Here is a 57,671-nt window from a genome sequence, read left to right on the forward strand (position 1 = left end):
TTAAAAGTCCAATTAGAGTAATCCCAACTGGAATTGATGTTGCTAAATATGATCAACTTGACCACCAAAATCTGAGGGCTAAATTTGGTTTTACCAATTTAACCCCCGTCTTGTTATCAGTTAGTAGGTTGGCGTTCGAAAAAAACATTAACGAATTGATCGATTCAATGCCTAAAATCATTAAATTAAAACCAGATGTTAAGCTAGTAATTGTTGGTGATGGGCCTGCGAAAGAATCACTTGTAGAACAAGTAAACCAATTGAAGTTGAATGATAACGTTATTTTTGCTGGTGAAATTAATAACGATGACGTTAATCACTATTACCACATGGCCAATATATTTGTTTCGACATCTAACTCTGAATCGCAAGGACTAACTTACATTGAAGCAATGGCTGCTGGGGTAAAAGTAATTGTAGTTAAAAGTGCTTATACTGATGATCTATTAAATGATAAGTCATTGGGGATGACATTTTCTACAGAAGCTCAGTTCGTATCTGACGTTTATGAGTACCTAAGTCATCCTGATAAGTACAAGTTGGTATCGGATGAATTACGGAAACAAAAATTGAATAGCATTTCCGCTGAAAATTTTGAACATCAAATTGTGCAATTTTATCGTAACTCACAGTTAGAATATGAAGAAAATATCGACAATTCAGCTGAAATTGATTATTAAAGGATGAATAGAATGCTAAAAATTAATATGTTTTCAACTGCTGATAAAGTAAAAGGCCAAGGGGTTGGTAGTGCTTATGATGAACTAATCGCAATGCTTAAAACCTATTTTCCTAATGAATTTGATATTCGGATTAACCAATGGACACGTGCTGATATTAGCCACTACCATACTATTAATCCGACTTTTTATTTATCTACATTTTTATGGGGGCGCGGTCGTAAAATCGGTTATGTTCATTTTTTACCAGAAACCCTTGATGGAAGCCTTAAGATGCCAAAACCAATTAAATATTTATTCTATAAGTATGTAATTGCTTTTTATAAGCGGATGGACCATATTGTAGTTGTTAATCCAATGTTTATTGATAAATTAGCTAAATATGGAATTAGCAAGTCTAAAATTACTTATATTCCAAATTTTGTTAGTAAGGAAGAATTTTATCCGATTGAAAAGGAACAACAGTTAAAATTAAAAAAACAGTATGGGTTTGATCCAGATCAATTTATCGTTTTGGGAACCGGCCAGGTTCAAACAAGAAAGGGCATTCTAGATTTTGCTAAGTTGGCTGAAAAAAATCCACAAGTTCAATTTATTTGGGCTGGTGGCTTTTCATTCGGTCAAATTACTGATGGATACAAAGAATTGAAGCGAATTGTTGATAATCCACCACATAATTTAAAATTTCCTGGAATTGTTGATCGAAAAAAATTAGTTGATTTTTATAACTTATGTGACTTATTTTTATTACCTTCGTTTAATGAGCTTTTTCCAATGTCCGTTTTAGAAGCCTTCTCGTGTGGGAAACCAGTATTGTTGAGAAACCTGGATCTATATCGAGTGATTATTGATGGATACTATCAATCATTTAACGATTTTGATGAATTAAATCAACAGTTGAATCGATTGATTGGTAATGATACTGAGCTTATGAAAATGAGTGAACGCTCTTTGGAAGCATCTAAATATTATTCTGAAGATCACTTAGCTAAGATATGGGAATCATTTTATATTGAACAATCTAAAAGGGAGTAGTGTATGACAAGAAGAAATTTTTTATCACTAATGGGGATGTTTCTGATTGGAATCCTAATCTTTTGGTATTTTATAAGGGATGTTAACCTAAAATTATTAGTAGCTGATTTCTTTAACATCAATTGGTTTTGGATGGTAATTGCAACCCTCTGTATGTTCGCTTATTTCGGATTTGAATCATGGATTACGCATACCTTAGTCAAAGATCAAGGTGAAAGCCATTTTACGTTTAAAGATGCAGTTAGAATCCCTTTAGTAGAACAATTATTTAATGGGATTACACCATTTTCTTCTGGTGGTCAACCAGCCCAATTGGTTGTGATGATTCAAACTGGAATTGATGGTGGTAGAGCGAGTTCTGTTCTTTTGATGAAGTTTGTTGTCTATCAAGCAATGATTGTTGTTAATTTCATATTTAGTTTGTTGATCGGATTTCATTACATTGCTGAAAAATTACAATATTTATCGTTATTTGTATTGTTTGGGTTTATAATTCATTTGGTAGTAATCATTGTACTGCTAATGATAATGTATTGGCATGGCTTTACTAAGCGGTTTGTTAATACAATTATGAAACCGTTAAAGTTTTTTGTTAATTCTGAACGTTACGAAAAATGGCAATTAACGCTTAATCAGAAAATCGATAATTTTTATCAAGAAAGCGTTCGGATTGCTAAGCGGTGGAAATTATTATTTAAAATTGCATTGATTACATTTTTTCAATTATTACTTTACTATTTAGTTCCATATTTCATTATGCTTTCCTTGGGATATGATCAAGCGAATATTGTTATGATAGTTAGTTTACATGTTTTAATTGTTATGATTATTTCGCTATTTCCAATTCCAGGTGGTGCTGGTGGTGCCGAATATAGTTTTGAAATGCTGTTCAAAAGTTACATTGTTAACAGTAGTAAATTGGTATTAGCGTTAATTTTATGGCGCATTTTAACGTATTACCTTGGATTAATTTTGGGGGCAATTGCGTTATTTATTAAACCTGATAAGGTAAATGAAATTGGTTCCAAGAATGGTAAATAATATATTTATAACAATTTAGTGGGGGCACTATACAATGTCTAGTCATATGAAAAAAGGAAATCGATTCCTAAACTCTAGGTTGGGTTTCTTTATCCTAGTATTATTTTTATTTTGGGCGAAAACTTATTTCGCTTATCAAGCTGAATTCACTTTGGGAGCAAAGGGATCTCTTCAGCAATTTTTATTGGTTGTGAATCCTTTACCTGCAGGAATCTTACTTTTTGGGATTGCATTGTACTTTAGGGGCAGGTTAGCATATTGGTTAATGTTGATTATGGATTTGATCCAATCAATTTGGCTGTTTGCTAATATTGTTTATTATCGTGAATTTTCTGACTTTTTAACGTTTGGGATTATTAAGGGATCAGGAGATGTTCAAAATAACTTAGGGAAGAGTTTAGCTGAAATTATTCATCCAATTGATTTCGTTGTCTTTTTGGATGTAATTATTTTAGTGCTCTTACTTTCTTTTAAGATTATTCGAATTGATAAGCGGCCCTTTAAGATTCGTAATGCATTTGCAGTTACTGTATTGTCGCTAGTTTTGATGTTTGGTGAGTATAGCATTGCGAATGCAGACCGTTCTGGGTTATTAACTCGTTCTTTTGATAATAATTATATTGTTAAGTACTTAGGGATGAACGAGTATGCTGCATTTAATGCTTATCAGACGCATAAGGAGAGTCAAACTAGAGCAAAAGCTAAGCCTAGTGATTTAGATAGTGTCTTGAAATACCTTAAGCATAATCGAGCAAAGGCTAATATTGATTACTTTGGGAAGGAAAAGGGGAAAAATGTATTTATTATTCACCTAGAAAGTTTCCAACAGTTTTTAATTGACTATAAAGTCGATGGTAAGGAAGTTACTCCAAATTTAAACAAGTTCTATCATGGAGAACATACAATTTCATTTGATAACTTTTATCATCAAGTAGCTCAAGGAAAGACTTCAGATGCTGAAATGATGCTGGAAAACTCTTTATTTGGGTTACCACAAGGTTCAGCAATGGTTACCTATGGAACTCAAAATACATTCCAAGCAGCTCCTGCAATTTTAGATCAACATGGTTATACAACTGCCGCAATGCATGGGGATGTTCCAAGTTTTTGGAATCGTGAAAATACCTATAAGTCTTGGGGATACCAATATTTCTTTGATTCAAACTACTTTAAGGAAAAACCATCATACAGTGTTGGCTATGGTTTAAAGGATAAAATCTTCTTTAAGGATGCTGCTAACTATATTCAACAGTTACCTCAACCATTCTATGCTAAATTGATTACTTTAACTAATCACTATCCATATATCCTTGATAAGCAAAACCAGGACTTCCCAGCAACTAAGACTGGTGATAATACTGTTGACCCTTATGTTCAGACTGCTCACTATTTAGACCAAGCATTTGGTGAATTTATGAACTATTTAACAAAGACTGGCTTATTAAAGAATAGTATTGTTGTCGCATATGGTGATCACTATGGAATTTCAAATAATCATCGGCCTGCAATTGCTCAATTACTAAAGAAAAAGAGCGTCGATAGTTATGATCTTGCTCAATTCCAAAAAGTTCCATTTATGATTTATGGAGACAATTTAGAGGGTAAGATTGATCATACTTATGGTGGCGAAATTGATGTATTGCCAACGATCTTACATCTATTAGGTATTAAGGATAATAAGACGATTCAGTTTGGACAGGATTTGTTGTCTAAAAAGCGTAAGCAAATCGTTGCATTTAGGGATGGTGACTTCATTACTCCTAAATATACCGTTGTTAGTGGTAGTGTCTATCTTACTAAGACTGGTAAGAAAATTAATCCAGATACAAAGCAAAAGAAACGAATTCAAGCAGATCAAAACCATGTTAATACTGAATTATCCTTATCTGATAAGGTTATTTTAGGTGACTTATTACGTTTTTATGATCTGAAGGACTTTAAGAAAGTTAACAGAAGTGATTATAATTATAAACCGAGTGCTGGACTTGCTAGCCTTAAGGAACGCAATAGCAAAGAACACACTAGCTTAATGGATGAAAATGGCGGTAAATCAACTATGAATGACTATAAAACAGATGCTCCTGAATTAAAAAAGTAAATTAGTTTAAAAAAGTAGTTGTCAAATTTAATATATTAGTGTAATATAAGAATCATCGTTTTGATAAGTTATCAATTCGGTGATTCTTATTTGTTTAACGACTTAAAATAATAAAAAAAGTTGTTGACAAACATTTGATGGTTTGATAATATATTAAACGTTGTCAAATAAGCAGCTGATGTGAGTTCTAATTATGACTTTCATCAGTTGAAAAATTCCTAAAAAAGTTCTTGACATTAATATTAGCTTTATGATAATATTAAGAAGTTGCTTTATTGGAATCAACGAAAGTAGATCTTTGAAAACTGAACAAAATTATGACAAAAATGTGTAAGGAACTTCATTTTAAATGAAGTACAAAAAACTTATGCGAAGTCAATTCGCTTTAAAATTAACAAAATTAAGAAGAGCTAACGTTAAGCTTTTCATCATAAGATGAGAGTTTGATCCTGGCTCAGGACGAACGTTGGCGGCGTGCCTAATACATGCAAGTCGAACGAACTTCCGTTAATGATAGTTGATGCTTGCATTAACTTGACTTAACATCGAAGTGAGTGGCGAACTGGTGAGTAACACGTAGGTAACTTGCCCTAAAGCGGGGGATAACATTTGGAAACAAGTGCTAATACCGCATAACAACAAAAACCGCATGGTTTTTGTTTGAAAGATGCGTTTGCATCACTTTAGGATGGACCTGCGGCGTATTAGCTTGTTGGTGGGGTAATGGCCTACCAAGGCAATGATACGTAGCCGACCTGAGAGGGTAATCGGCCACAATGGGACTGAGACACGGCCCATACTCCTACGGGAGGCAGCAGTAGGGAATCTTCCACAATGGACGCAAGTCTGATGGAGCAACGCCGCGTGAGTGAAGAAGGGTTTCGGCTCGTAAAACTCTGTTGTTAAAGAAGAACAAGTTTGATAGGAAATGATCAAGCTTTGACGGTATTTAACCAGAAAGTCACGGCTAACTACGTGCCAGCAGCCGCGGTAATACGTAGGTGGCAAACGTTGTCCGGATTTATTGGGCGTAAAGCGAGCGCAGGCGGTTTTTTAAGTCTGATGTGAAAGCCTTCGGCTTAACCGGAGAAGTGCATCGGAAACTGAGAAACTTGAGTGCAGAAGAGGACAGTGGAACTCCATGTGTAGCGGTGAAATGCGTAGATATATGGAAGAACACCAGTGGCGAAGGCGGCTGTCTGGTCTGTAACTGACGCTGAGGCTCGAAAGCATGGGTAGCAAACAGGATTAGATACCCTGGTAGTCCATGCCGTAAACGATGAATGCTAGGTGTTAGAGGGTTTCCGCCCTTTAGTGCCGCAGCTAACGCATTAAGCATTCCGCCTGGGGAGTACGACCGCAAGGTTGAAACTCAAAGGAATTGACGGGGACCCGCACAAGTGGTGGAGCATGTGGTTTAATTCGATGCTACGCGAAGAACCTTACCAGGCCTTGACATCTCCTGCAAAGCTAAGAGATTAGCCGTTCCCTTCGGGGACAGGATGACAGGTGGTGCATGGTTGTCGTCAGCTCGTGTCGTGAGATGTTGGGTTAAGTCCCGCAACGAGCGCAACCCCTATTATTAGTTGCCAGCATTCAGTTGGGCACTCTAGTGAGACTGCCGGTGACAAACCGGAGGAAGGTGGGGACGACGTCAAATCATCATGCCCCTTATGGCCTGGGCTACACACGTGCTACAATGGACGGTACAACGAGTCGCAAAACCGCGAGGTCAAGCTAATCTCTTAAAGCCGTTCTCAGTTCGGATTGCAGGCTGCAACTCGCCTGCATGAAGTTGGAATCACTAGTAATCGTGGATCAGCATGCCACGGTGAATACGTTCCCGGGTCTTGTACACACCGCCCGTCACACCATGAGAGTTAGTAATACCCAAAGTCGGTGCAGTAACCTCTTTTGAGGAGCTAGCCGCCTAAGGTAGGACTGATGATTAGGGTGAAGTCGTAACAAGGTAGCCGTAGGAGAACCTGCGGCTGGATCACCTCCTTTCTAAGGAATAATTCGGAACCTTACACAGTCATAGTTTTGTTTAGTTTTGAGAGGTCTACTCTCAAACTATGGAACCACGCTTCTTTGGGCCTATAGCTCAGTTGGTGAGAGCGCACGCCTGATAAGCGTGAGGTCGATGGTTCGAGTCCATTTAGGCCCATTATTAATCACTTGTTGATTAATTTAATTTAAATGGTATGGGGAATTAGCTCAGCTGGGAGAGCACCTGCTTTGCAAGCAGGAGGTCAGCGGTTCGATCCCGCTATTCTCCATTGACACGTAAGTGTCATAATACTTGGTTCTTTGAAAACTAGATAATATTTTAATTTTTCCAAATTATTGAATTGTATTAAATACAATTTCAACCGAGAACACCGCGTTATTTTGAGTTTTTTAAATTAGTTTTATTCGTATTTACTCAATTAACCAAATACCACTACGTGGTAATAGGTTAAGTTATTAAGGGCGCATGGTGGATGCCTTGGTACTAGGAGCCGATGAAGGACGGGACTAACGCCGATATGCTTCGGGGAGCTGTACGTAAGCTTTGATCCGGAGATTTCCGAATGGGGAAACCCAATAAATTTAATCGTTTATTATTCAATGACGAATTCATACTCATTGAAAGGCAGACGTGGGGAACTGAAACATCTAAGTACCCACAGGAAGAGAAAGAAAATTCGATTCCCTCAGTAGCGGCGAGCGAACGGGGAACAGCCCAAACCATCGAGTTTACTCGGTGGGGTTGTAGGACTGAACATTTGAGTTACCAAAGAATTAGATAGTCGAAAGATCTGGGAAGTTCTGCGACACAAGGTGATAGCCCTGTAGACGAAATCTAATTCCCTCAGTTCAGGATCCTGAGTACGGCAATACACGTGAAACATTGCCGGAATCCGGGAGGACCATCTCCCAAGGCTAAATACTCCCTAGTGACCGATAGTGAACCAGTACCGTGAGGGAAAGGTGAAAAGCACCCCGGAAGGGGAGTGAAATAGTTCCTGAAACCATGTGCCTACAAGCAGTTAGAGCCCGTTAATGGGTGATAGCGTGCCTCTTGCAGAATGAACCGGCGAGTTATGATAACATGCAAGGTTAAGATGAAAAGTCGGAGCCGTAGCGAAAGCGAGTCTGAATAGGGCGATATAGTATGTTGTGATAGACCCGAAACCAGGTGATCTACCCATGTCCAGGCTGAAAGTGTGGTAAAACACACCGGAGGGCCGAACCCGTGTACGTTGAAAAGTGCTGGGATGAGGTGTGGGTAGCGGTGAAATTCCAAACGAACTTGGAGATAGCTGGTTCTCTCCGAAATAGCTTTAGGGTTAGCCTTGGAGTCGAGAATCATGGAGGTAGAGCACTGTTTGGGTGAGGGGCCCGTCTTGGGTTACTAAATTCAGATAAACTCCGAATGCCATTGATTTATATCCAGGAGTCAGACGATGAGTGATAAGATCCACCGTCGAAAGGGGAACAGCCCAGACCACCAATTAAGGTCCCTAAATATATGCTGAGTGGAAAAGGATGTGGAGTTGCATAGACAACTAGGATGTTGGCTCAGAAGCAGCCACCATTTAAAGAGTGCGTAATAGCTCACTAGTCGAGTGATTCTGCGCCGAAAATTTACCGGGGCTAAGCATATTACCGAGATTGTGGACGCAACTTATGTTGCGTGATAGGAGAGCGTTCTAAGGGCAATGAAGCCAGACCGTAAGGACTGGTGGAGCGCTTAGAAGTGAGAATGCCGGTATGAGTAGCGAAAGATCAGTGAGAATCTGATCCACCGAATGACTAAGGTTTCCTGGGGAAGGCTCGTCCTCCCAGGGTTAGTCGGGACCTAAGCCGAGGCCGAGAGGCGTAGGCGATGGATAACAGGTTGAGATTCCTGTACTAGTTAACTATGTTTGACCGATGGAAGGACGTAGGAGGCTAAACGTAGCATCCTGTTGGATATGGATGTTCAAGCACTAAGTCAGGTATTGAGTCAAATGCTTAATACCGTGTTGACAAGGTGTGATGAGGACCGAAATTTAGTAGGGAAGTCGTTGATGTCACACTACCGAGAAAAGTTTCTAGTTAGTAGTTAACTACCCGTACCGCAAACCGACACAGGTAGTCGAGGAGAGAATCCTAAGGTGAGCGAGTGAACTCTCGTTAAGGAACTCGGCAAAATGACCCCGTAACTTCGGGAGAAGGGGTGCTGCACTATGTGCAGCCGCAGTGAAAAAGCTCAGGCGACTGTTTATCAAAAACACAGGTTTCTGCAAAATCGTAAGATGAAGTATAGGGGCTGACGCCTGCCCGGTGCTGGAAGGTTAAGTGGATGAGTTAGCTTCGGCGAAGCCCAGAAACGAAGCCCCAGTAAACGGCGGCCGTAACTATAACGGTCCTAAGGTAGCGAAATTCCTTGTCGGGTAAGTTCCGACCCGCACGAAAGGCGTAACGATCTGAGCACTGTCTCAACGAGAGACTCGGTGAAATTGAGATACCTGTGAAGAAGCAGGTTACCCGCGACAGGACGGAAAGACCCCATGGAGCTTTACTGTAACTTGATATTGGGTGTTTGTATAGCTTGTACAGGATAGGTAGGAGCCATAGAAGTCGGGACGCTAGTCTCGATGGAGGCATTGGTGGGATACTACCCTCGCTGTATGAACACTCTAACCCGCACCACTGATCGTGGTGGGAGACAGTGTCTGGTTGGCAGTTTGACTGGGGCGGTCGCCTCCTAAACAGTAACGGAGGCGCCCAAAGGTTCCCTCAGAATGGTTGGAAATCATTCGACGAGTGTAAAGGCAGAAGGGAGCTTGACTGCGAGACATACAGGTCGAGCAGGGACGAAAGTCGGGCTTAGTGATCCGGTGGTACCGTATGGAAGGGCCATCGCTCAACGGATAAAAGCTACCCTGGGGATAACAGGCTTATCTCCCCCAAGAGTTCACATCGACGGGGAGGTTTGGCACCTCGATGTCGGCTCATCGCATCCTGGGGCTGTAGTTGGTCCCAAGGGTTGGGCTGTTCGCCCATTAAAGCGGTACGCGAGCTGGGTTCAGAACGTCGTGAGACAGTTCGGTCCCTATCCGTCGCGGGCGTAGGAAATTTGAGAGGAGCTGCTCTTAGTACGAGAGGACCGGAGTGGACATACCGCTGGTGTACCAGTTGTGCCGCCAGGCGCATCGCTGGGTAGCTATGTATGGATGAGATAAACGCTGAAAGCATCTAAGTGTGAAACCCACCTCGAGATGAGATTTCCCATTCCTTTATGGAAGTAAGACCCCTGAAAGATGATCAGGTAGATAGGCTGGAAGTGGAAGTGCAGTGATGCATGGAGCGGACCAGTACTAATTGGTCGAGGACTTAACCAAGTAAGGTTGTTCTCACGGAAGAATAAGATATTATCTAGTTTTGAGAGAACGAAGTTCTCGCAGTTAAATAGTGTGGTGATGATGGCCAGAAGGATACACCTGTTCCCATGTCGAACACAGAAGTTAAGCTTTTGAACGCCAAAAGTAGTTGGGGGATCGCCCCCTGCAAGGATAGGACGTTGCCACGCTTTATGGAGGATTAGCTCAGTTGGGAGAGCATCTGCCTTACAAGCAGGAGGTCACAGGTTCGAGCCCTGTATCCTCCATTCATGAAAATAATCATGTTTGGATTTATAAATATTTTTTAAAGGCTTTTATGCCGACTTAGCTCAGTTGGCAGAGCATCTGTCTTGTAAACAGGGGGTCGGAGGTTCGAATCCTCTAGTCGGCATTGCTGCGGAAGTAGTTCAGTGGTAGAACATCACCTTGCCATGGTGGGGGTCGCGGGTTCGAATCCCGTCTTCCGCTTTGCCAATTCATTATTATGCCGGGGTGGCGGAATTGGCAGACGCACAGGACTTAAAATCCTGCGGTTAGTGATAACCGTACCGGTTCGATCCCGGTCCTCGGCACTTTTGCACCCATAGCGCAACTGGATAGAGTGTCTGACTACGAATCAGAAGGTTGTAGGTTCGACTCCTACTGGGTGCATATATTCGGGAAGTAGCTCAGCTTGGTAGAGCACTTGGTTTGGGACCAAGGGGTCGCAGGTTCGAATCCTGTCTTCCCGATTGAATAAAATTTCAATAGTTTTATTTATAGATCGCGGTGTAGCTCAGCTGGCTAGAGCGTCCGGTTCATACCCGGGAGGTCGAGGGTTCGATTCCCCCTGCCGCGATAGTGACTTGGACCTTTAGCTCAGTTGGTTAGAGCCGACGGCTCATAACCGTCTGGTCGTAGGTTCGAGTCCTACAAGGTCCATTAAGACCTTTAGTTTTAACTTCAATATGGAGGATTACCCAAGTGGCTGAAGGGGGCGGTCTTGAAAACCGCTAGGCGTGTCAAAGCGCGCGAGGGTTCGAATCCCTCATCCTCCTTTTTTATTATCGCGGGATGGAGCAGTTCGGTAGCTCGTCGGGCTCATAACCCGAAGGTCGTTGGTTCAAATCCAGCTCCCGCAATTATGGTCCGTTGGTCCAGTTGGTTATGACGCCGCCCTGTCACGGCGGAGATCACGAGTTCGAGTCTCGTACGGACCGTTCCATATGGCTCGGTAGCTCAGTTGGTAGAGCAACGGATTGAAGCTCCGTGTGTCGGCAGTTCGATTCTGTCCCGCGCCATTTAAAATTAAATACCATATTATGCGGGTATAGTTTAGTGGTAAAACCATAGCCTTCCAAGCTATTGTCGCGAGTTCGATTCTCGTTACCCGCTTTATATGGGCCTATAGCTCAGTTGGTGAGAGCGCACGCCTGATAAGCGTGAGGTCGATGGTTCGAGTCCATTTAGGCCCATATGGAGAAGTACTCAAGTGGCTGAAGAGGTGCCCCTGCTAAGGGTATAGGTCGCGCAAGCGGCGCGAGAGTTCGAATCTCTCCTTCTCCATTTTATATGACCCGTTGGTCAAGTGGTTAAGACACTGCCCTTTCACGGCAGTAACATGGGTTCGAATCCCGTACGGGTCATTTTATATGACGACTAAAAATAAAATAATATTATCGCGGGATGGAGCAGTTCGGTAGCTCGTCGGGCTCATAACCCGAAGGTCGTTGGTTCAAATCCAGCTCCCGCAATTATGGTCCGTTGGTCCAGTTGGTTATGACGCCGCCCTGTCACGGCGGAGATCACGAGTTCGAGTCTCGTACGGACCGTCATAAATAAAAGAGGATTGATCTGACCCCTATAGGTTGGACTAATACTTTTTGCTAGGATATCAATCCCAAATATTGATTTGGTGATTGGTATCCTAGTTTTTCTTTTAATCTATTGTTATTGTAATCCTTAATCCATGTTTTCATCGCATTGATTAAGGATTTTTTGGTATCATAATGCGTATTCATCATTTCAATTTTCATGATATGGAAAAATGATTCCATTTGAGCATTATCTAAACATGTCCCCTTACGGGACATGGACTGAATAGCTTCATATTTGTTTAGTGTTTGAACCCAACTATGACTCTGGTATTGAATTCCTTGATCACTATGCACAATTGAATGCTTAACAGTGTTCTGGATTCTTTTTAGTGCCTGGTTCAACGGCTTTAATGTTAGTTCAACTGTTGGATGGCTGCTAATTCCATATGAAATGATTTTATCAGAATATAAATCCATCACTGGAGAAAGATAAACCCGATGGTTTATATCTTCATTTCCATATCTAAATTCACTTACATCTGTTGTTATCTTCTCTCCAAAACTATTAGATGAAAAATCACCATTTAAAACATTATCAGCAACATGGCCTACTTGGCCATGGTAAGAGTTATATTTACGTTTTCTTTTTCCAAATAGTTGGCACTGTAAACTGTATTTTTGCATAATTCTCTGGACTCTTTTGTGATTAACATGGTATCCATTATTGTTAAATAATGCTGTTATTCTTCTATAACCATAAGCAGGATGATCCTTAACAGCCTTTTTCACCTCAGTATCAAACTCATCATTTATTTTCGAAAGCGAAGCTTTTCTATGATGATAATAACTACTTTTAGGGAATGAAATTGATGATAATATTCTAGAAATTGCAACATCACTAAATTTTTTCACTAATAAATCAATACTTTCGTATTGATTATTAGTGCTTAGTAATTTTTCATAGGATAGTTTAATCGATAAAGCTAAATTTTGCTTTTTTAACAGTTTAATTTGCTTTACAGCGCTATTTGTGAGAACATTCTTTTGATGGGACTTACGTTTATTCATTAAATATAGGCTTCCATTCTCTAATCTCCGTTGCCATGTAAAGATGCTCGACGGAGATGCAATATTAAAATGAAGTGCTGTTTCTGGATACGACTTGTGGTAGAGGTGCATCCATTTCAGCACTTTTAATTTATACATATAAGAATATTCTTGATTATAATGTTTTGCAATAAGCGCTTTTTTACCAAATTTTTTATACGTCTTTACCCACGAGTAGATTGTTGCAACACCCTTAATGCCATATTTATGGTTCAACGTAGTTGATCCAACTCCAGAAAGGTATTCTAAAACAACTTTCAATCTAAATTCATAACTATATTTTGCCAAAATAAAGACCCCCGTATGCTGAACATTTTCTGTCCAACATACGGGGGTCTCTTCAGATATCTTAGTTGATATCCTCTTTTATTTAACATAATGATAAATAGTTTCAAAGTAATTAGTATTAATTTCATCTTTGAAGTTAAATAAGTAATCAGCAGTTTTATTACGATACCAATTAGCAACTTTTTTATCATCATTCCATGTTGTTAAAATGACACGTTTAGATAATTTATTATCTGTATATAAGGAATAAATTGAGCTCATTCCATCTGGTAATGAATTGTTATTAATAACATTATTAATTTTAGCATCCAAAATCTTTTGTTGATTTTCGTCTAGATCAACACTAATATAACTAATCGAATCATGCCAATTGTCATTTCCCATTTGACTAATTACGCTATAGTTAATGGGACTATTAAAAATAGTTTTTTGATTAGATAAATCAATTAGTTCAAAACTATCAAAATTACTAATTGAATTAAAAAGCAGTAGTTCATGACTTTTATTTTGATTCATGATGTTTTCTAAATAACTTTTACTACCAAAAGTGACATAAATGTTAGCTATCATTTTCACTCCCCCTTTACATATATTATACTAGTAACTGAATATATTAAAACAAAGGAGCATTATGATTATGAAAGTAAGGGTTCTTGGATTTTATGGAGGCTATCCTACCAATGGGATTGGAACTAGTAGCTATTTAGTTCAAAGTGGTGATTTTAACCTTTTATTGGACTGTGGAAGCAATGCATTAAACGAGCTACAAACCGTTATTGATCCACTAAAGTTAGATGCTGTAATTTTATCACATTATCATCATGATCATACTGCTGATATTGGTGTTTTACAGTACTATTGGCAATTGAACCCAGATGGTCGTAAAGAGCCAGTTTTACCCATTTACGGGCATACTGAAGATCCAATTAATTTTGCAACTTTAAATTGGGCAAATTCAACCGAAGGAATTGGATATAATGATATAAATCCAATAACAGTTGGGCCATTCACAATTTCATTTTTAAGAACCCATCATCCAGTTCCAGCATTTGCAATGAGAATTATTGATAAAGATGGAAAAGTTTTAGTTTTTACTGCTGATACTAGTTATTTTGACGGATTAATTCCATTTTCTCAAGATGCAGACTTATTAATTACCGATACAAATTTCTTTGCTGCCAAAAAGGGTTTAAAATGGCATATGACATCAAAAGAATCAGGGGATCTTGCTAAAAATGCGAATGTAAAGAAACTAATGCTTAGTCATTTACCACAAAAGGGGGACTTAAAACAGCTTGTAGAAGAAGCTAAGCTACAAACTGGATCTAATTGCGAAGTTTATAGAGCAATTCAAGATGAAACAATTATTTTATAAAAAAAGTGCTAATAGCTTTTATTTTAGTATGAATGTGAGATAATAGTAATAGTATTTTATTGTGCTAAGGAGGTGCTCATCTATGGAAATGGATAGAATTAATGACAATACCATCAGAGTTCTAATTAACAATGATGATTTAAGTGCTCATGGCATTACCGTACTAGATCTATTAGGTGACCATAAGCAAATTGAAGAATTCTTCTATAGCATTTTAGATGAAATTGATACTGATCATCAGTTCCAAGGTGACAACGAAGCTTTGACTTTTCAGGTATTACCAAATAAAAATGGGCTTGAATTATTTATTAGCAAAGCTGATCCAGATGATCCGGATAAAACTCGTCGAACTAATGACACGGTTACTGATTATATTAAAAATCAACTTCAAAATCGTGATGTAAATGATTTATCAGATATTTTTGATGAAGATGATTCTTCAAAAGAAAATGAAAATGAGATTGAAAAACCACGTCGAAGAACTTCTTACGAAGATTTAATTGTTGTGTTTAATTCCTTTGAAGATTTTATAGCATTATCAAAGCGATTAAGAATTGAGAGTGGTTCTTCTAATTTATATCTTTATGATGGTAAATACTATTTAGAAATGATGTTTTTCCGTAATCTTGATGGTTCGGGTGATGAGGTTCTTGATAATCAAATTGCTTTATCACTTGAATTTGGAAATAAGGCTAACGTTACTTCAGAAGTATTAAGTGAATATGGTAAAAGAATCATGGATACTAGTGCGTTAGAGCTAGCTAGATATTATTTTAAAGATTAATATTTAACTTATTGATAAGGACTGATTTCGATAATTTATCGAAACCAGTTTTTTTTTTATTTTATCCGATAGGGTGTTGCTTTAATTGTTTCTTCATTACTAATAAGCAAAATGGTTAGCGCCGAATTTACGATGTTTTATTCATTATATTTGAGCTTTTTCCCGTACTTTTTAGTGGAGGGATCAATAAAATGTTAATTGCATATAATGAATTTGGTAAAATGATTTCAGCTGATGATGTTGATATCAATAATGAATCTTTTTATTGTGTTAGTTGTAAAGAACCATTGATTCTTAAAAGGGGTTCAATTAAAGTTAATCACTTTGCACATCAAAGAGGCAGTGATTGCTCTTCATTTAGCGAAGGAGAGACATCTGAACATTTAATTGGAAAAAAACAATTATTTAATTTTTTTAAATTCAGCAACCCAATTCTAGAACATTATTTTAATAATTTAAAACAACGTCCAGATATTTTATTAGAAAATAATTTAATAATTGAATTTCAATGTAGTCCAATAAGTAACAAGCGACTATTAGAAAGGTTGTCAGGCTATCATTCAATTAATCATCAATCAATTTGGATTCTTGGACTACCATATTTAAAGAGAAATAATAGTTATAAAAAGTTAAAACAGTTTTTAAGATATAATCGTAAATTAGGATTTTATCTTTTGTACTGGGACTTTAAACGGGAACAAATGGAAATTCATCATCATGTTCGATTAATAATTGGTAAACTTGATTATCAAATAAAATTTATATCAAATTTCCAAGAATTCAAAATATTTATCAACCAAGATATTAAAGGTAATATTGATATAAACTTTAAGATGTTGAATGATAGATTGGTTAATAGAATCAAGGCAATGCAAAATTCGTTAATTTATAATCAAAATCGGTTAGATTCGATTCAAAATTTATGTTATGAAAATGGATTTAATATTGTGGGATATCCAATATTATTAGATTTTCCAATTATTGAAGCACCGATTATGGGTAAAAAATTAATTCAATTTAAAATTGTAATGTTAATATATCTAAAGATTTATAGATCGGTCAAAATTAGTGATTTAATAAACAAGGTTAATGCTTTTATTGGGATTGATCAGCATTTTTGTATGATAGATAATAGTGTTATTAACTATTTTATATTGAGGATTTTAAGTTTTTGGGATGAACAAGGGGTAGTTAATTTGAATCAACAATCTGTTATTCTAAAACAGATGCCAAATTGGTATGCTTCTTATGATTTAAAAATTGCTGCCCTGTTAGACAAAAAAGGGAATTAGCCCAATCGCTAATTCCCTAAATAATGTGTAAATTCGGAGTTATGTTATTTTTAACTATTTTTTGTTTTTCGTTGAATAATCCGTCTCTTTTACAAATATTAAACAAATCTTTATAATTAACTTGGTTCATTAAAATACCTGATTCAAAGGAATCACAGTCAAAGATAACTGCAGATGCTGGTTCTTTAATATTCATTTCATTAGCTAATTTTTGATCAGCCTTAAATGCATTAATTGCAAGTTCTGATCTACGATCCTCACTAAACATTTCTATATCTAATCCAGCATCTTCAGCAACTTTAAATGCAATTTCATCTGTATATTTATGATTTTTTTGAATCAACTCTTCTTGAAGTCCAATTAAAAATTTACGACCACATTTGCGTCCTTGAAATAGAGAAGCTTTATAGTCAAGAACGGTATCGTATTCAATTTTAAAATTTTTGCTTTCGTTCATTGGTCGCTTGTTATTGTTTAAATATCGATTTCGAATAATTTGCATATTCAACATTGGAATGAACTGAAATGAAAAATTTTTATCAAGGTCATCAGCTAATTTTAAAATAACATGCTCGGCTTTAAAGCAATCATTGCATAATGGATCCACAAATAAATAAGCTTCGAGCATAACAATTCCTCCTTTCAAAGATCGATAATAATAACAAGCGATTTTATTAATTCAATGTATAGAATAACAAATTTATAATAAAAAACAAAATATTTGCTTTAAAACACAAATATTATTTAAAAACACTTTCAAGTGCTTGTATTAATGTGATTGTGTTAAAATTAGTAAGGTTACTATATTCAAAGGAGGGTGATTTAATGGAAGATTGGAAGGCATTCTTGTTCCCATATCAACAAATTGTTGATGAGCTAAAAACAAAACTTCGTGGAATAAGAGCTGAGTTTATTAATGAAAACCGTAGATCACCAATCGAATTTGTCACAGGGAGAGTTAAGCCTGTAGACAGCATTAAAGAAAAAATGCAACGCCGTTATATCGAAGAATCTAGATTAAGACAAGATATGGAAGATATTGCTGGATTAAGAATTATTTGTCCGTTCATTGAAGATATTTACTATGTAGTTGATTTGCTTAGGCAAAGGTCAGATTTAAATATTTTAGAAGAACGCGATTACGTTCATAATGAAAAAGCAAGCGGTTATCGCTCATATCATATGGTTTTTGAATACACTGTTCAAAGTATTGATGGTCCTGAAGTGCTACTTGCAGAAATTCAAGTTCGAACACTTGCAATGAATTTCTGGGCAACGGTTGAGCATTCAATTAACTATAAGCATCAGGGAAATTTTCCTGAAGTACTTGAAAAAAGACTCCAAAACGTTGCAAATACAACGTATAAACTTGATGAAGAGATGTCATCAATTAGAAAAGAACTAGCAGAATATCAAGACAATAAGGAAGATTGAAATGAAAGTTGCAATTTTTAGTAACAATGGTGGGACTTCAAATGAAGTTGCTTTAAAATTAAAAAATAAAATTATTGATTCACCTAAATTAGAAATCGATGTATTAAATCCAGAAATCGTAATATCAGTTGGTGGTGATGGAACTTTATTATCTGCATTTCATCACTATAATGACGCTCTTGATCGAATTAGATTTGTTGGTATTCATACTGGTCATCTGGGATTTTATACAGATTGGCGTGATTATGAAGTTGAACAATTGATTCGTAGTTTGGAAGAGGATAATCGTCAGAGTGTTTCATATCCACTGTTGTCGATTAAAGTTAACTATGCTGATGGTGGGGCGTATGATGAACTTTTAGCTTTAAATGAATCAACATTTAAAAGAGTTAGTAGTACCATGGTAACTGATGTATATATCAAAGATGAATTTTTTGAAAAATTCAGAGGAGATGGATTATGTATTTCTACTCCTACTGGATCGACTGCATATAATAAGGCAGTTGGTGGGGCAATTATCAATCCCCAATTAAATGCGATTCAAGTTTCGGAAATGGCATCGATTAATAATCGGGTGTTCAGAACAATGGGTTCCCCAATTATTATTCCACCTAACGAATGGATTACGCTCATTCCAGATAATAAAGAAAATAATATTTTAACTTGTGATCAGATGCTAGTTAAGGACCGTCCAATTGAATCTATCAGTTATCAAATATCTGAACAAAGAATTGCGTTTGCTCAGTATCGACATACTCATTTCTGGAAACGAGTTGGGAATTCATTTATTGGTGTAAACAATAATGACAAAATTTAATTGGGCGTATGATGGGGATTCTCCCAAAAGGGTTCGGACGCTTTTAATTGAACATGGAGTAACTAGAACTTTGTTAAAGAAGGTCAAGTTTCATGGTGGTAAAATAATTGTAAATGGCGAAGAGCAGCGTGCTAATTACATGTTATCAGGTGGGGATGTCGTAACATTAGTTTTACCACCAGAATTAAATAATGACCATGTGCCAGCATCCTTTTTACCAATTGATATTGCATATGAGGATGAACATTTTTTAGTAGTTAATAAGCCGCCATTTTTATCGACTGTTCCTAACCATAATTATGCTGGAGATACTTTAGTTAATCGGGTAAAGGGATATTACTTAAATCAGCATTATTCTAATCTTAAAATTCATGTTGTTACCAGGTTAGATAAGGATACTAGTGGACTTGTGATCTTTGCAAAGCACCATCTTTCGCATTCTGTTTTGGATAAGCAGTTGAAGCAGCATTCAATTGTTAAAATGTATACCGCAATTGTTGAGGGTCGATTTGATTATCAACATGGTGAAATCGATTTACCGATTGGTAGGGATGATGATTCCTTTGTTAAAAGAATTGTTCGGGATGATGGAAAACCATCTAAAACCGAGTTTTGGCAACTTGATTATGGGAATGCTGATTCTTTGCTACGGATTCGTTTACATACAGGTCGAACGCACCAGATCAGAGTTCACTTTTCAAGTATTGGCCATCCGTTAATCGGTGATTGGCTCTATAACTCGGACAATCATTCGATGAAAAGACAGGCACTACACTGTTATTATATTAAATTTTTTAATCCATTTTCCCAACAGTTTATTGTGTGCCATGCTTCATTACCAGATGATATGCAAAACGCAATTTGGCAACAACTATAAATTAAATTATACTATTTTCGGGAGGAATCAAAATGGCTAATCATATTGTTTTATTTGAACCATTAATGCCAGCTAATACTGGTAATATCGCAAGAACTTGTGCTGGAACCGATACAATACTTGATTTGATTGAACCATTGGGTTTTTCAGTTGATGATAAGCATTTAAAAAGGGCTGGATTGGATTATTGGGATAAGGTTAACATCAATTATCATCCTAATTTACCTGCATTTATGGATAGTTTAAAACCAAATTCTAAATTATTCTTGGTTTCTAAGTTTTCCGAACAAGATTACACCCAGCCTGATTATTCAGAATCCATTGACGGTGATTTTTACTTTCTATTTGGAAAAGAAACCACTGGCTTGCCTGAAATGTTCATGCGTAAGAATGCAGAAAAAGCGATTCGGATTCCACAGGATGATACGCACATTAGAGCATTGAACTTATCAAATTCGTGTGCAATCGTCATTTATGAGGTTCTAAGACAACAGAACTTTAACTCACTTGAAAGAACTCACACCTATGAGCATGATAAGCTAAAATAAAAATGGAACCCATTACTGAGTTCCATTTTTGATATTATTTTAAGGTGTTTTAATTATTATATAATGAGCTAGCAACGGGTAGCAGAACACCTAATACTAAAAAGATAATCATTAACCAAACAACAGTGGTAACGATTTTTTGGAAGGTGCTCTTTTTCTTTTTTGCCAATTGTATCCCTCGCTTTCGGTATTTAGTAACTTAAATATAAGTTTACAGTTAGATAGACGGTTTTGCAACTGTTGCAATATTAATTTATGATAGGATCTGGTATTTTGTTAAGGATTATTTTTCAAATATTAATAATAATAATAACATCAATTTTGGCTGTAATAATTAAAAAGAATTTTAAATTTTCTTTTTTGAAGGGGATTAAGCCAATTGATTTCTTATTACCCTTTTGGTTTTTTTATACTTATACTAACACCGTTAGTACATCCTTTTATGATTACTTAGCGTGGATTTTGATTCCATTTGTATTATTTGCAATTATTATTTTTTCGACAGAATTTTTTAAAAAGGGCGATGTGAACTGGAAAAAATCAATTAAATTAATTTGGCGGATAGGGGATATCCTTTTTCCATTTATTTGGATAGTTTCCATTTTTATAGTCTAAAAGATACCGAAAACATGTTCGGTATCTTTTTATATTTTATTAAATCTATGGAAGATGTAGTATAAAGCCCGTTATCGTGGTAAAATTTAAGCATACGATGGGGTAAATGGATAAAGCCAGTTTAAATTATCGTGTTTTAATGAATAAATTTGTTTTATTAAGGGGTATTTAGTATTGATTAAATTTGACCATCAAACTGTATTGTTAATGGAAGCTGTAAAAGAATTAAATATTCAACCAGATGGTGATTATGTTGATTGTACCCTAGGTGGCGGTGGACATAGTTCTAAAATATTACAGAATCTTTCTAATGGTCATTTGTATGCCTTTGACCAAGATCAAGTGGCAATTGACTATAATAGAACCCACCTTGCTAAATACCTTAAACAAAATGAATTGACGTTTATTCATGATAATTTCCGTAATTTGAAGCAAGACCTTAATAAAATGGGGATTTCTTCAGTGAACGGTATTTTATATGATCTGGGGGTCTCCTCACCTCAGTTTGACGATGCTGAACGAGGGTTTAGTTATCGAAAGAACGCCCGTCTTGATATGCGAATGGATCAAAGAAATCCATTGGATGCTTGGAAGGTTGTTAATGAATGGTCGTATGATCAATTAGTGCGGATTTTTTTCCGTTATGGTGAAGAAAAGTTTGCTAAACAAATTGCCAGAGTGATCGAAAGAAGACGCTTAGACCAAACAATTGATACAACTGATGATTTAGTTGAAGTTATTAAAGAAGGAATTCCAGCTGCGGCACGTCGCCATGGTGGTCATCCTGCTAAGAAGGTTTTTCAAGCAATTAGAATTGCTGTTAATGATGAATTAGGAGCATTAGAAGCATCTTTGGAACAAGCTATTGACATGATTAAGGTTGGTGGGCGAGTTAGTGTGATTACTTTCCAATCACTTGAAGATCGATTAGTAAAAAATATTTTTAAAGAAAAAACATCTATTCAAGATGTTCCCCAGGGATTACCAATAATTCCAGACAGCTTAAAACCAGATTTTAAATTAGTTAGTCGCAAGCCGATTTTACCTACTAGGGATGAAATTGAAGTCAATCATCGTTCCCATAGTGCTAAGTTAAGGGTAATTGAACGAATTAAATAAATTAATGGATAGGAGATGATGATGCTTATGATGGAAAAAAGTTTGTATATGCAAACCCCAGACGAGGGGTTATCTTCTGGTGGTGTTCAAGAAGGCAGACGCGTTCGCCATTCCAGAAGCCCCAAACCACATAAAAACGCAAAAATATCTGCGATTGAGAAGGTTTTTTATTTTCTTCTTTTATGTGCACTGCTAGCTATTACATTAATTTCAATTAGTGCTAAAGTTGGTCTTACTAATGCACAACAAAAGTTACAAAATGTAAACCAAAATGTTGAAAAATTACATAACGATAATGGAAATCTAAAGCAAGAAATTAGTGAACTACAAAGCAGTAGTAGGTTACAAAAAATTGCTCAAGAAAAAGGTTTATCGCTTTCTAATAATAATATAAGGAATGTTAGAAAATGAGTAAGAAGTCATTAATTGGAAAACGAACAATTAAAAGAAATCGGAAAATATATGGGGTAGGCCTCTTTGGTTTATCCCTTTTCGTTTTTGTATTATTAGCATTTAGATTCTCATACATTGGATTTTTTAAAAATGTGAGTGATGTTAATTTAATAAAACAGGCACAAAAACTTTATACCCAAACTAGTGTTTTAAAATCAAAACGAGGAACGATCTATGATGCTAATAACCAACCGATTGCGGAGGATACTAGCACCTATTCGATATACGCTGTTTTAGATAAGAGTCAAAAAAGTGTTAATGGTAAGCCGATTTACGTTGATAATAAAAAGAAGGTAGCGCGAGCGCTTTCTAAAATATTACCAATTTCATATAAGCGGGCACTAAAAGATTTAAACCCAGCAAATAAGAAGGCTTTTCAAGTTGAGTTCGGGAGTGCTGGGCAAAACATTTCACTTACGACTAAGCAAAAAATTGATGATCAGCATTTGCGCGGGATTAATTTCATTCAACAACAATCACGGCTCTATCCAAATGGAATCTTTGCTTCACATTTAATTGGAATTGCTTCTCCAGTTACCAATGAAAAGACTGATAATACTACTTTGGTTGGTCAAATGGGGATTGAAAAAGCTTTCAATAACTATTTAACTGGGACTGACGGAATTAAAAAAGTGCAAAACGATGTCTATGGTTATCAATTACCCAATGGTGTAAAGAAGGACAAGCCTGCTAAAAATGGTGACAACATTTACACAACGCTTGATTATCGATTACAAACACTTTTAGAAACTGAAATGTCGAACGTTTATGCACAAGTTCATCCTTCCTCTATGAATGCGGTCTTGATGAATGCTAAAACTGGTGAAATTCTTGCAGCAACGCAAAGACCGACTTTTAATGCGACTAATAAACAGGGGATTAGTAATATTTGGCGAGATACATTGGTCGAAGATCAATATGAACCAGGTTCAACAATGAAGATTTTCACGATGGCTGCTGCAATTAATAGTAATCATTATAATGGGAATGCATACTATCAATCTGGTAAGTACGATATTGATGGTAATATTGTCCCTGATTGGAATCCTAGTGGTTGGGGAACGATTACCTATAACAAGGGGTTTGCGTTGTCTAGTAACGTTGCAATGGCTCATTTGGAACAGAGCATGGGGGCTAGTACCTGGTTAAATTACATTAAGCGATTTGATTTCTTGAAGAGTGCCAATACTGGCCTTTATGGTGAACAAATTGGTAGTATTCAATTTAAATATCCAATTGAACGTGCTAATACCGCATTTGGTCAAGGGATACAAGTAACTGCAATGCAAGTAATGAGAGCGCTATCAGCAATTTCAAATGATGGGAAAATGCTTCAGCCACATATCATCTCGAAAATTGTAAATCCAAATAATGGTAAAGTTGTAAAATCATACCCAAAAAAGGTAGTTGGGAATCCAATTACTGCTAAAACAGCTAAAGAGGTTCGTGAACACATGGAAGACGTTGTTTATAAGCCTTATGGAATTGGTTCAGATTATAAAATTCCTGGATATCGAATTGCAGCTAAAACGGGAACTGCTCAAGTCAGTAACGGAAATGGTGGTTATGCATCAGGAGATGATAGTTACCTATATTCTGTTGCAGGAATGGCACCAGCTAATGATCCTAAATATGTGATGTACATTACAATGAAGCAGCCTAACTTAACTGGTAAATTAACCGCTTCACAATATTTAGCAGAAATTTTTAATCCAGTTATGAAACGAGCATTATCTGATGCAGATGAAAGTACAGCTAATAATAATAGTGCTTACGTAAAGATGCCCAATTTAACTGGCGATAGTATTTCAGATGCTAATGATAAACTAAAGGCTGCTGGACTGCAGGCAACGATTGTTGGAAGCGGTGATACAATCACTAAACAATCAATCGTTAGCGGTGAACGGGTTCTAAAAAACCGTAAGATTATTTTAATAACCAACGGACCACAAAGAATGATCAGTTTAAAGGGTTGGAGTGAATCAGATGTTGCTATTTACTGTCAGCTAACTGGTCTGAAACTAAAAGCCAGTGGTGAAGGCTCTTTACAAAAACAGAGTATTAATTCTGGTGATTTAATTGAGTCGAATGAGACGCTTAGTGTTAAATTTAATAAATAATAAGGATTGATAAAGTTATGGATTGGATTATACCAATACTAGTTAGTTTTTTAATTACATTGCTTGGAATGCCAAAATTAATTAATTATTTTAGATCTAAGCATGAGGGACAAATGATTAGAGAAGAAGGCCCCAAATGGCATGAAAAGAAGTCTGGGACTCCAACAATGGGTGGATTATGGTTTATTATTGCAATCATCATTACCAGTGTCTGCTATTCAATTTTGGTTGGCCAAATGAAGCCGACTTTACTGATCTTACTATTCATATTAGTTCTATATGGATTGTTGGGGATGTGGGATGATAGTATAAAATTGTTTAAGCGCCAAAACGAGGGGCTTAAAGCATGGCAAAAATTTTTAGGCCAAATTATAGGTGGAATTGTATTTACATGGGTGTTTAGTGCCTATTTTCCATTAGCATTGAGAATCCCAGGAATTGGTAATATTCATTTGGGATGGTTATATGCAATTTTTATAATTATTTGGTTAACTGGGTTCTCTAACGCTGTTAATTTAACTGACGGATTAGACGGTTTAGTTTCGGGCTTATCTATTATTGCGTTTGCTGCTTATGGATTTATTGCTTATTTTCAGCATCAATTTGAGGTTGTGATTTTTTGTTCAGCAGTCGTTGGTGCAATGATTGCATTTATTATTTTTAATCATAAACCAGCTAAAATTTTTATGGGGGATATGGGTTCATTAGCATTGGGCGGTGCATTAGCTGCCGTTTCAATACTGGTTCATCATGAATTATCATTAATTTGGATTGGAATTATATTTGTAATTGAGACCCTAAGCGTTATCATGCAGGTAACATCTTTTAAACTAACTGGGAAAAGAATCTTTAAAATGTCACCAATTCATCATCATTTTGAAATGAGTGGTTGGTCTGAATTGAAAGTTGATATTGTATTTTGGCTTGTGGGTTTATTCGCAGCAATTACTGGAGTCCTATTCATTATTTAATTATTTTTGATTAACTTGGAGGCAGTGAAATGAAATCAATTAGTGATTATCAAAATAAAAATGTTTTAGTATTAGGTGCTGGAAAAAGTGGTATCAATGCTGCGAATTTATTAATTCGACTAGGTGCTAAAGTTACCTTGAATGATTCACAACCAGAATCCAAACTAACCGGTTTAGATCAATTAAATCAAGCAGTGAGCTTAATAGTTGGTGGTCATCCTGATGACTTATTGGATGCACACTTTGATTTAATGGTTAAGAATCCAGGAATTAATTATGATAATGTAGTAGTAAGAAGAGCAATGGCACTAAAAATACCAATTATCACTGAAGTTGAACTAGCAAGTGAAATCAATGAGGGTGAATTGATTTGTGTGACCGGTAGTAATGGTAAAACAACCACTACTACCATGATTACTAAAATGTTAAATCAGGAACGTAACGCTGGTAAGGCATATTCTGTCGGAAACATCGGAATTTCTGCTTCTAAAGTTGCTGAACAAACAACGCCGACTGATACGGTAGTTATGGAAATTTCTAGTTTTATGTTGCTCGGTATTACTAAATTACATCCTCACATTGCCGTTCTAACTAATATTTTTGCTAATCACTTAGATTACCATAAAACACGTGAAAATTACGTTAAAGCTAAGATGCGCATTACAATGAATCAAAATGCTGATGATTTTTTTGTGGTTAATTTTGATTCAGAAGAATTACAAACGTTAAGTCAACAAAGTCATGCTCAAATTGTTCCGTTCTCTAGACTAGCAAAATCTAAGGATGGTGCATACGCAGAAGATGGGCGGCTATATTTTAAGCATGATTATATTATGGATGCTGATGAAATCAGGATTCCAGGTGAACAAAACGTTGAAAATGCACTAGCAGCAATTGCAGTGGCTAAAATTATGGGAAAATCAAATCAAGCAATTAAGCATGTTTTAACTACATTTGGAGGCGTTCGACATCGGGTTCAATATGTTTTAACCGCAGATGGCAGAAAGTTTTATAATGACTCAAAGGCAACTGATATTGAGGCTACCCAAATGGCTTTAAGAGGTTTTAATGATCCAATCGTGCTACTAGCTGGTGGGTTAGATCGGGGCTATACATTTGATAAGTTAATTCCTGATTTATCGAAACACGTTAAGGGCATTGTGTTATTTGGTGAAACTAAACATTTATTAGCTGATGCTGCTAAACAGGCTCAAGTTCCACAAATTAAATTGGTTGATACTTTAGATGATGCAGTGCCAGCCGCTTATGAAATGAGTAACCCCGGTGATATTGTTCTGCTTTCGCCAGCTAATGCTAGTTGGGATCAATTTAAGACGTTTGAGGTTCGTGGAGATGAATTTATAAGGGATGTTGAGAAACTAACTGGAAAACAGGAGGAAAAATAATGCGCTTGATTGTATCTGGTGGTGGAACTGGTGGTCATATTTATCCAGCACTAGCGTTAATTGAAGAAGTAAAAAAACAAGCCCCTGATTCTGAAATTCTTTATATCGGTTCTACGCGTGGACTTGAAAAAAATATTGTCCCACAAAAAGGGATTCCATTTAAGGAACTTAAGATTCAAGGCTTTAAAAGGTCATTGTCACTTGAAAACTTTAAAACAGTTGGTTTATTCTTGAAAAGTGTCCATGATTCGAAAAAAATTATTAAGCAATTCAAACCTGACATGGTCATTGGGACTGGTGGATATGTTTCTGGTGCCGTAGTCTATGCTGCTCATAAGATGCACATTAAAACTATGATTCACGAACAAAATAGCATTGTTGGGCTAACGAATCGTTTTTTGGCCAGGTATGTAGACAAAATTGGAATTGCCTTTCATGCTGCAGCAAAGGAATTTCCTAAGGACAAGGTCGTTTTTGTTGGTAATCCCAGAGCCCAACAAGCTGCTAGTGTGGTAAGTCATTTTAATTGGTCTGAATATGGATTAAAGGATAATGTACCAACTGTTTTAATTTTTGGTGGGAGCCAAGGAGCTTTGAAAATCAATGAATCAACAATTGGTGCAATGCAGGCATTTAGTCAAAGAAGTTATCAAGTACTGTTTGTTACTGGCCAGAATCGATATGAGACGGTTTCAGAAGAACTAGGTAAATATAAATTAGGAGCCAACATCGTTATTAAACCTTATATTTCTAACATGCCAGAAATGCTACCCAAGGTGGATTTGATCGTTGGTCGAGCTGGAGCAACTAGTCTTGCTGAAATTACTGCAATTGGGATTCCTGCAATTTTAATTCCTAGTCCTTACGTTACCGCTGATCATCAAACCAAAAATGCAAAGAGTTTAGTTGATAACGGTGCTGCTTTAATGATTACAGAGGATGATTTAAATGCTCAGACGTTGGTACAAAATATTGATAAATTAATGCATGATGATAAAAAAAGATTGGAAATGGCCCAGAAATCCAAAGAAATTGGGGTTCCTGATGCGGCCACTAAATTATATAAGGTAATGTGTACTGTTATTGATGCTTAATTTAGAGAGGAGTTTGTTAGATGGTTAAAAAAATAAAATTTGATCAAAATGATTCTGTTAAACAGACTCCTTGGGAACAATATCAGAAGCGTTATCAAAAGAGTCAAAAGATAAAGAAAAGTTATTTTAGCAATAATCCACTTAACTTTAAATTTAATTTAGTGTTATTTAAGTTTAGTCTTGCTATGAGCATCTTATTGTTATTGTTACTTTTTCTTATATACTTAGTTTCACCATTAAGTAGGATTGCTGGACGTTCAGTTGAAGGGGAAAAGAAACTAAATTCTAGTGATATCGTTACCTCAATGCCAATAAAAAATGGCGATTCAGTAATTTATGCTTTTAATCATCATCAACAAATTATTAATGATTTTTTAAAGCGAAATCCACAGGTTAAGACCGCTGACTTTAAAATTACGAACTTTAATCATGTTCGGTTTAAGATAGTGGAATATGGTACAGCTGGTTATTTGTACAGCAAGGGTAAATATTATATTGTCGTTGATAATGGCGAAATAATAAATCGGTATTTACTTTCACCATCAACTAATTTGCCAATTTTCGTTAATTTCAAACCAAATAATAATTTAAAATCAATTACAATTCAGTATAGTAAATTATCCAAATCAATTAAGAGTAACATTATTAAAATTCAAAAGGATCCGACTAGTTATAATCCAGAAAGGATTAAATTGACTATGCACGATAAAAACATTGTATATGCAAAAAGTGATACTTTTGGTTCGAAAATGAATTATTATCCTTCAATTGTTTCTAAAATAAAAAAACCATCCGTGGTTAACTTAGAAGTGGGGGCTTATTCATATCCAATCAAAAGTAAAAAATAATGTTAATTCTTATTAGTTAATCTTTTGTAATTAAGCTGTTTGTGTTAAAATTATCATGATTTTAAACGATTTATTATTACTATAAATATAAATAAAATGGAGTCAATTTTAATATCAATTATTAAAAATAATCTAATACATTGGAGGTTTCCCGGCTAATATGGATAATTCAGGATTATATGTTGGACTGGATATTGGAACGACCTCAATCAAGGTTATTGTTGCTGAAGAAGTTAAGGGACAAATGAATGTCTTAGGAGTTGGAAATTCTAATTCTGAGGGTGTTGATAGGGGAATCATCGTTGACATCGATAAAGCAGCTCAATCAATTAAAAACGCGGTAAATCAAGCTGAAGAAAAGGCTAGCATCCAAATTCAAGATGTTGTAGTTGGAATTCCCGCTAATTTGATTAAGATTGAACCTTGTAGCGGAATGGTTGCAATTTCTGATCAATCAAGAGAAATTAAAGATACGGATGTACAACAAGTTACGATTTCTGCAATGGTAAAGAACTTACCACCAGAGAGACAGGTTATTGATGCAATTCCTGATCAGTTTATCGTTGACGGGTTTGATGGAATTAAAGATCCACGTGGAATGGTTGGGGTCCGCTTAGAGATGCGTGGTCATATTATTACGGGACCTAAGACCATTATTCATAACGTTGAACGAGCAGTTCAAAAAGCAGGCTTAAACATTGAATCTACGATTGTAAGTCCACTAGCATTGGGAAAATACCTACTTGACGATGGTGAACAGGATTTTGGGACGATTTTAGTTGATTTAGGTGGTGGTCAATCTACTGCTTCAGTAATTCATGATCGCCAATTAAAGTACACTACCGTCGATAAAGAGGGTGGCGAGTTTATTACTAAGGACATTTCAGTAGTTTTAAACACTTCAATGGAGAGCGCTGAAAAGTTAAAACGAGACTACGGTTATGCTGATTCAATGGATGCTTCCGACGAAAGTAAGTTTCCAGTTGATGTTGTTGGCCAGAGTCAGTCTTCTCAAATATCAGAAAAAATTCTTTCTGAAATCATCCAGGCACGCCTTGAACAAATATTTGACCGTCTCAAGCAAGGTTTAAGTAGCGTTTCAGCTTTGGGATTACCAGGTGGGATTGTACTTACTGGTGGTGTTTCAGCACTTCCAGGGATTGATACTTTGGCAGCAGATACCTTTAATAATAATGTTAAGGTATTCGTTCCAAATCAAATGGGATTAAGACATCCTTCATATGCATTGTCATTAGCTTTGGTTTCATATCGAGCTAATATGAGTGAAATTGAAGTGCTAGTTCGTTCTGTCCTAAAAAGCGGTGCAACATTTAAAGCGAATAACATTGATAATAATGTTGATTCTAATGATCACGATAATGAATTAGAAGATGGGCAGTTTGATGAAAACGAATCTTATGATGAGCCCAAATCACGTTCTAAAAATAAAAAGAAGATTGGTAAATCAATTACTAATTTTTTTCGCAACTTACTTGACGACTAATTAAACGGAGGAATTTACAATGGAATTTTCACTAGATGCATCTGAAAATAAGGGTGCCAAAATAAAAGTAATTGGGATTGGTGGCGGAGGTAGTAATGCTGTTAATCGAATGATTGCGGATGATGTAAAGGGTGTTGAATTCATCGTTGCAAATACCGATGTTCAAGCATTAGATACTTCTCAAGCTGAAACCAAAATTCAATTAGGGCCTAAGTTAACACGTGGGCTAGGAGCCGGTTCTAACCCTGAAGTGGGAAGTAAGGCAGCTGAAGAAAGCGAAGAAGCAATTGGAGAAGCCCTTGAGGGTGCCGACATGGTTTTTGTTACTGCTGGAATGGGTGGTGGTACTGGTAATGGAGCTGCGCCAATTGCAGCCAAAATTGCTAAGGATCAAGGCGCCTTGACCGTTGGGGTTGTTACCCGTCCATTTAGTTTTGAAGGACCTAAGCGTTCTCGCTATGCTGCCGAAGGTGTTTCAGCCTTAAAGGAAAATGTCGATACCTTAATCGTGATTGCTAATAATCGCTTGTTAGAAATGGTTGATAAAAAGACACCAATGATGGAAGCTTTTAAAGAAGCTGATAATGTTTTACGGCAAGGGGTCCAAGGAATTTCAGACTTAATTACAAACCCTGGTTACGTTAATTTGGATTTTGCTGACGTTAAGACAGTAATGCAAAATCAAGGTTCAGCTTTAATGGGAGTTGGCTCTGCTACTGGTGAAAATAGAACTGCTGAAGCAACTAAGAAAGCCATCTCTTCACCATTATTAGAAGCTTCAATCGATGGTGCACAACAAGTGCTTTTGAATATTACTGGTGGGCCTGACTTATCATTATTCGAAGCTCAAGATGCTTCTTCAATCGTTGCTCAATCAACTAGTAGTGATGTTAACATTATCTTTGGGACTTCAATTGATAAGGATTTAGGAGATGAAGTTCGAGTTACGGTTATTGCAACTGGAATCGACAAGGGAAATAGTGACCATCCACAAACGACTAGAAATATTAACGCTGGAAATGCTACGACCCCTAGAAGTAGTGACCTAAACAATAATAATGTGACTAAACCTCGCCACCAATCTCAGGTCGATCCTGTTGATAATTGGGATATTAATAATCAACCATCAAATGGTAATGATCAACGGAATTCAGAAAAAGAACATTCTAGTTTTGACCCATTTGACGCTAATAATATTGACACAAATTCGAACAACAATAATGATGATTCAGATGATGATTTACCACCATTCTTCAAGTTTCGTCGTCGTAATAAATAATTCATTACTTGAGGGGAGTGGCTCTTTTGTCTGATAAATTTAAATTTAGTAAGTTTTTTGGCCTTGACGATGATGATGAGGATGAATTGCAACGGCCTAAAAAGGATAATGTTAATCAATCAACACCTCAAATTCACCATGAGAAGCCAAAACCAAATCCTTCCTTTTCGCAAAATGATAAGAAAATCGTTTCAATTCAACAAAAGCAAACCCCAAATAGTAAAATTTCAATTTTTGAACCACGCATTTATTCAGATGCTAAAAAAATTGCCGGTAGTTTAATTGATAATAATGCCGCAATTGTTAACTTTTCTCATACAGATAGTAATTCTGTGACACGGATCATTGATTTTTTAAGCGGGACTGTTTTTACTCTAGATGGCAATGTTGAACGAATTGGCAGTCGGGTTTTTCTTTTCACTCCTCACAAATTTGAAATTGATGGAGATGAGAAGAAGGGTTTAGGTGATCGCTTTAGATAAGGAGCTGGACTAACAAAATATGCTAGTTACCACTATTGACCTGATCTTTTTTATTTTAAATGGATTGATATCTATTTACATGTTAATGATTGCAGTTAGCTGTTTATTAACATGGTTACCAAACGCTTCGTTTTCAACGTTTGGTCAATTTATCGGTCGATTTGTAAATCCATTTTTACGGTTATTTAGTTTTGCAAGAATTGGAATGGTGGATATATCGCCATTAATTGCTTTAATCTTGCTCCAATTACTGCAGAGTGTTTTAGGAAGAATTGAATTCCTGGTATTAAGTTTATTATGAATGCAAATATAGAACAACATTTTAGAAAAGATGAAATTCCTTTTTTGGAGTTAATGGATGACTTGGTTAACCAGTCAATTAATGAATATCGTCCAATTTTAACTAGTTTTTTGAACCCCAGACAAGTTTATTTATTAACGATAATTGTTAATAGTCATGAAGATGTTAGTCTTTCTTGTTTCGGGGGATTACATAATTCTGAAATGAAACGGGCTTTAGTTTATCCTAGTTATTTTGAACCAACAACTGATGATTTTAGACTGTGTCTTTTTGAAATTAATTATCCAGTTAAATTTGCTAATTTACACCATAGTCAAATTTTAGGCACTTTAATTGGTTCCGGAATTGAAAGAAACGTGATTGGTGATATTCTATTTGATGGGACTCGCTGGCAGTTCGTAACTGAGGTTGAGATGGAAACGTACCTAAGAAATCAAATTGATCGAATTGGCAAGATTAAAGTCCATTTGAAGCCGTTACCCATTAATAAAATGATTGAACCATTAAATGAATGGAAAACAATCAATACAACGGCATCATCACTTAGAATTGATAATATTATTTCAAAAGGATTTAATATTTCGAGAAACATTGCCAAAGAGTTGGTTACACATGGTAAAATACATTTAAATTGGGGTGAATTTAATCGCCCTGATTATGAACTTGAAATTAATGATGTTTTATCAGTTCGTGGATATGGACGGCTTAAAGTTACGCAAATAACGGGTGTTAGTCGCCGTAATAAGTTGCGGATTAGTTTATCGATACTAAAAAAATGATCTGGGGGAATGAACATGGTATTAAGTCCACAGGATATTCATAACAAAGAATTTTCAGTTAAAATGCGCGGGTATAATATTGATCAAGTTAATGACTTTTTGGATCAAATTATCAAGGACTATCAAATTACAATTAAGCAAAATGATGATTTAAGGGCTGCTTTAAATGATACTCAAGCCAAGCTAAAACACTTTAATGATTTGCAAAATTCGCTTAATCAATCAATTTTAGTTGCGCAACAAGCCGCTGATCAAGTTAAAAATAGTGCTAATGGTGAAGCACAGGTGGTCGTTAATAATGCTAATCAACAAGCTAATAATATTATTAACGACGCTAATCAACGTGCTAATCAAATCATTTATGAAGCTACCCAACAGGCAAATTCTTTAAATTCGGAAATTAGTACATTAAAGCAATCTACTAAATCATTTAGAGAAAAAATCTTACATTTACTACAGGGTCAGCTAGACTTTATCCAAAGCAGTAATTGGGATGACGTTTTAAATACTGGTCAAGATAAATCTATTAATGATTTATTGCATAATCTTGACAACTCACAATCTAAGAGTGTAGAATCAAATCAAGATTCAAATATGGTTAGTGGACCAAGTCAGTTTGGTGATCCAACCGTTGTCTACTATCCAGATGGATCTTCAAGATAAATTTAATAATAATTATTGAATGGGGTAGCGAAAGTGTAAAGTTCCTTAAGCGAGTCGGAGAATGGTGAGAGTTCGACAGGATCATTTTATTATTTTCCATCAACCCTGGCTATTATACATAGTCAATTCAATTATCAAATAAGAGAATTTATATATTCTAAAATTGGGTGGTACCACGGAAGATTTCGTCCCTTGGATGAGGTCTTTTTTTGTATATAAATTCAAAAGGAGTGGATTGGAATGCGAGTAAAGGATACATTGAATTTAGGTAAGACCAAATTTAAAATGCGTGGAAACTTACCAGTAAAAGAAGTTGAACGCCAAAATGTATGGGCAGAAAATAAAGTTTATGAACAACGCCAAAAGTTAAATGAAGGCAAGCCTTCTTTTGTACTTCATGATGGACCTCCATATGCTAATGGTGATATTCACATGGGACACGCAATGAACAAGATTTCAAAGGACTTTATCGTTCGTTACAAATCCATGAATGGCTTTAGATCACCATACGTTCCTGGTTGGGATACTCACGGTCTTCCAATTGAACAAAAGCTTACTCAAGCTGGTTATGATCGTAAAAAAATGAGTACCAATGATTTCAGAAAATTGTGTCATGACTATGCCTTAAAGCAAGTTGACCGTCAAAAAGCTGAATTTAAGCGTCTTGGGGTTGGTGGAGAATGGGATAACCCATACCTAACTTTAGCGCCAGAATTTGAAGCTGCTGAAATTAGAGTTTTTGGTAAGATGGCAGAAAGTGGTTTAATTTACCGCGGTTTGAAGCCTGTTATTTGGTCATGGTCATCTGAATCAGCATTGGCAGAAGCCGAAGTTGAATATCATGACGTTACTTCCCCATCCGCATTTTATGGTGAAAAAGTGGTTGATGGTAAGGGCGTCTTAGATGATAATACTTATTTAGCTGTTTGGACCACTACTCCTTGGACCATTCCAGCTTCAATGGGAATCACGGTTTCAGCTGATTTTGATTACTCAGTTGTTAAACCAGAGGGTGACGATCGGAAGTTTGTTGTTGCTACTGACCTATTAAGCAAGGATGCTGAATTGTTCGGCTGGGACAATTATGAAGTAGTGAAAACCCTTAAGGGTAAGGATTTGGAATATGTTGAAGCAGAACATCCATTTGATCCTAGTCGTCATTTATTAACGATGTTGGGTGATTTTGTTACTTTAGATGCAGGGACTGGGTTAGTGCATACCGCTCCTGGATTTGGGGACGATGACTACCAAGTTGGTAAGAAGTATGGCTTAGACGTCTTCGTTGATGTTGATTCAAAGGGATACTTAACTAAGGAAGCTGGTAAGGACTTCGAAGGGGTCTTCTACGAAGATGCGAACCAAATTTCATTAGATAAGTTAAAAGAATTAAACTTAATGCTTAAGTACATGCCAATTGAACATAGTTACCCATTTGATTGGCGGACTAAAAAACCAATCATTTATCGAGCAACGACCCAATGGTTTGCTTCCGTTGATAAAATTAAGGACAAGATTTTAGCAGCGATTGATGAAGTTAAATTTAAGCCTGACTGGGGTCAAAAGCGGCTTCACAATATGATTGCTAACCGTGGTGATTGGGTAATTTCCAGACAACGGGTTTGGGGAGTTCCACTTCCAATCTTCTACGGTGAAGATGGAACCCCAATCATTGAAAAAGAAACTGTTGACCATGTTGCCGATCTATTTGGCAAGTACGGTTCAGATGTTTGGTTTGAACGTGAAGCTAAGGATCTATTACCTGAAGGCTACACTAATGAACACTCACCAAATGGTAAGTTTACTAAGGAAAATGACATCATGGATGTTTGGTTCGATTCTGGTTCATCTCACCAAGGGGTGCTTGCAGAACGTTCATACCTTACTTATCCATCTGATATGTACTTGGAAGGGTCTGACCAATACCGTGGTTGGTTCAACTCTAGTTTAATCACTAGTGTTGCTGTTTCTGGGCATGCGCCATACAAACAATTGGTCTCACAAGGATTTACACTTGATGGTGAAGGTCACAAGATGAGTAAGTCCCTTGGAAACACTATTGCACCTTCAGAAGTGATCGAGAAGATGGGGGCAGATATCGTTAGAACCTGGGTTACTTCAGTTGATACTTCTGCTGATGTACGGGTTTCAATGGCAAACTTTGTTAAGGTGTCTGACAGTTACAAGAAGATCAGAAATACGATTAGATACATGCTTGCTAATACTAGTGACTATGATCCAAAGACAAATGCGGTGCCATTTGAAAAAATGAGTGCTTTAGATCAATTTATGTCAGTAAAATTGAACCACTTTATTGCTGAAGTGAAGGGTTACTATGACAGCTATGATTTCTTGAGCATTTACAAGACCGTATTAAAGTTCGTGAATGCTGATCTATCAGCTTTCTACTTGGATATTGCCAAGGATATTTTATATATTGATGCTAAGGACAGTGCTTCTAGACGCTCAATGCAAACCGTTGTGTACAATGCAGTAGTTGCATTAACGAAGTTATTAACCCCTGTAATGCCACACACAACTGAAGAAGTTTGGCAATTCTTGAAGGAACCAGAAGAATTTGCACAATTATCAGAAATGCCAGTTCCAGAAAAATTTGCGAACGAAGATGCATTACTTACTAATTGGAATCAATTCATGAATGTTCGTGAGAACGTTTTGAAGTCGCTTGAAGAAGTTCGTGATCAAAAACTAATTGGGAAGGCTTCAGAAGCTAAGTTAACCCTTTACCTTAGTGAAAAAGATCAACAATTATTACAAGACTTAAATACCAATGTTAAACAAGTGCTATTGGTTTCTCAACTTGATGTTAAGGATTACCAAGAAGCTCCTGCTGATGCTGATAAGTACGGTGATGATGTTGCGATTACCGTTGAAAAGGCTGAAGGTAAGGTTTGTGAACGTTGTCGTTTAGTTACTCAAGATGTTGGGGCTGATCCTGACTATCCTGAATTCTGTCAACGTTGTGCCGCAATTGTTAAACAAGAATTCCCTGAAACTGCTACTGAAGGTTTCACTGAATAATCAAAAAGCTGGGAGTTTTCCCAGCTTTTTTAATTAGAAAGGAAATGATGAAATGTTACTTGGAACTGTTTTAGAATACGATAAAAATAAGGGGTTTGGGTACATTAGAGAAGCCGATAAAAATAAGTTATTTGTTCATTTTTCCGCAATTGTGGGGGATGGCTTTAAGACGCTTACGCCTGGTGAACAGGTGCAATACGTAGTTGTGAACGGTCAAAAAGGTCCTCAAGCAGCGAAGGTGCAACCAATTGAAACTAATTAAATTGCAAAGTGAATTAATTATCGCTAAAATTATAATAGTTAATGAAAATAGGTGATATTAATGAATTTAGAGGAAAAGGTAATCAAAAAAGAGCCTAAGTATCATGGTTCGATTATCGACGTTGAAAAACAAACGGTTTTATTACCTAATGGTCAAGAGGCTAGTCGTGATATTGTTTATCATTCTAAAGCGGTAGCTGCTCTTGTAATCACAGCGGATAATAAAATGTTGATGGAAACTCAATGGCGGGCACCAGTTCAGGAAGTAACATTGGAAATTCCCGCAGGTAAGGTCGATTCTAGAGATACTGGTTCTTCTGAGGAAGCGATGATAAGGGAGTTGAATGAAGAGGTTCGTTATCATGCTAAGACTCTAAAACATTTGACTGGTTTTTATACCTCGGTCGGTTTTTCGGATGAATATATGGACCTCTATTTAGCAACGGATTTACAACCAGTTAAAGACGAGTTGCCACGGGATAAGGGTGAATACTTGGGAATTAAAGAGTATTCACTACCAGAGGCAAAAGCACTATTGAATAGTGGTAAAATAAAGGATGCTAAGACTTCAATGGCAATCCTCTATTGGGAATTACTAAGTAAGTAGGTGGTTTTAATTAGCGAGAATAACCATTTTGATTCTGATGATGATTCAAAATATCTAACCAGAGAACAGTATCGCAAACTCCGTAATCGTGAGAATAATGATACTGAAATTGGTGTAACTACTGATGATGAATTTGATGATCAAACGTTTAGTCGTCAAAAGAAACGTGAAAATCAAATTTGGGAAGATAAAGAAATGAAGCGCAATATCGCTGAGCAACGTTCTAAAAAGTTAGCTCATCGTTTGGATACGTTCATTTTATTATTTGCGTTAGGGATAATCGCCGTATTATTAGTGCTATTTTTTGTAAATTAAGGAGTGTTTTTGATGAAATACGGAATTTTATGTGCAATGGACGAAGAAATTAAGAGTCTTCATGATAATTTGGAAAATGAAACGAAAAAGAACATCAAGGGAATTGACTTTTTTGCTGGGACAATTAACGGTGAATCGGTAGTATTAGTAAAATCAGGAATTGGTAAAGTTGAAGCTGGAATTACATCTGTATTATTAGTGACTGAATTTGATGTTGACATTATTATTAACACTGGTTCTGCTGCTGGAATTGGTAAGGGATTATCGGTGGGTGACGTTGTAGTTTCAACTGAAACTGCTTATCACGATGCCGATGCAACAGCTGCCGGCTATGATTATGGTCAAGTCCCAGACCAACCAGCGCGTTTCAAAGCTGATCAATCGTTTGTTGACAAGGTAATGGCTGCAGCTGAATCAGTTGGGCTAGAAGCCAAAACCGGTTTAATTGTTTCTGGCGATCAGTTTATCGCTAGCCAAAAGCAAATTGATAATATTTTAAGTCACTTTCCAGATGCGCTTTCCAGTGAAATGGAAGGAGCCGCAGTTGGTCAAGTTGCCAATCAATTCCACATTCCATATGTTGTGATTAGAGCAATGTCCGATGTTGGTGATGAAAATGCTGATATGAGTTTTAATGAATTTGTGGTTGAAGCTGGTAAACGATCTGCTAAGATGATGTTGAACTTTTTACAGAACCAAAATTAATAAAGGGATAGGTGGCTAAATTTGAACGAAATTTATTTAGATAATGCAGCAACAACCCCAATTGCTGATGAAGTTTTAGCCGACATGAACGATAAATTTAAAAATGTTTTTGGGAACGCCTCAACGCTTTATGGTTTAGGGCGGCAATCCCATAGTATTTTAGAGGATAGTCGGCATGTAATCGCCAAAAGTATTAATGCTAATGATAATGAAATTGTGTTTACTAGTGGTGGCTCTGAAAGTGATAACACCGCTATTATCCAAACCGCTGAAGCTAGACAGGCACTGGGCAAACACATTATTACAACTGCGATCGAACACGAAGCAGTATTAAAACCATTACAGTATCTAGAAACAAAGGGGTTTAGGGTAACTTATCTTCCCGTTGATGAAAATGGTAATATTTCAATTCAAGATTTAAAAGATGCTTTAGATGATGAAACCATTTTGGTTACAATCATGAGTGGTAATAATGAAGTCGGAAGTCGGATGCCAATTCATGAAATTGGTGAATTGCTAAAGGATCATCAAGCTTGGTTTCATACTGATGCCGTTCAAGCATACGGGTTAGTTGATATTGATGTTAAGGCTGACCATATTGATATGATGTCAACTTCAGCGCATAAAATTAACGGTCCGAAGATGATGGGCTTTTTATATCGGCAAAGTCAGATCAGTTTCCCTAGTTTTATTAAGGGTGGTGATCAAGAAATGAAGCGTCGTGCTGGAACTGAAAATGTTCCTGGAATTTCTGGCTTTGCAACTGCAGTTGCTTTGGTGGACCCAGTTGAAAAGAAGCGTCGACAAGCAAAGTATTACCACTTCAAGGAAATGATCATTAACGGGTTGACCGATAACGGAATTGATTTTGAAGTAAATGGCCAGGTATCGCATGCAAACCTAAATCACGTGTTGAATCTCTGGTTCAAGGGAATTTCAACTTACGTTTTACAAACGAATCTTGATCTGGCTGGCATTGCAGTTTCAGGTGGTTCCGCATGTACGGCAGGTAGTATTGAACCTTCCCATGTTTTAGTTGCGATGTTCGGGAAACAAAGTCCACGGATTGGTGAATCAATTCGGGTCAGCTTTGGCAATTACACAACTGAGGAAGATATTAATGCATTCATTAGTGAAACTACTAAAATTATCCATCGATTAAAAAAAGATAAATAGGGGGGATGCTCAATGGCTTTTTCAGATGTTGATCAATTCACTGGGGATGACCGTAATTTTAAAGTCAGTCCTGAAATTAAGCAATTTACGTTGCTAGACTTGGGCTTTAAAAAATTAAATAATGGCAGTTTTGTTTTAAAACAGTTACTAAGTGGTGTGAACCCCAACATTGGATTTAATTTAAAAGTATCAATTAGTAAGGATTTAAAACAGTTGAAATTAGCTGTTACCGATGCCAAGGGATTACGCAAGGTAGACCTTTTTAAGGACGACAAGCATCCTGATGATGTTGAACAGCTAAATTATCAAATTCAAAACTTAATTTTAAGAAAGGTGCTTACATTAGCCAATTAATTTGCATTTCTTTCTTTTAGTTAGTAAGATATTAAATACTGGAAATTGCGACCTTCAAATCGTGGATTCTCAGAAATCTAAAGAAATGATGGTGATAAACAAATGACCGATAATAGTAAAATTCGGGTTGTTGTTGGAATGAGTGGTGGCGTGGATTCTTCCGTGACTGCTTACGTTCTAAAACAACAAGGATACGATGTGGTAGGAGTTTTCATGAAGAATTGGGATGACACCGATGAAAATGGTGTCTGTACCGCAACTGAAGACTACAAAGATGTTGCTAAAGTGGCCTCTCAAATTGGGATTCCCTACTACTCAGTTAACTTTGAAAAAGAATATTGGGATCGGGTCTTTACTTACTTTTTAGACGAGTATAAGAAAGGCCGAACTCCAGATCCCGATGTAATTTGTAATAAGGAAATTAAATTCAAGGCGTTTTTGGACTATGCCCTAGAATTAGGTGCTGATTACATTGCAACTGGCCATTATGCTCAATTATATCGTGATGAAGATGGCCATAATCATTTGTTGCGGGCAACCGATTCCAACAAAGATCAGACTTACTTTTTAAGTCAACTTTCTGCTGATCAATTAGATCGGGTCATGTTCCCATTGGGCGGGATGATCAAGCCACAAGTTCGTAAAATTGCGCGTGAAGCAAACTTAGCTGTTGCTGATAAGAAGGATTCAGTTGGGATTTGTTTCATCGGTGAAAAGAACTTCAAGAATTTTTTGGGTCAATACCTTCCCGCTACTCCTGGTAAGATGATGACCTTTGATGGTCAAGAAAAGGGCCACCATGACGGTTTAATGTACTATACGATTGGCCAACGTCGGGGCCTTGGAATTGGTGGCGATGGTAAAGATAATCGTCCATGGTTCGTAGTAGGGAAAGACCTCTCTAAGAACATCTTATACGTTGGTAAGGGGTATGAAAATGAGCATCTTTATGCTGATTATCTAGATGCTTCCGATGCCTTTTGGGTCAATGATATCTCAGAGCGGGGAAGTGAGTTTCACTGTACCGCTAAATTCAGATATCGCCAAAAAGATTGTGGCGTTACCGTGAAAGTTAGCGCTGATCAAAAACGGATTCGGGTCATTTTTGATGATCCAGCACGTGCTGTTACCCCTGGTCAAGCAGTTGTGTTATATGATGGTAAGGAGTGCTTAGGTTCCGCCATTATTGATGCAGCATATCAAAATGAAGAAGTTCTTCAGTATATTTAAATTTTAATCTGAAAATAAAAACACCTTGCAAACGTATGGTGTTTTTATTTTATCTAAATTCAGTTTATAATGAATATGAGATATTAATTTATTAGAAATTATGGGGTAAAAAAATGAAAATTTATTTTATTCGCCACGGAAAAACTGAATGGAACTTAGAAAGTCGTTACCAGGGGGCTGGTGGAGATTCGCCACTTTTAAAATCTAGTTATCAAGAAATGGATCAATTAGCGGCCTTTTTTAAATCGATTAAATTTGAGCACGTTTTTGCAAGCCCAATCAAGCGCGCTAGATACACAGCTGAGCGGATTAGAAATCAACTTGACTTTGTGCCAAAAATTAGTTTGTGGAATCGATTAGAAGAATTTCACTTAGGCAAAATGGAAGGCCAAAAGTTTGACGATGTAAAAAAAGAGTTTCCAGAACAATTTAATAACTTTAGAGAACATCCAGAAAAGTACGATAATAGTGAAATTGGTGGTGAAACCTTTCAAGAGGTAGTAGCACGGATGCTACCCGCCATTAAGTTGATTGTTAATGATTATCCGTTAGATAACCAAAATATAATGGTAGTGAGTCATGGAGCAGCCTTGAATGCACTGATTAATTCATTGTTAGGCGAAAAGTTAGCAGACTTACGTAAGCGCGGGGGATTATCAAATACTAGTACCACGATTTTGGAGACCAATGACAATGGAAAAACATTTAAATTGATTAAGTGGAACGATACAGAATACTTATCTAGAAAGTTAGATTCAACCGATACAATTTAATCAGGAAGTGATAATAATGACTGAAAATAATGATTTGAATCAAAATCAAGAACACCAAGAGGCGGTCGCCAAGCAACGAGAAGCTAAACAAAAGGCAGCGGATGCAACACTGCATAAATTAGTTCAAGATATTGATGATCATCCGCATGATTACAGAACTTATTATGATTTAGGGACCTTTTTAGTTCAACTACGTAATTATAATCAAGCAGAAGAATTATTGATGAAGGCGATGGGGTTGTTCGCTGATCGAAGTAAAAAAGCCAAAAATACCCTAATGTACGGATTAGGAAACGTTTATTATGCTGCTGGAGAGTATGACAAGGCAATTCAACAATTTAATCAAATTGATGACCAAAAATTGCAATTTGATTCGTATCTTATGGTAGCGCAAAGTTATATGTCTAAAAAAAATTATAAGCGGGCAGTTGTATTTGCATTGACAGCACAAGGGATGCGTCGCCAGGATCCATCCGTTAATCGGATTTTAGGAGATAGCTTATTGGCACTGGGGAATTTTGCTGAATCTGCACAGTTCTTTGATGTCATTTTAAAAAATGATCCGAATGATGGAAAGGCTAATTTTGATCGTGGGCTCGTATCCATGGTGCTTGGTGAACCGTTTGACGATTACTTTGCTAAAGCTGAGCAATATGATAAAACCTATTTTGATAAGGGTCAAAGTCGGTTAAGTGATATTGAAAAATTTATTCAAGTTCAAAAAAAGAAGCATAAATAATAATCTGTTATGGAGGAATTTATTTTGGATCAAACGAACGCTCCTCAAATTAATGAACCCTTTTTTATCGTTGGAACGATTAGGGCAATTATCTTTGAAGATTCAGAAAATCATTTTAAGTTAATATCAGTTAATATTCAAAAAAATAACTTTAATTGGGATAGTGATAATATTGTTGTCCTGGGTACTTTTGGTGAAATGGAAAAAGGAACGGATTATCGTTTTGAGGGAAAATTAATAAATCACCCTAAGTATGGGAAAGAATTTAAAGTGAATAAGTATGAAATGCAGACGATTAATACAAATCGGGGACTAATTGCATATTTATCAAGTGATGAATTTCCTGGAATTGGTGAAAAAACTGCTGAAAGGGTTGTTGAATCGTTAGGAACGAATCTAATTAAAGATATTATCCATGATCCAAAGGTACTAAATTCTGTTGATTTAACCCAAGAGCAACGTGATTCAATCGTTGAGGGGGTGCAAAATAATAATGGATTTGAACAAATTATTATTGAGTTAAGTAACTATGGATTTGGAACGAGACTTTGCACTAAAATTTATGATGAATATGGGGAAAGTACCCTTTCAGTAATTCGGAAAAACCCATACCAGTTAGTTGAGGATATCAAGGGGATTAGTTTTTATAAGGCTGATCAACTTGCTAAAAAAGTTGGTGTGGATGATAGTAACGGTGGTAGGATTCGCGCTGGGATAATGAACGTTTTAGATGAGTTATTAATTAGTCAAGGGTGCACTTATACTGACGTTCAAACCGTAGTTGTTAATTCGATGTCACTGTTAAATGATAGTCGAAATGGTTCAGTTAATGTCGACGATGTTAGTGCTCAAATGATGGAGCTAGCCAATGATAATAAAATTGTTGGTGAGAATGGGCGAATTTATTTAAAGAGTATTTACGATGCTGAATGGCAAATTGCTGAAAATTTAAAAAGAATTATGGATAATGATGATTCTAAAACAAAAGATGAGAATTATATCAATAAGATGATTAAGGAAATTGAGTTTGATAATCAAATCAATTATGATCAATCCCAAGTTAATGCTTTGAAAAAAGCAATGCAATCTCAAGTATTTTTGTTAACCGGTGGACCAGGAACTGGTAAAACTACAATTATTAAGGGGTTAATCACTTTATATGCAAAGATTCATGATTTATCACTATCAATTCGTGATTATAGTAGTAATTATCCATTTGTGTTAGCTGCACCTACTGGTAGGGCAGCTAGGAGAATGCGAGAAACGACTGGTGTGGAAGCTAGCACAATTCACAAACTATTGGGATTGAATATTGATGACGATAATGAAGACAAAGATTTTGATGGATATAATATTCATGGTGATATTTTAATTGTTGATGAGATGTCAATGGTAGATACTTATCTGTTTAGAAGGCTAATCTGTGCAATCCCTAATAATATGAAGGTAATTCTAGTTGGTGATAAGGATCAATTACCATCAGTTGGCCCTGGTCAAATTTTTAGTGATTTATTAGAATCAGGAGTCATTCCAAGTCTAGAATTAAATACTATTTATCGCCAAAATAATGATTCAACAATTATCGATTTAGCACACAATATTAAAAATGGTCAGTTACCATCTAACTTTAAGGATAAACAGTCTGATCGTTCTTTTATTTCATGTAATTCTCAGCAAGCGGAATCAGCGATTTCATTTGTCGTCAGTAAGGCACATGAAAGAGGATTTACCGCTACTGATATACAAGTATTAGCACCAATGTACAGGGGAATGATTGGAGTTGACAATTTAAATACTGTTATTCAAGAAATTTTGAACCCTAAAACTAGTGCAGATCAAAAAGAAGTTAAGTATAAAGATTTTAAATATCGAATTGGCGATAAGGTTTTGCAATTGGTCAATAGTTCTGAAAATAATGTTTTTAATGGTGACATTGGAAAAATTGTAGGAATTGATATTAATAAAAATAGTAGTAAGGACAATTTAGTAATTGCTTTTGATGATGTTGAGGTAACTTATCAAAGAAAGAATTGGGATCAAATCTCATTAGCTTATTGTACGACCATTCATAAAGCACAGGGAAGCGAATTTAAAATGGTCATATTGCCAGCTTTCCCCCAATATGGAAGGATGTTGAAAAGAAATTTATTGTATACTGCGGTTACACGGGCAGCTAATTTATTGATAATGGTTGGGGATTTTGAATCGTTCGTTCGTTGTGTTCACGATAATCCAATTCGAAGAAGGACCAGTTTGGTTGAACGTATTAGAATGACGATGAATGGTAATAATAAAACTCAACCTCAACCTAAAAATTCAGATCAAAGTGGTTCAAAAGCTAAAATTTTAACTGATGACCTGATTAAAAGTAACTCAATAGATCCAATGATTGGGATGGATGGGATTACGCCCTATAAATAGGGAATTAAAGTAAACGATAATGATGCTAATAAACGATTTATTCTTAGCTGAATGTTTTATTTAACTAATATTTTAATAAGTAAAATTAAGGGGCAAACCAATGAGTTTGCCTTTTTTGATTTCAATTTCTTGACTGGATTTATAAAGCAACTTATTATTTATTTATAGTTTTTAATAAGATTAGGAGTGAGTTTAATGTATAAAGCAAGCGATAATCGATATGATAATCAAAAAGTAAGGAGAGCTGGTAATTCGGGTCTTCAGCTGCCTGCACTTTCTTTTGGAATGTGGCATAGTTATGGTGATGACGCTAATTTTAAGGACAGTGAAGCAGCTATTTTAGCCGCTTTCGATCGGGGAATTTTTAGCTTTGATTTAGCCAATAATTATGGTCCTGGTTCTGGAGCTGCAGAAAGAATGTTCGGACAGGTGTATCGTGCTGACTTGAAGCCTTATCGGGATGAACTAATTATTACTACCAAGGCCGGTTATCATATGTGGCCTGGTGTTTACGGGTCATTTTCATCTAAGAAAACACTTGTTGCAGCATTAGATCGGAGCCTAAAACGAATGGGCTTAGACTATGTTGATATTTACTATAGTCACCGTTTTGACCCTAATACAAGTCTAGAAGAAACTGCGGAAGCACTTGACGGAATAGTTAGATCAGGCAAAGCTTTATACATCGGAATTTCTAATTATTATAGTAAAGAAGAACAGGAAATCATGAAGTACTTTAAGGAATTGCATACGCCATTCGTAGTCAATCAAATGTCATATAATTTGCTTAATCGTGAAATTGAAGATGATGGGACGATTGATGCCTTAACTAATGCTAATAAGGGACTAGTTGCTTATGGACCACTTGCAGAGGGATTACTTACTGATAAGTATTTGAACGGGATTCCTGATTCATTATATTTACACAGTACGAACAGATTCTTAGTTAATAATGGGACTGATTCTGCTGTAAAAAGAATCAATGCATTAAATGATTTGGCTAAGAATAGAAACCAGACCTTAGCTCAAATGAGTTTATCATGGTTATTGAATAATCCAGCAGTTACTAGTGTTATTACTGGGGCTTCAAAAGTTAATCATTTGGAATCTAATTTAAAGGCTTTGGACAACGTTTCATTTACTAGTGATGAATTAGAAGCAATTGACCGCATTACTAAATAATAGTTTGATTGATTGGAAAACGAGAACAGCTAATGCTGTTCTTTTTTTATAAAAAAAATCACCATTTTATAAAAAATTGCGTTATAATTGATAAATGTGTCTTATTATTCATTAAATCGTATAAATATTAAACATATAATTAAGGAGAGATGATATAATGCCTCATATAAGGCGTAAATTAAGCCTATTAGAACTAGTAGGACTAGTAATTGGTGCAATTATTGGTGGTGGTGTTTTTAACATTATGCATGATATTGCAACTGGAGCAGGTGCTGGTGCAGTCATTATTGGTTGGGCGATTACCGCCATCGGAATGTTATCCTTAGCATTTACATTTCAGAATTTAACTAGAAAACGGGCAGATCTAGATGCCGGAGTTTTTAGTTATGCAGAAGCTGGATTTGGTAAGTATATGGGATTTAATTCGGCTTGGGGATATTGGCTTTCTACCTTATTAGGAACTGTTGGGTATGCAACCTTATTAATGAGTGCCATTGCTTATTTTTTACCAATTTTTGGAAATGGTCAAAATATTTGGTCAATTCTAGTTGCGTCTTGTGTACTATGGGGCTGTCATTTTATGATTTTACATGGCATTGAATCAGCATCCTTTATAAATGTGATGATAACGATTGCAAAATTAATTCCAATTTTTCTTTTTATTGTGGTAATGATCATCGCTTTCAAGCTTAACGTTTTTACTACTGATTTTTGGTTTACCAAGACGGGTCATTTTGAATTTAGAGATGTTTTATCCCAGGTGAGAAGTACGATGTTAGTTACAGTCTGGGTATTTATTGGTATTGAAGGAGCTGTGGTTTTTTCTGGGCGGGCTAAGAATCGCAATGATGTTGGAAAAGCTACTATTCTAGGGTTAATTATTGTGATTTTAATTTATATGTTGATTACATTATTATCATTTGGAGTTATGAAGCAGGCAGGCCTATCTCATTTAGGACAACCTGCAATGGCAGCACTTTTAGAAAGGGTGGTTGGTAAATGGGGGGCCATGATCGTTAACTTAGGATTGATCATTTCGGTTGCTGGGGCATGGCTATCTTTTACGATGTTTGCTGGTCAGTTACCCTATGAGGCTTCTAAGGCAGGAACTTTTCCTAAGTTCTTTATTAATGAGAATGAAAACGGCGCCCCAGTTCATTCTTTAATAGTTACTAACACTATTGTTCAATTATTTATGTTTACCTTTTTATTCACTAATAGTGCTTATAATTTATTTTATTCGATTGCCAGTGCTGCAATTTTGATTCCATATTCTTTTTCTGCTTTCTATCAGTTAAAATATTCAATTCAATTCGATCAAAGCGCAGCCCGTAACAAGAATATCGTAATTGGACTAATTGCTAGTGTTTATACTTGCTGGCTTTTATATGCAGCTGGAATTCATTTTATATTATTAACAACGATTTTATTTATGTTTGGCATTCCTGTGTTTTACTACTTACAAAAATATGATAATCACCAAACGGTTATTTTTAAATGGTATGAAAAAATAATCGCAGTGTTTATTTTACTGTTCGGTGTCTACGCTTTACTTGGGTTATTTTTAGGGTATGATAGTTTTTCGTATTAAGGAGTGATTTTAATGAAAAAAGAAGTTCGTCAATCTGCAATTGAAAGAATTATTAACCAGTTTCCAATTTCTAAACAAGAACAATTAATGCATAAGCTAAAGGAAGCTGGAATTGATGCTACTCAAGCAACGATCTCTCGTGATATTCGGGAAATGAATATTATTAAACAACAGGATGGTAATAATTGGCGTTATACAGTTTATAAGAACGATAATCCGAATGAATTGACCCATCTATATGAAATGATTAATGGGGCGGTTACATCTGCTGAAAAGATTCAATTTATTAACGTTATTCATACCCTGCCTAGCTATGCAAATACGCTTGCTGCAGTTATTGATGACTTAAGTCTTGACTGTATTTCGGGAACGTTAGCAGGGCATGACACAATTGTAATTTTTTCATCTAGTAATGATTATGCTGAAACGGTAAATCAAATGTTTATTGAGCATTTAAACTCTGATCTTTAATAAAAATTAAGCAAAACTATTAACAAATTTATGAATTAGTGTTATATTACCCTTACGCTTTATTTTAAATAACGAACTAAATAACTATAATTCATATATATTGTTAGGAGTGGTTACAGTGAGTAATAGATTTGAACTTTTGGTAGAATATAGACAGGCGGCTAAGGAGTTAGAGAATTTAAAAATCAGTGAGGCAGCTAATTCTAGAATATTAGCCAAGGGGAATAGTACTATTACCATTGAACCAGAGTATGGCAATAAAATGAAAACACTTACTAAAAAATGTAATACATTAAAGATGATCTTAGAAGCAATGGATGCTTCCGAAGATTAAAAATGGGCTGTTACATAAGTCCCATCAAAAAAATAGTTAGTGATAAGAAATTTTTTCTTATCACTAACTATTTTTATTTACACAACTAATTTAAACTGAGTAACACCGAATTTAGCATTATAGAAATGTCCACCAAGTTCTTCATTGTCAATATTGCCATATTCGATTGATGGGATACTAATTTTAATACTTTTACAATCAAAAGAATGAACGGATTTAAACTTAGGTTGTTTTCCCATAAACATCAAAAAAATCGACCAGGTTACTATTAATATATTTTTATTTTCCATTATTAAAATATTTAGCGAAGGTTTTTTGATACTTGCATTTGGCATGATTTTTTTATTATTGTCAAAATATGGACCATTATAAATACATACCCATACTACTTTTGAAAATTGCTCTCTATGGCCATTTAAATACATATACATGGGGAATTCCTTAATTGCATATAAATTAACTAAAATGCGCCAAAACCGTCTAATTTTTTTAAAATGTTTTTGAAGCCATTTCCAATGATAATTAGATTTACTATTTAATAAATTGGACTCAAAACCGATTCCCATGTTGTTTAAAAAATAATGGTACCGTTTATTAAAGTTGTTAAAGTAGTAACCTAAATTAATATCCAGTACTGTAGAAGCATTTAATACATTTTGTAGGGCAGTCTGCCAATTTTTATTAATACCCATTTCTAATGCAAAGTTATTGTTTTTACCAGTTGGAATTAGTGCAATTGGAAACTCTTTTAATTGTTTATTCTTAAGGAGGGCGTTTTTTTGACCACTAATAACTTGATTAATTGTCCCATCGCCACCAATTACCAATAGAACGTTATATAAGCGATCATTATCATAATAATCCTTAGTATATTGTTCTGTAATCAACCTTGCATGGTTGTGATATTCAGTTATTCTATATTGATAATTAATTTTACTGGCATCCAATTGATTCTTAATCAGTTGCCAAGTATCCATACTTTTACCATTATTGGAAGTTGGATTGATAATTATCAGGTATCTGGCTTGCAATGGGGATTACACTCCTTTATAAGTTATTTAAAAAAGCGAATTCAATCATGAATTCGCTTTTTCATTAAAGATTAGTGTTTGTTCATAATTAGCATTGGCAAGATTAATGGATGACGTTCGGTCTTATTGAATAAAAATCTTTGTAAGTCATTAATAATCGCACTTCGAATAGTAGCTTCAGTAGCGTGCTTATTATGCATGGCTCTTCTAATGGTTCTAAATACTAATTTTCGACCTTCATCTAAAAGCTTACCAGATTCGCGCATATAAACAAATCCACGTGATAACAAGTCTGGACCAGATTGAATTTCTTGTTTATTTAAATTAATGGTAGCAACAACAACAACTAATCCTTCTTCAGAAAGAATTTGACGATCATGAAGAACGACGTTACCAATATCACCAATTCCATTTCCATCAATATAAACGTCTCCAGCAGTGAAATGACCGGCAATTCTAGCAGTATCCTTAGTTAAAGCTAATACATCTCCATTAGCCATGATAAAACTATTTTTAAGTGGAACTCCACATTGTTCAGCTAATTCAGTATGGATCTTTAACATTCTATATTCACCATGAATAGGCATAAAGAACTTTGGCTTCATTAAACGAAGCATTAATTTTTGTTCTTCTTGACCTCCGTGACCTGAAGTATGAATGTTGTTTACTTTCCCATGAATTACCTTTGCACCGGCTTCTTCTAACTCATTGATTACCTTATTAACACTAACCGTATTTCCAGGAATTGGATTACTTGAAAATACAACGGTATCATTTGGTTGGATAGAAATTTGTCGATGGGTACCATTGGCAATTCTTGAAAGAGCGGCCATTGGTTCACCTTGCGAACCAGTACATAGGATTAGCGTTTTATTGGCAGGGAGGGAAGAAAGGTCAGAAGCATCAACAAATGCATCGTCTGGAATATCTAGATAACCTAGTTCACGTCCATTTACAATGGCAGCTTCCATACTTCTTCCGAATACGGCAATTTTACGATTATGGGCCAATGCTGTGTCACAAGCAGTCTTAATTCTTGAAATATTAGAAGCAAAAGTAGCGAAAATAATCCGCCCTTGAACTTCATCAAAAATATGACGAACGGACTTACCGACCCATTTTTCAGACTTAGTCCAAACTGGCCGTTCGGCATTGGTACTATCTGACATTAAACAAAGAACGCCTTCTTCACCAAGGCGAGCCATTTCATGAAGACCAGGTGGCTGGTTAGTAACTGGCGTAAGATCAAATTTATAATCACCAGTTTGAACGATTACCCCAGATGGGGTATGCACAGCAATTCCTAAAGTATCAGGAATCGAGTGGGTAGTTCTGAAGAATGAAACACTAGTTTTTCTAAATTTAAGGACTGAATTTTCATCAATTCGATGCATTTCAGCACTTCTCAATAAACCATGTTCTTCCAACTTGTTTTTAATTAAAGCTAGCGCTAGTGGTCCAGCATAAATTGGAACATTAAGGTCTCTTAATAGGTATGGAACCCCACCAATATGATCTTCGTGTCCATGGGTAATAACCAAGGCTTTGATTTTATCGCGATTTTCGATTAAGTAATTATAATCTGGGATAACATAATCAACACCTAATAAATCATCTTCAGGAAACTTAATTCCGGCATCTATTAGGATAATTTCGTCTTGAAATTGAACTCCATAGGTATTCTTTCCAATTTCACCTAAACCACCAACGCCATAAATAGCTGTTTCGTTATTTTTGACGTTTAGTTTTTTCATAATTATTTAAACTCCGTAATTTTAAAATCAGGGCTCTTCTTTTCATATTCAAGATGGTTACCCTCTAGTGGTTCGACGTATTCGATGTTGTAATCTTTAATAGATTCAACCATTGATCTGGCTTCGACTTCAGTACCAGCCTCAACATACATACTCTTAGTAGTTTCTCTTCTAGGAGTACGTTTGATAGAGTCTTGATATAAAACTTTAAAAATCATACTTAATAATCTCCTTTTTAATTTTATGTAAACTTTTTTGTATCGTTCGCGTGCTATAAGCACTAAATTATCCTAATTTTAGCATATTCGAAATAATAAGTATAGTATAGCTACATATAATTGATTGCGTGTTAAAATAAATTAATAATTAAGTCAGAGGAGTTGATCAAGGATTGTTTTGGGAAGCTTTTTTAGGAATTATTATTGCGATCATTGTTTATAACTTAGTCCATTGGATTTTCGTTGTTAATCCAACCAAAAAAGCACAATTAAAATCCGAAAAACACTGTCAAAAAATTTTAACTGATTTTTTAACCCAGCTTGGTAATAATGAATATAATTTGAAAATCATTCATTCTAAGGTGTTATCTGATGTCTGGGGACGTGGCATTCAAGTTTTTGAATATAAACTGGATTCTGATAAACATAATGTTAACGATAAATTGTCGTTTTTAAAGCAAGAATTAACTAGCCTATTTGAACGCAGAAATTTAAATACGGCCATTGATGATTCTCAAATTAAAATTACAGACTTATGGCAGTATGATAATTTTGTCCACATTGAGCTGGCATACATTGTTAACCAATCAACTAGCGAATATATTAATGATATCGAGCGCTTAACTGAATAAAAAAAGACGCTGCTAATGCAACGTCCAGTTTATTATCCAATGAAAATTTCATCGTCTGAGCGTGAAAATGGGTTCTCCCCGTCAATATGGTCATAGAATAAAGTTCCATGAAGATGGTCGATTTCATGTTGGCAAACAATGGCTGGATAGTTTTTGAGCCTAACTTGATGTTCAGTTCCGTTTACATCTTGGTATTTAAGTGTAATTCTAGCGGAGCGTGGAACGTAGCCAGGGATGTCCTTATCAACGGATAAGCAACCTTCGCCTTCAGTAAGCGCACATCTTTGAACAGCGTTTGAAACGATAATTGGATTAATGATAACATCCTTAAAAATAGGATGGTCTGGATCTTCTTCGTTTGGAACAAGAACCGATGCCATCATTTCACTAACGCCTACCTGAGGAGCTGCCAGGCCAACACCAGCTCGAAGATGATATTTCTTACAAAGTTCCTCGTTTTGACTGATCTCTAAGTATTCCATTAAATCCTTAGCTAATTGTTGATCAGAATCACTTAATGGAAATTTAACTTTTTGAGCTTGTTTTCTTAGGACGGGATCGCCGTCTCTTACAATATCTTTCATTAAGAACAAATTAATTCCCTCCAAATTCTTTACACTTAATTTTATCACATTTTCTTTTTTAGTAATAATATAAATAAGGGGTCTTAAAAATGAAACCAAATTACCAGTATCCAATGTTTGAAGACTGGAGTCGTGATGAATTAACCCAGGTATTTAAGCTATATCAACTAGTTGAAGATGCATATGAACTCAATCAAGGGGCCGATTGTCAAAAATTGCTCACTGCATATACTAATTTTCAAAAGATCGTTCCTGCTAAGGGTGAACAAAGAACGATTGAACGTGAATTTGAACATAACTCTGGTTACAACATCTTTAAATGCGTTAAGGCTGCTCGGGCTTCCGATAGAAAAATGTTTAAAATATAGGGCTATGCTTTGACTAGTTTATAATTTTAAGTTACTATAAATAATGATAATTTAAGATAATGCTATTCTGCTGTGACAAATTATGTTACAGCTTTTGTTATGGATTAATGCAAATTACCTTTTTTAAAAAGGGGTTTTGTATTATACTGAATAGGATTATGGATATCTTGTATAATACTAATTTTAATTAGTGTGAAGGGAAGGAATAACTTGAAAACAAGAGACAACATTCGCAATATCGCTATTATTGCCCACGTTGACCACGGTAAAACTACTTTAGTTAACGAATTGCTAAAACAATCCGATACATTGGACCAACACACAGAAATTGGCGATCGTGCCATGGATACTAATGATATTGAAAAGGAACGTGGAATCACGATCCTTTCTAAGAATACTGCCGTTAAATACGGTGATAAGCAAATTAATATCTTGGATACTCCAGGACATGCCGATTTCGGTGGTGAAGTTGAACGTATCATGCGAATGGTTGATGGTGTTCTTTTAGTTGTTGATGCATTTGAAGGAACTATGCCACAAACTCGTTTCGTTTTGAAAAAGGCACTTGAACAACATTTAACGCCAATCGTTGTTATTAACAAGGTTGACCGTGAAGGAGCTCGTCCTGCAGAAGTAGTTGACGAAGTGCTTGATTTATTTATTGAATTAGGTGCTGATGAAGATCAACTTGAATTCCCAGTTCTATATGCTTCCGCTATGAATGGAACTTCAAGCTACAGTGATGATCTTGATTCCCAAGAACACACAATGAAGCCAGTCTTTGATACTATCATTAAGACGATTCCAGCGCCAATCGATAACTCAGATGAACCATTACAATTCCAAGTTGCCATGCTTGATTATGATGATTTCTTGGGTCGAATCGGAATTGGTCGGGTCTTCCGTGGTAAGATCAAGGTTGGGGATAACGTTACTGTTATGAAACTTGATGGAACTACGCAAAACTTCCGAGTTACTAAGTTAATGGGATTCCTTGGTTTAGCTAAGGTTGATATTGATGAAGCTGAAGCTGGTGACTTGATCGCTGTTTCAGGAATGGAAGATATTAATGTTGGTGAAACCGTTGTTGACCCATCTAACCAAGAACCACTTCCAGTATTGAGAATTGACGAACCAACCCTTCAAATGACATTTGGTTCTAACACTTCACCATTCGTTGGTAAGGATGGGGAATTTGTTACTGCTCGTCAATTATTTGAAAGACTTCAACGTGAATTGCATACTGATGTGTCACTTCGGGTTGAAGACACCGGTGAACCAGGTTCATGGACTGTTTCAGGTCGTGGTGAACTTCATTTATCAATTTTAGTTGAAACCCTTAGACGTGAAGGCTACGAATTACAAGTATCCCGTCCAAAGGTTATTCTTCGTGATATTGATGGTGAAAAGTGTGAACCATTTGAATCTGTTCAAATCGATACTCCAGAAGAATATTCTGGTTCAATTATCGATACCTTGTCACAACGGAAGGGAACCATGGAAAACATGGAAAACACTGGGAATGGTCAACAACGTTTGACATTTTTAGTACCTTCACGTGGATTAATCGGTTACCCAACTGAATTCTTATCAATTACTCGTGGTTATGGAATTATGAACCACAGTTTTGAAAAGTATCTTCCAGTAATTAAGAAATGGAACCCAGGTCGTAAGAACGGTGCGCTAGTTTCAATTAACCAAGGTAAGACTACTACTTACGCTATCATGGGGATTGAAAGTCGTGGTACGATTTTCACTAACCCAGGGGTTGAAGTATACGAAGGAATGATTGTTGGTAAAAACAGCCGTGATAATGACATTTCTGTTAATATCACTAAGGGTAAGAAGTTAACCAACGTTCGTGCTTCTGGATCTGATGATATGGCTAAGATTAAGGAACCAGAACACTTAACTCTTGAAGAATCATTGGAATTCTTAAATGATGATGAACTTTGTGAAGTAACACCTCACTTTGTCCGTCTTCGTAAGAAAACTTTGAATACTAAACAACGTGAAAAAGAAGCTAAGGTTGCTCGTCACGGATAAAAATTAATATAGCTATTCTTAAAAGAACGAAGAAATTATTTTCTTCGTTCTTTTTTGTTCACGGTGAATGCAAATTATGATGTGTGATATAATTAAACCAATTATTGATACGGTGGAGTCTGATTTTAAATGAAGTTAAAAATTAAAAGAATACCTAAGAATTTAGATTATTTTTTACTAGTGCCATTTGCGATTTTAAGCGTACTAGGAATTATAATGGTTTATTCAGCAAGCTCAAATATTGGAATGCAAAATGGTGGAACTGCAACAAGTTATTTAATTAAGCAGATTGGCTATGTTTTATTTGGGATTTTAATGATTTATTTTGCCTTTTTTCAGAATCTTAAGATTTTAAGAGATCAAGGGTTGTTAAAATTAATTGGAATCGGTTTTATCTTTTTGTTTGCTGGTTTGCATTTTTTTGGAAAGGCAATTAATGGTTCTCCAGGGTGGCTAAATTTCTTTGGTTTTGGAATTCAACCGGCTGAATTTGTAAAACTATTTTTTATTCTACTATTTGCTGAGGTTTTAAGTAATGATCAAAATCGAATGTACGTTTTTAAAAATTGGTCAACGTTTGCGATGAATCATATAAAAACCTATATCATAACGGGTGCCAATTTATTTGCAATTCTATTTTTACCCGACTTAGGTGGAATGCTAATTAATGCTACAATTGTAATTGTGATGACTTATGCATCTGGGGTTAGTTATAAACGATCGTTTAGAAGTTTACTAATCCTTTTTACACTTGCGTTTACGGGATTGTATTTTGCGGCTTATGGGCCACTACAATCATCTGGGATAATGAAGAGTAATTACATGTTACAAAGAATCGTTGCTTTTGCCAACCCGTTCAAGCATGCCAATGGGGTTGGGCAACAGTTAGTTAATTCTTATTATGCAATTAGTAATGGTGGTATTTTTGGTAGAGGAATCGGGAATAGCATTCAAAAGACTGGTTATTTGCCTGAACCTAATACTGATTTTATCATGGCAATTATTTCCGAAGAGCTTGGCTTAATTGGTGTATTTATTATTATGAGTTTATTAGCATTTCTAATTTTAAGAATTATATTTATTGGAATTAAGGCTAGAAGTGGTTATGATACATTAATTTGCTATGGAGTCGCAGCTTATATGGTTGTGCAAACTTACTTTAACGTTGGTGGAGTATTAGGGATTTTACCAATTACAGGGGTTACCTTTCCATTTATTAGTTATGGAGGTTCCAGTATGATTACCCTGTGCATTTGCTTGGGGCTAATTTTAAAAATTAGTTATAAAGAAAGTAATTTTAAAAATAAAATTGAAGGGTGATTATTAGGTTTGGAAATTAAGGATCGAATAGGATTAATTATCTATGTTTATTCTGTAAAACAATCCCGTTTCTTGAAAAAATACGGAATTTTAGACTATGTTTCAAAAAGAATGCATTATGCAATTGTTTATGTAGATGCAAGTGACGTTGATGAAAAAATTGCCCAGTTGGAAAAATTAAAAATCGTTAGAAGCGTTGAAAAGTCCCCATTGGTTAATTTATCAACCAGTTTTGCTAATAATCAAAGTTTAGATGATGATGATGAATAAGGATGGTTAATTGTGAGAGTAATTTCAGGTAAATATGGTAAACGGCCTTTAAAAGCAGTCCCAGGCCGTCTG

At 35.9% G+C, this 57,671-nt stretch carries 54 protein-coding genes, 20 tRNA genes and 3 rRNA genes (2 of these 77 cut by a window edge); 69 read left to right on the forward strand and 8 right to left on the reverse strand.

From position 1 onward, the window contains the following. The 27 genes from ACSYTE_RS03375 to ACSYTE_RS03505 form a co-directional block, all read left to right on the forward strand. Positions 1-680: the 3' portion of a glycosyltransferase family 4 protein gene (locus ACSYTE_RS03375; RefSeq protein WP_491717289.1), read on the forward strand. Its footprint begins 505 nt before the window's first position; 680 of the gene's 1,185 nt are visible here — the last part of the coding sequence; its start codon lies off the left edge, out of view; the stop codon is at positions 678-680. A 12-nt stretch (positions 681-692) separates the two neighbouring features. Beyond that, positions 693-1,715, forward strand: coding sequence for a glycosyltransferase family 4 protein (locus ACSYTE_RS03380; RefSeq protein WP_491716082.1), 1,023 nt, complete (start codon positions 693-695; stop codon positions 1,713-1,715). A gap of 3 nt (positions 1,716-1,718) precedes the next feature. Then, positions 1,719-2,756, forward strand: coding sequence for a lysylphosphatidylglycerol synthase transmembrane domain-containing protein (locus ACSYTE_RS03385; RefSeq protein WP_491716083.1), 1,038 nt, complete (start codon positions 1,719-1,721; stop codon positions 2,754-2,756). Positions 2,757-2,790: 34 nt separating this feature from the next. After that, complete coding sequence (locus ACSYTE_RS03390; RefSeq protein ID WP_491716084.1) at positions 2,791-4,854, forward strand: LTA synthase family protein; 2,064 nt, start codon at positions 2,791-2,793, stop codon at positions 4,852-4,854. 431 nt (positions 4,855-5,285) lie between these two features. Next, positions 5,286-6,861, forward strand: a 16S ribosomal RNA gene (locus ACSYTE_RS03395). Positions 6,862-6,947: 86 nt separating this feature from the next. Then, positions 6,948-7,021, forward strand: a tRNA-Ile gene (locus ACSYTE_RS03400). A 39-nt stretch (positions 7,022-7,060) separates the two neighbouring features. Further along, positions 7,061-7,133: transfer RNA gene (locus ACSYTE_RS03405), tRNA-Ala, on the forward strand. Between the two features lie 177 nt (positions 7,134-7,310). Next, a 23S ribosomal RNA gene (locus ACSYTE_RS03410) occupies positions 7,311-10,226 on the forward strand. A gap of 71 nt (positions 10,227-10,297) precedes the next feature. Further along, a 5S ribosomal RNA gene (gene rrf / locus ACSYTE_RS03415) occupies positions 10,298-10,414 on the forward strand. Together the 16S, 23S and 5S rRNA genes with 20 tRNA genes alongside form the textbook arrangement of a ribosomal RNA operon. Positions 10,415-10,419: 5 nt before the next feature. Continuing rightward, a tRNA-Val gene (locus ACSYTE_RS03420) sits at positions 10,420-10,492 on the forward strand. A gap of 52 nt (positions 10,493-10,544) precedes the next feature. Further along, positions 10,545-10,617 (forward strand) — tRNA-Thr (locus ACSYTE_RS03425). A gap of 5 nt (positions 10,618-10,622) precedes the next feature. Continuing rightward, positions 10,623-10,694 (forward strand) — tRNA-Gly (locus tag ACSYTE_RS03430). A gap of 18 nt (positions 10,695-10,712) precedes the next feature. Next, positions 10,713-10,798, forward strand: a tRNA-Leu gene (locus ACSYTE_RS03435). A 5-nt stretch (positions 10,799-10,803) separates the two neighbouring features. Next, a tRNA-Arg gene (locus ACSYTE_RS03440) sits at positions 10,804-10,877 on the forward strand. A gap of 6 nt (positions 10,878-10,883) precedes the next feature. Continuing rightward, positions 10,884-10,957 (forward strand) — tRNA-Pro (locus ACSYTE_RS03445). A 33-nt stretch (positions 10,958-10,990) separates the two neighbouring features. Continuing rightward, positions 10,991-11,064, forward strand: a tRNA-Met gene (locus tag ACSYTE_RS03450). A 9-nt stretch (positions 11,065-11,073) separates the two neighbouring features. Next, a tRNA-Ile gene (locus tag ACSYTE_RS03455) sits at positions 11,074-11,147 on the forward strand. 28 nt (positions 11,148-11,175) lie between these two features. Continuing rightward, positions 11,176-11,263: transfer RNA gene (locus tag ACSYTE_RS03460), tRNA-Ser, on the forward strand. 10 nt (positions 11,264-11,273) lie between these two features. Then, positions 11,274-11,347: transfer RNA gene (locus ACSYTE_RS03465), tRNA-Met, on the forward strand. A 4-nt stretch (positions 11,348-11,351) separates the two neighbouring features. Beyond that, a tRNA-Asp gene (locus ACSYTE_RS03470) sits at positions 11,352-11,425 on the forward strand. 8 nt (positions 11,426-11,433) lie between these two features. After that, positions 11,434-11,506 (forward strand) — tRNA-Phe (locus ACSYTE_RS03475). Between the two features lie 23 nt (positions 11,507-11,529). Continuing rightward, a tRNA-Gly gene (locus ACSYTE_RS03480) sits at positions 11,530-11,600 on the forward strand. Positions 11,601-11,606: 6 nt separating this feature from the next. Then, a tRNA-Ile gene (locus ACSYTE_RS03485) sits at positions 11,607-11,680 on the forward strand. A 3-nt stretch (positions 11,681-11,683) separates the two neighbouring features. After that, a tRNA-Ser gene (locus tag ACSYTE_RS03490) sits at positions 11,684-11,771 on the forward strand. 8 nt (positions 11,772-11,779) lie between these two features. Continuing rightward, positions 11,780-11,851: transfer RNA gene (locus tag ACSYTE_RS03495), tRNA-Glu, on the forward strand. A 34-nt stretch (positions 11,852-11,885) separates the two neighbouring features. After that, positions 11,886-11,959, forward strand: a tRNA-Met gene (locus ACSYTE_RS03500). Between the two features lie 4 nt (positions 11,960-11,963). Continuing rightward, a tRNA-Asp gene (locus tag ACSYTE_RS03505) sits at positions 11,964-12,037 on the forward strand. Positions 12,038-12,091: 54 nt separating this feature from the next. On the opposite strand, the gene ACSYTE_RS03510 is transcribed toward ACSYTE_RS03505, so the two are convergent. Then, on the reverse strand, positions 12,092-13,417 hold the full coding sequence (locus ACSYTE_RS03510) for an IS3 family transposase (RefSeq protein ID WP_491716077.1): 1,326 nt from the start codon (positions 13,415-13,417) through the stop codon (positions 12,092-12,094). A 78-nt stretch (positions 13,418-13,495) separates the two neighbouring features. Further along, positions 13,496-13,987 carry a hypothetical protein gene (locus tag ACSYTE_RS03515; RefSeq protein WP_491716085.1) on the reverse strand — a complete coding sequence of 164 codons (492 nt, stop codon included), beginning with the start codon at positions 13,985-13,987 and terminating at the stop codon, positions 13,496-13,498. A gap of 67 nt (positions 13,988-14,054) precedes the next feature. Here ACSYTE_RS03515 and ACSYTE_RS03520 point away from each other — a divergent pair, with 67 nt between their 5' ends. From ACSYTE_RS03520 to ACSYTE_RS03530, 3 genes are all read left to right on the forward strand, one after another. Next, positions 14,055-14,792 (forward strand): MBL fold metallo-hydrolase, encoded by a 738-nt coding sequence (locus tag ACSYTE_RS03520; protein WP_491717290.1) that lies wholly within the window; start codon positions 14,055-14,057, stop codon positions 14,790-14,792. 82 nt (positions 14,793-14,874) lie between these two features. Continuing rightward, a complete protein-coding gene (locus ACSYTE_RS03525) occupies positions 14,875-15,576 on the forward strand; it encodes an adaptor protein MecA (protein ID WP_491716086.1) in 702 nt (233 codons plus the stop codon). A gap of 191 nt (positions 15,577-15,767) precedes the next feature. Next, positions 15,768-16,868: a competence protein CoiA gene (locus ACSYTE_RS03530; RefSeq protein ID WP_491716087.1), complete on the forward strand. Its 1,101-nt coding sequence runs from the start codon at positions 15,768-15,770 to the stop codon at positions 16,866-16,868. Between the two features lie 16 nt (positions 16,869-16,884). Here ACSYTE_RS03530 and ACSYTE_RS03535 read toward each other — a convergent pair whose 3' ends face one another. Continuing rightward, positions 16,885-17,496: a DsbA family protein gene (locus ACSYTE_RS03535; protein WP_491716088.1), complete on the reverse strand. Its 612-nt coding sequence runs from the start codon at positions 17,494-17,496 to the stop codon at positions 16,885-16,887. A 197-nt stretch (positions 17,497-17,693) separates the two neighbouring features. On the opposite strand from ACSYTE_RS03535, the gene ACSYTE_RS03540 reads away from it, so the two are divergent. Genes ACSYTE_RS03540 through ACSYTE_RS03555 form a run of 4 tightly spaced genes read left to right on the forward strand, consistent with a single transcriptional unit; the run spans position 17,694 to position 20,544 of the window. Beyond that, positions 17,694-18,302, forward strand: coding sequence for a GTP pyrophosphokinase (locus tag ACSYTE_RS03540; RefSeq protein WP_491716089.1), 609 nt, complete (start codon positions 17,694-17,696; stop codon positions 18,300-18,302). A 1-nt stretch (position 18,303) separates the two neighbouring features. Next, the gene (locus ACSYTE_RS03545) at positions 18,304-19,119 is read left to right on the forward strand and encodes an NAD kinase (protein WP_491716090.1); all 816 of its coding nucleotides are present in this window, start codon (positions 18,304-18,306) and stop codon (positions 19,117-19,119) included. Beyond that, complete coding sequence (locus ACSYTE_RS03550) at positions 19,106-19,996, forward strand: RluA family pseudouridine synthase (protein WP_491716091.1); 891 nt, start codon at positions 19,106-19,108, stop codon at positions 19,994-19,996. The genes ACSYTE_RS03545 and ACSYTE_RS03550 overlap by 14 nt, the downstream gene beginning before the upstream one ends. 32 nt (positions 19,997-20,028) lie before the next feature. After that, complete coding sequence (locus tag ACSYTE_RS03555; RefSeq protein WP_491716092.1) at positions 20,029-20,544, forward strand: tRNA (cytidine(34)-2'-O)-methyltransferase; 516 nt, start codon at positions 20,029-20,031, stop codon at positions 20,542-20,544. Positions 20,545-20,593: 49 nt separating this feature from the next. Here the strand turns inward: ACSYTE_RS03555 and ACSYTE_RS03560 are convergent, their stop codons facing one another. After that, positions 20,594-20,713, reverse strand: coding sequence for a DUF4044 domain-containing protein (locus tag ACSYTE_RS03560; protein WP_491716093.1), 120 nt, complete (start codon positions 20,711-20,713; stop codon positions 20,594-20,596). Positions 20,714-20,799: 86 nt separating this feature from the next. Between ACSYTE_RS03560 and ACSYTE_RS03565 the strand changes: the two genes are divergently transcribed. The 29 genes from ACSYTE_RS03565 (at position 20,800) to ACSYTE_RS03705 (ending at position 49,376) form a co-directional block, all read left to right on the forward strand. After that, positions 20,800-21,159, forward strand: a complete 360-nt coding sequence (locus ACSYTE_RS03565; RefSeq protein ID WP_491716094.1) for a DUF3397 family protein — start codon at positions 20,800-20,802, stop codon at positions 21,157-21,159. 174 nt (positions 21,160-21,333) lie between these two features. Next, positions 21,334-22,278 (forward strand): 16S rRNA (cytosine(1402)-N(4))-methyltransferase RsmH, encoded by a 945-nt coding sequence (gene rsmH, locus ACSYTE_RS03570; RefSeq protein ID WP_491716095.1) that lies wholly within the window; start codon positions 21,334-21,336, stop codon positions 22,276-22,278. Between the two features lie 27 nt (positions 22,279-22,305). After that, positions 22,306-22,689 carry a cell division protein FtsL gene (gene ftsL / locus ACSYTE_RS03575; protein ID WP_491716096.1) on the forward strand — a complete coding sequence of 128 codons (384 nt, stop codon included), beginning with the start codon at positions 22,306-22,308 and terminating at the stop codon, positions 22,687-22,689. Continuing rightward, positions 22,686-24,851 carry a penicillin-binding transpeptidase domain-containing protein gene (locus ACSYTE_RS03580; RefSeq protein ID WP_491716097.1) on the forward strand — a complete coding sequence of 722 codons (2,166 nt, stop codon included), beginning with the start codon at positions 22,686-22,688 and terminating at the stop codon, positions 24,849-24,851. The genes ftsL and ACSYTE_RS03580 overlap by 4 nt, the downstream gene beginning before the upstream one ends. Positions 24,852-24,868: 17 nt before the next feature. Next, entirely contained in the window at positions 24,869-25,822 is a 954-nt protein-coding gene (gene mraY, locus ACSYTE_RS03585; RefSeq protein WP_491716098.1) for a phospho-N-acetylmuramoyl-pentapeptide-transferase, read from the forward strand. A 29-nt stretch (positions 25,823-25,851) separates the two neighbouring features. Further along, a complete protein-coding gene (gene murD, locus ACSYTE_RS03590) occupies positions 25,852-27,228 on the forward strand; it encodes a UDP-N-acetylmuramoyl-L-alanine--D-glutamate ligase (protein ID WP_491716099.1) in 1,377 nt (458 codons plus the stop codon). Continuing rightward, positions 27,228-28,322, forward strand: a complete 1,095-nt coding sequence (murG, locus tag ACSYTE_RS03595; RefSeq protein ID WP_491716100.1) for an undecaprenyldiphospho-muramoylpentapeptide beta-N-acetylglucosaminyltransferase — start codon at positions 27,228-27,230, stop codon at positions 28,320-28,322. The genes murD and murG overlap by 1 nt, the downstream gene beginning before the upstream one ends. A gap of 20 nt (positions 28,323-28,342) precedes the next feature. Further along, a complete protein-coding gene (locus ACSYTE_RS03600) occupies positions 28,343-29,170 on the forward strand; it encodes a cell division protein FtsQ/DivIB (RefSeq protein ID WP_491716101.1) in 828 nt (275 codons plus the stop codon). 160 nt (positions 29,171-29,330) lie between these two features. Beyond that, complete coding sequence (gene ftsA, locus ACSYTE_RS03605; protein WP_491716102.1) at positions 29,331-30,674, forward strand: cell division protein FtsA; 1,344 nt, start codon at positions 29,331-29,333, stop codon at positions 30,672-30,674. A gap of 19 nt (positions 30,675-30,693) precedes the next feature. Beyond that, complete coding sequence (gene ftsZ, locus ACSYTE_RS03610; RefSeq protein ID WP_491716103.1) at positions 30,694-31,953, forward strand: cell division protein FtsZ; 1,260 nt, start codon at positions 30,694-30,696, stop codon at positions 31,951-31,953. Positions 31,954-31,979: 26 nt separating this feature from the next. Beyond that, a complete protein-coding gene (locus ACSYTE_RS03615; RefSeq protein ID WP_491716104.1) occupies positions 31,980-32,435 on the forward strand; it encodes a cell division protein SepF in 456 nt (151 codons plus the stop codon). A 19-nt stretch (positions 32,436-32,454) separates the two neighbouring features. Beyond that, positions 32,455-32,736: a YggT family protein gene (locus ACSYTE_RS03620; RefSeq protein WP_491716105.1), complete on the forward strand. Its 282-nt coding sequence runs from the start codon at positions 32,455-32,457 to the stop codon at positions 32,734-32,736. After that, positions 32,733-33,515 carry a YlmH family RNA-binding protein gene (locus tag ACSYTE_RS03625; RefSeq protein WP_491716106.1) on the forward strand — a complete coding sequence of 261 codons (783 nt, stop codon included), beginning with the start codon at positions 32,733-32,735 and terminating at the stop codon, positions 33,513-33,515. Before ACSYTE_RS03620 ends, ACSYTE_RS03625 begins: the two co-directional genes overlap by 4 nt. A 15-nt stretch (positions 33,516-33,530) precedes the next feature. Next, on the forward strand, positions 33,531-34,178 hold the full coding sequence (locus tag ACSYTE_RS03630; RefSeq protein WP_491716107.1) for a DivIVA domain-containing protein: 648 nt from the start codon (positions 33,531-33,533) through the stop codon (positions 34,176-34,178). A 240-nt stretch (positions 34,179-34,418) separates the two neighbouring features. Then, positions 34,419-37,217 carry an isoleucine--tRNA ligase gene (ileS, locus tag ACSYTE_RS03635; protein WP_491716108.1) on the forward strand — a complete coding sequence of 933 codons (2,799 nt, stop codon included), beginning with the start codon at positions 34,419-34,421 and terminating at the stop codon, positions 37,215-37,217. 52 nt (positions 37,218-37,269) lie between these two features. Further along, positions 37,270-37,479 (forward strand): cold-shock protein, encoded by a 210-nt coding sequence (locus tag ACSYTE_RS03640; protein WP_491716109.1) that lies wholly within the window; start codon positions 37,270-37,272, stop codon positions 37,477-37,479. Between the two features lie 60 nt (positions 37,480-37,539). Next, positions 37,540-38,085 (forward strand): NUDIX hydrolase, encoded by a 546-nt coding sequence (locus ACSYTE_RS03645; protein WP_491716110.1) that lies wholly within the window; start codon positions 37,540-37,542, stop codon positions 38,083-38,085. Next, positions 38,086-38,400, forward strand: coding sequence for a hypothetical protein (locus ACSYTE_RS03650; protein ID WP_491716111.1), 315 nt, complete (start codon positions 38,086-38,088; stop codon positions 38,398-38,400). Positions 38,401-38,412: 12 nt separating this feature from the next. Then, positions 38,413-39,105 carry a 5'-methylthioadenosine/adenosylhomocysteine nucleosidase gene (locus ACSYTE_RS03655; protein WP_491716112.1) on the forward strand — a complete coding sequence of 231 codons (693 nt, stop codon included), beginning with the start codon at positions 38,413-38,415 and terminating at the stop codon, positions 39,103-39,105. 21 nt (positions 39,106-39,126) lie between these two features. Beyond that, positions 39,127-40,281: a cysteine desulfurase family protein gene (locus ACSYTE_RS03660; protein ID WP_491716113.1), complete on the forward strand. Its 1,155-nt coding sequence runs from the start codon at positions 39,127-39,129 to the stop codon at positions 40,279-40,281. A 12-nt stretch (positions 40,282-40,293) separates the two neighbouring features. After that, positions 40,294-40,635 carry a hypothetical protein gene (locus ACSYTE_RS03665; RefSeq protein ID WP_491716114.1) on the forward strand — a complete coding sequence of 114 codons (342 nt, stop codon included), beginning with the start codon at positions 40,294-40,296 and terminating at the stop codon, positions 40,633-40,635. 102 nt (positions 40,636-40,737) lie between these two features. Next, positions 40,738-41,865 (forward strand): tRNA 2-thiouridine(34) synthase MnmA, encoded by a 1,128-nt coding sequence (gene mnmA, locus ACSYTE_RS03670; RefSeq protein WP_491716115.1) that lies wholly within the window; start codon positions 40,738-40,740, stop codon positions 41,863-41,865. Between the two features lie 113 nt (positions 41,866-41,978). Next, positions 41,979-42,638 (forward strand): histidine phosphatase family protein, encoded by a 660-nt coding sequence (locus ACSYTE_RS03675; RefSeq protein WP_491716116.1) that lies wholly within the window; start codon positions 41,979-41,981, stop codon positions 42,636-42,638. Positions 42,639-42,654: 16 nt separating this feature from the next. Beyond that, the gene (locus ACSYTE_RS03680; protein WP_491716117.1) at positions 42,655-43,377 is read left to right on the forward strand and encodes a tetratricopeptide repeat protein; all 723 of its coding nucleotides are present in this window, start codon (positions 42,655-42,657) and stop codon (positions 43,375-43,377) included. Between the two features lie 24 nt (positions 43,378-43,401). After that, positions 43,402-45,798, forward strand: coding sequence for an SF1B family DNA helicase RecD2 (gene recD2, locus ACSYTE_RS03685; RefSeq protein ID WP_491716118.1), 2,397 nt, complete (start codon positions 43,402-43,404; stop codon positions 45,796-45,798). A gap of 195 nt (positions 45,799-45,993) precedes the next feature. Beyond that, positions 45,994-46,980 (forward strand): aldo/keto reductase, encoded by a 987-nt coding sequence (locus ACSYTE_RS03690; RefSeq protein WP_491716119.1) that lies wholly within the window; start codon positions 45,994-45,996, stop codon positions 46,978-46,980. Positions 46,981-47,137: 157 nt separating this feature from the next. Then, entirely contained in the window at positions 47,138-48,571 is a 1,434-nt protein-coding gene (gene arcD / locus ACSYTE_RS03695; protein ID WP_491716120.1) for an arginine-ornithine antiporter, read from the forward strand. A 12-nt stretch (positions 48,572-48,583) separates the two neighbouring features. Then, positions 48,584-49,042, forward strand: coding sequence for an arginine repressor (locus ACSYTE_RS03700; RefSeq protein WP_491716121.1), 459 nt, complete (start codon positions 48,584-48,586; stop codon positions 49,040-49,042). Between the two features lie 118 nt (positions 49,043-49,160). Then, positions 49,161-49,376: a hypothetical protein gene (locus tag ACSYTE_RS03705; protein ID WP_491716122.1), complete on the forward strand. Its 216-nt coding sequence runs from the start codon at positions 49,161-49,163 to the stop codon at positions 49,374-49,376. Between the two features lie 77 nt (positions 49,377-49,453). Here the strand turns inward: ACSYTE_RS03705 and ACSYTE_RS03710 are convergent, their stop codons facing one another. From ACSYTE_RS03710 to ACSYTE_RS03720, 3 genes are all read right to left on the reverse strand, one after another. Further along, complete coding sequence (locus ACSYTE_RS03710) at positions 49,454-50,407, reverse strand: diacylglycerol/lipid kinase family protein (RefSeq protein WP_491716123.1); 954 nt, start codon at positions 50,405-50,407, stop codon at positions 49,454-49,456. A 71-nt stretch (positions 50,408-50,478) separates the two neighbouring features. Continuing rightward, positions 50,479-52,161 carry a ribonuclease J1 gene (gene rnjA / locus ACSYTE_RS03715; protein WP_491716124.1) on the reverse strand — a complete coding sequence of 561 codons (1,683 nt, stop codon included), beginning with the start codon at positions 52,159-52,161 and terminating at the stop codon, positions 50,479-50,481. Positions 52,162-52,163: 2 nt separating this feature from the next. After that, positions 52,164-52,379 (reverse strand): DNA-directed RNA polymerase subunit epsilon, encoded by a 216-nt coding sequence (locus tag ACSYTE_RS03720; protein WP_491716125.1) that lies wholly within the window; start codon positions 52,377-52,379, stop codon positions 52,164-52,166. 173 nt (positions 52,380-52,552) lie between these two features. Here ACSYTE_RS03720 and ACSYTE_RS03725 point away from each other — a divergent pair, with 173 nt between their 5' ends. Continuing rightward, positions 52,553-53,011 (forward strand): hypothetical protein, encoded by a 459-nt coding sequence (locus ACSYTE_RS03725; RefSeq protein WP_491716126.1) that lies wholly within the window; start codon positions 52,553-52,555, stop codon positions 53,009-53,011. 32 nt (positions 53,012-53,043) lie between these two features. Here the strand turns inward: ACSYTE_RS03725 and def are convergent, their stop codons facing one another. Further along, positions 53,044-53,604, reverse strand: a complete 561-nt coding sequence (gene def / locus ACSYTE_RS03730) for a peptide deformylase (RefSeq protein ID WP_491716127.1) — start codon at positions 53,602-53,604, stop codon at positions 53,044-53,046. A gap of 80 nt (positions 53,605-53,684) precedes the next feature. Here def and ACSYTE_RS03735 point away from each other — a divergent pair, with 80 nt between their 5' ends. From ACSYTE_RS03735 to rsmD, 5 genes are all read left to right on the forward strand, one after another. Further along, positions 53,685-53,963 (forward strand): UPF0223 family protein, encoded by a 279-nt coding sequence (locus ACSYTE_RS03735; protein ID WP_491716128.1) that lies wholly within the window; start codon positions 53,685-53,687, stop codon positions 53,961-53,963. Positions 53,964-54,173: 210 nt separating this feature from the next. Then, entirely contained in the window at positions 54,174-56,009 is a 1,836-nt protein-coding gene (gene typA, locus ACSYTE_RS03740; RefSeq protein WP_491716129.1) for a translational GTPase TypA, read from the forward strand. Positions 56,010-56,138: 129 nt separating this feature from the next. After that, the gene (locus ACSYTE_RS03745) at positions 56,139-57,329 is read left to right on the forward strand and encodes an FtsW/RodA/SpoVE family cell cycle protein (protein WP_491716130.1); all 1,191 of its coding nucleotides are present in this window, start codon (positions 56,139-56,141) and stop codon (positions 57,327-57,329) included. Positions 57,330-57,338: 9 nt separating this feature from the next. After that, positions 57,339-57,599 carry a YlbG family protein gene (locus ACSYTE_RS03750; RefSeq protein WP_491716131.1) on the forward strand — a complete coding sequence of 87 codons (261 nt, stop codon included), beginning with the start codon at positions 57,339-57,341 and terminating at the stop codon, positions 57,597-57,599. A 12-nt stretch (positions 57,600-57,611) separates the two neighbouring features. Beyond that, positions 57,612-57,671 carry the 5' portion of a 16S rRNA (guanine(966)-N(2))-methyltransferase RsmD gene (gene rsmD, locus ACSYTE_RS03755; RefSeq protein WP_491716132.1) on the forward strand. 501 nt of this gene lie beyond the right edge of the window, so 60 of the gene's 561 nt are visible here — the first part of the coding sequence; it begins with the start codon at positions 57,612-57,614; the stop codon falls past the right edge of the window.

Source organism: Nicoliella sp. ESL1120, from assembly GCF_058508515.1.

What these genes read in the sequence shown, in the direction of transcription:
- ACSYTE_RS03600 (WP_491716101.1), top strand. Translation starts at nt 28,343, where the DNA reads ATGGTTAAAAAAATAAAATTTGATCAAAATGATTCTGTTAAACAGACT.
- ACSYTE_RS03680 (WP_491716117.1), top strand. Translation starts at nt 42,655, where the DNA reads ATGACTGAAAATAATGATTTGAATCAAAATCAAGAACACCAAGAGGCG.
- ACSYTE_RS03530 (WP_491716087.1), top strand. Translation starts at nt 15,768, where the DNA reads ATGTTAATTGCATATAATGAATTTGGTAAAATGATTTCAGCTGATGAT.
- ileS (WP_491716108.1), top strand. Translation starts at nt 34,419, where the DNA reads ATGCGAGTAAAGGATACATTGAATTTAGGTAAGACCAAATTTAAAATG.
- ACSYTE_RS03550 (WP_491716091.1), top strand. Translation starts at nt 19,106, where the DNA reads ATGACAAAATTTAATTGGGCGTATGATGGGGATTCTCCCAAAAGGGTT.
- ACSYTE_RS03700 (WP_491716121.1), top strand. Translation starts at nt 48,584, where the DNA reads ATGAAAAAAGAAGTTCGTCAATCTGCAATTGAAAGAATTATTAACCAG.
- ACSYTE_RS03675 (WP_491716116.1), top strand. Translation starts at nt 41,979, where the DNA reads ATGAAAATTTATTTTATTCGCCACGGAAAAACTGAATGGAACTTAGAA.
- ACSYTE_RS03735 (WP_491716128.1), top strand. Translation starts at nt 53,685, where the DNA reads ATGAAACCAAATTACCAGTATCCAATGTTTGAAGACTGGAGTCGTGAT.
- ACSYTE_RS03665 (WP_491716114.1), top strand. Translation starts at nt 40,294, where the DNA reads ATGGCTTTTTCAGATGTTGATCAATTCACTGGGGATGACCGTAATTTT.
- ACSYTE_RS03745 (WP_491716130.1), top strand. Translation starts at nt 56,139, where the DNA reads ATGAAGTTAAAAATTAAAAGAATACCTAAGAATTTAGATTATTTTTTA.
- ACSYTE_RS03555 (WP_491716092.1), top strand. Translation starts at nt 20,029, where the DNA reads ATGGCTAATCATATTGTTTTATTTGAACCATTAATGCCAGCTAATACT.
- ACSYTE_RS03620 (WP_491716105.1), top strand. Translation starts at nt 32,455, where the DNA reads ATGCTAGTTACCACTATTGACCTGATCTTTTTTATTTTAAATGGATTG.
- ftsZ (WP_491716103.1), top strand. Translation starts at nt 30,694, where the DNA reads ATGGAATTTTCACTAGATGCATCTGAAAATAAGGGTGCCAAAATAAAA.
- ACSYTE_RS03625 (WP_491716106.1), top strand. Translation starts at nt 32,733, where the DNA reads ATGAATGCAAATATAGAACAACATTTTAGAAAAGATGAAATTCCTTTT.
- ACSYTE_RS03640 (WP_491716109.1), top strand. Translation starts at nt 37,270, where the DNA reads ATGTTACTTGGAACTGTTTTAGAATACGATAAAAATAAGGGGTTTGGG.
- ACSYTE_RS03535 (WP_491716088.1), bottom strand. Translation starts at nt 17,496, where the DNA reads ATGCTCGAAGCTTATTTATTTGTGGATCCATTATGCAATGATTGCTTT.
- ACSYTE_RS03545 (WP_491716090.1), top strand. Translation starts at nt 18,304, where the DNA reads ATGAAAGTTGCAATTTTTAGTAACAATGGTGGGACTTCAAATGAAGTT.
- ACSYTE_RS03525 (WP_491716086.1), top strand. Translation starts at nt 14,875, where the DNA reads ATGGAAATGGATAGAATTAATGACAATACCATCAGAGTTCTAATTAAC.
- ACSYTE_RS03515 (WP_491716085.1), bottom strand. Translation starts at nt 13,987, where the DNA reads ATGATAGCTAACATTTATGTCACTTTTGGTAGTAAAAGTTATTTAGAA.
- rnjA (WP_491716124.1), bottom strand. Translation starts at nt 52,161, where the DNA reads ATGAAAAAACTAAACGTCAAAAATAACGAAACAGCTATTTATGGCGTT.
- ACSYTE_RS03380 (WP_491716082.1), top strand. Translation starts at nt 693, where the DNA reads ATGCTAAAAATTAATATGTTTTCAACTGCTGATAAAGTAAAAGGCCAA.
- murD (WP_491716099.1), top strand. Translation starts at nt 25,852, where the DNA reads ATGAAATCAATTAGTGATTATCAAAATAAAAATGTTTTAGTATTAGGT.
- ACSYTE_RS03565 (WP_491716094.1), top strand. Translation starts at nt 20,800, where the DNA reads ATGATAGGATCTGGTATTTTGTTAAGGATTATTTTTCAAATATTAATA.
- ftsA (WP_491716102.1), top strand. Translation starts at nt 29,331, where the DNA reads ATGGATAATTCAGGATTATATGTTGGACTGGATATTGGAACGACCTCA.
- ACSYTE_RS03540 (WP_491716089.1), top strand. Translation starts at nt 17,694, where the DNA reads ATGGAAGATTGGAAGGCATTCTTGTTCCCATATCAACAAATTGTTGAT.
- mnmA (WP_491716115.1), top strand. Translation starts at nt 40,738, where the DNA reads ATGACCGATAATAGTAAAATTCGGGTTGTTGTTGGAATGAGTGGTGGC.
- mraY (WP_491716098.1), top strand. Translation starts at nt 24,869, where the DNA reads ATGGATTGGATTATACCAATACTAGTTAGTTTTTTAATTACATTGCTT.
- ACSYTE_RS03630 (WP_491716107.1), top strand. Translation starts at nt 33,531, where the DNA reads ATGGTATTAAGTCCACAGGATATTCATAACAAAGAATTTTCAGTTAAA.
- ACSYTE_RS03645 (WP_491716110.1), top strand. Translation starts at nt 37,540, where the DNA reads ATGAATTTAGAGGAAAAGGTAATCAAAAAAGAGCCTAAGTATCATGGT.
- arcD (WP_491716120.1), top strand. Translation starts at nt 47,138, where the DNA reads ATGCCTCATATAAGGCGTAAATTAAGCCTATTAGAACTAGTAGGACTA.
- ACSYTE_RS03720 (WP_491716125.1), bottom strand. Translation starts at nt 52,379, where the DNA reads ATGATTTTTAAAGTTTTATATCAAGACTCTATCAAACGTACTCCTAGA.
- ACSYTE_RS03520 (WP_491717290.1), top strand. Translation starts at nt 14,055, where the DNA reads ATGAAAGTAAGGGTTCTTGGATTTTATGGAGGCTATCCTACCAATGGG.
- ACSYTE_RS03655 (WP_491716112.1), top strand. Translation starts at nt 38,413, where the DNA reads ATGAAATACGGAATTTTATGTGCAATGGACGAAGAAATTAAGAGTCTT.
- ACSYTE_RS03385 (WP_491716083.1), top strand. Translation starts at nt 1,719, where the DNA reads ATGACAAGAAGAAATTTTTTATCACTAATGGGGATGTTTCTGATTGGA.
- ftsL (WP_491716096.1), top strand. Translation starts at nt 22,306, where the DNA reads ATGATGGAAAAAAGTTTGTATATGCAAACCCCAGACGAGGGGTTATCT.
- ACSYTE_RS03390 (WP_491716084.1), top strand. Translation starts at nt 2,791, where the DNA reads ATGTCTAGTCATATGAAAAAAGGAAATCGATTCCTAAACTCTAGGTTG.
- murG (WP_491716100.1), top strand. Translation starts at nt 27,228, where the DNA reads ATGCGCTTGATTGTATCTGGTGGTGGAACTGGTGGTCATATTTATCCA.
- ACSYTE_RS03580 (WP_491716097.1), top strand. Translation starts at nt 22,686, where the DNA reads ATGAGTAAGAAGTCATTAATTGGAAAACGAACAATTAAAAGAAATCGG.
- ACSYTE_RS03690 (WP_491716119.1), top strand. Translation starts at nt 45,994, where the DNA reads ATGTATAAAGCAAGCGATAATCGATATGATAATCAAAAAGTAAGGAGA.